The 57671-nt window shown below is 42.6% G+C and carries 42 protein-coding genes, 1 tRNA gene and 4 pseudogenes (1 of these 47 running past the window's edge); 28 read left to right on the forward strand and 19 right to left on the reverse strand.

Annotated features, from left to right (window positions below; all coding sequences use genetic code 11):
• Window positions 1–231: 231 nt before the first annotated feature.
• Window positions 232–2232: a leucine-rich repeat domain-containing protein gene (locus JCM15124_RS00005; RefSeq protein WP_036884756.1), complete on the reverse strand. Its 2001-nt coding sequence runs from the start codon at window positions 2230–2232 to the stop codon at window positions 232–234.
• Window positions 2233–3331: 1099 nt separating this feature from the next.
• Here JCM15124_RS00005 and JCM15124_RS00010 point away from each other — a divergent pair.
• Both JCM15124_RS00010 and JCM15124_RS00015 read left to right on the forward strand, forming a co-directional pair.
• On the forward strand, window positions 3332–3868 hold the full coding sequence (locus JCM15124_RS00010) for an LOG family protein (RefSeq protein WP_024997774.1): 537 nt from the start codon (window positions 3332–3334) through the stop codon (window positions 3866–3868).
• A gap of 66 nt (window positions 3869–3934) precedes the next feature.
• Complete coding sequence (locus JCM15124_RS00015) at window positions 3935–4489, forward strand: DUF3332 domain-containing protein (protein ID WP_024997775.1); 555 nt, start codon at window positions 3935–3937, stop codon at window positions 4487–4489.
• Between the two features lie 300 nt (window positions 4490–4789).
• Here JCM15124_RS00015 and JCM15124_RS00020 read toward each other — a convergent pair whose 3' ends face one another.
• From JCM15124_RS00020 to xerA, 4 genes are all read right to left on the reverse strand, one after another.
• Window positions 4790–5542, reverse strand: a complete 753-nt coding sequence (locus JCM15124_RS00020; RefSeq protein WP_024997776.1) for an SIMPL domain-containing protein — start codon at window positions 5540–5542, stop codon at window positions 4790–4792.
• A 223-nt stretch (window positions 5543–5765) separates the two neighbouring features.
• Window positions 5766–5836, reverse strand: a tRNA-Gln gene (locus JCM15124_RS00025).
• A gap of 633 nt (window positions 5837–6469) precedes the next feature.
• Entirely contained in the window at window positions 6470–7630 is a 1161-nt protein-coding gene (locus JCM15124_RS00030) for a hydroxymethylpyrimidine/phosphomethylpyrimidine kinase (RefSeq protein WP_024997777.1), read from the reverse strand.
• 29 nt (window positions 7631–7659) lie between these two features.
• Complete coding sequence (gene xerA / locus JCM15124_RS00035) at window positions 7660–8592, reverse strand: site-specific tyrosine recombinase/integron integrase (RefSeq protein ID WP_024997778.1); 933 nt, start codon at window positions 8590–8592, stop codon at window positions 7660–7662.
• Window positions 8593–8657: 65 nt separating this feature from the next.
• On the opposite strand from xerA, the gene aroQ reads away from it, so the two are divergent.
• Both aroQ and JCM15124_RS00045 read left to right on the forward strand, forming a co-directional pair.
• Window positions 8658–9089 (forward strand): type II 3-dehydroquinate dehydratase, encoded by a 432-nt coding sequence (gene aroQ / locus JCM15124_RS00040; protein ID WP_024997779.1) that lies wholly within the window; start codon window positions 8658–8660, stop codon window positions 9087–9089.
• Between the two features lie 20 nt (window positions 9090–9109).
• Window positions 9110–9748 (forward strand): O-methyltransferase, encoded by a 639-nt coding sequence (locus tag JCM15124_RS00045; RefSeq protein WP_024997780.1) that lies wholly within the window; start codon window positions 9110–9112, stop codon window positions 9746–9748.
• A 421-nt stretch (window positions 9749–10169) separates the two neighbouring features.
• Here the strand turns inward: JCM15124_RS00045 and JCM15124_RS00055 are convergent, their stop codons facing one another.
• The 3 genes from JCM15124_RS00055 to kbl form a co-directional block, all read right to left on the reverse strand.
• Entirely contained in the window at window positions 10170–12788 is a 2619-nt protein-coding gene (locus tag JCM15124_RS00055; protein WP_232220016.1) for a TonB-dependent receptor, read from the reverse strand.
• Window positions 12785–13627 (reverse strand): GLPGLI family protein, encoded by an 843-nt coding sequence (locus JCM15124_RS00060; protein WP_036884800.1) that lies wholly within the window; start codon window positions 13625–13627, stop codon window positions 12785–12787. The genes JCM15124_RS00055 and JCM15124_RS00060 overlap by 4 nt, the downstream gene beginning before the upstream one ends.
• A gap of 214 nt (window positions 13628–13841) precedes the next feature.
• Window positions 13842–15029 carry a glycine C-acetyltransferase gene (gene kbl, locus JCM15124_RS00065; protein ID WP_024997784.1) on the reverse strand — a complete coding sequence of 396 codons (1188 nt, stop codon included), beginning with the start codon at window positions 15027–15029 and terminating at the stop codon, window positions 13842–13844.
• A gap of 183 nt (window positions 15030–15212) precedes the next feature.
• Between kbl and JCM15124_RS00070 the strand changes: the two genes are divergently transcribed.
• Window positions 15213–16166 carry an NAD-dependent epimerase/dehydratase family protein gene (locus JCM15124_RS00070; RefSeq protein WP_024997785.1) on the forward strand — a complete coding sequence of 318 codons (954 nt, stop codon included), beginning with the start codon at window positions 15213–15215 and terminating at the stop codon, window positions 16164–16166.
• A 104-nt stretch (window positions 16167–16270) separates the two neighbouring features.
• Here JCM15124_RS00070 and JCM15124_RS15605 read toward each other — a convergent pair whose 3' ends face one another.
• The gene (locus tag JCM15124_RS15605) at window positions 16271–16483 is read right to left on the reverse strand and encodes a hypothetical protein (RefSeq protein WP_156930563.1); all 213 of its coding nucleotides are present in this window, start codon (window positions 16481–16483) and stop codon (window positions 16271–16273) included.
• Between the two features lie 306 nt (window positions 16484–16789).
• On the opposite strand from JCM15124_RS15605, the gene JCM15124_RS00075 reads away from it, so the two are divergent.
• Window positions 16790–18904, forward strand: coding sequence for a T9SS type A sorting domain-containing protein (locus tag JCM15124_RS00075; RefSeq protein WP_024997786.1), 2115 nt, complete (start codon window positions 16790–16792; stop codon window positions 18902–18904).
• Between the two features lie 209 nt (window positions 18905–19113).
• Here JCM15124_RS00075 and JCM15124_RS17240 read toward each other — a convergent pair whose 3' ends face one another.
• Window positions 19114–19224, reverse strand: coding sequence for a T9SS type A sorting domain-containing protein (locus JCM15124_RS17240; RefSeq protein WP_506256103.1), 111 nt, complete (start codon window positions 19222–19224; stop codon window positions 19114–19116).
• Window positions 19225–19261: 37 nt separating this feature from the next.
• The gene (locus JCM15124_RS00080) at window positions 19262–20632 is read right to left on the reverse strand and encodes a leucine-rich repeat domain-containing protein (protein ID WP_024997787.1); all 1371 of its coding nucleotides are present in this window, start codon (window positions 20630–20632) and stop codon (window positions 19262–19264) included.
• A gap of 767 nt (window positions 20633–21399) precedes the next feature.
• On the opposite strand from JCM15124_RS00080, the gene JCM15124_RS00095 reads away from it, so the two are divergent.
• The 3 genes from JCM15124_RS00095 to JCM15124_RS00105 all read left to right on the forward strand — a co-directional run bounded on the left by JCM15124_RS00095 (window position 21400) and on the right by JCM15124_RS00105 (window position 24746).
• Window positions 21400–23520 carry a porin family protein gene (locus JCM15124_RS00095; protein ID WP_232220017.1) on the forward strand — a complete coding sequence of 707 codons (2121 nt, stop codon included), beginning with the start codon at window positions 21400–21402 and terminating at the stop codon, window positions 23518–23520.
• A gap of 106 nt (window positions 23521–23626) precedes the next feature.
• Window positions 23627–23947, forward strand: coding sequence for a metal-sulfur cluster assembly factor (locus JCM15124_RS00100; RefSeq protein ID WP_024997789.1), 321 nt, complete (start codon window positions 23627–23629; stop codon window positions 23945–23947).
• Between the two features lie 34 nt (window positions 23948–23981).
• Entirely contained in the window at window positions 23982–24746 is a 765-nt protein-coding gene (locus JCM15124_RS00105; protein ID WP_024997790.1) for a UDP-2,3-diacylglucosamine diphosphatase, read from the forward strand.
• A gap of 479 nt (window positions 24747–25225) precedes the next feature.
• Here the strand turns inward: JCM15124_RS00105 and JCM15124_RS00110 are convergent, their stop codons facing one another.
• The 4 genes and pseudogenes from JCM15124_RS00110 to dut form a co-directional block, all read right to left on the reverse strand.
• Window positions 25226–27223, reverse strand: coding sequence for a peptidoglycan DD-metalloendopeptidase family protein (locus tag JCM15124_RS00110; RefSeq protein WP_024997791.1), 1998 nt, complete (start codon window positions 27221–27223; stop codon window positions 25226–25228).
• Window positions 27224–28122, reverse strand: a pseudogene (lolB1, locus tag JCM15124_RS12590) (lipoprotein insertase outer membrane protein LolB1).
• Complete coding sequence (locus tag JCM15124_RS00120) at window positions 28119–29798, reverse strand: tetratricopeptide repeat protein (protein ID WP_198019099.1); 1680 nt, start codon at window positions 29796–29798, stop codon at window positions 28119–28121. The pseudogene lolB1 and the gene JCM15124_RS00120 overlap by 4 nt, the downstream one beginning before the upstream one ends.
• 81 nt (window positions 29799–29879) lie before the next feature.
• Window positions 29880–30317: a dUTP diphosphatase gene (gene dut / locus JCM15124_RS00125; RefSeq protein WP_024997793.1), complete on the reverse strand. Its 438-nt coding sequence runs from the start codon at window positions 30315–30317 to the stop codon at window positions 29880–29882.
• A gap of 126 nt (window positions 30318–30443) precedes the next feature.
• On the opposite strand from dut, the gene dgt reads away from it, so the two are divergent.
• The 6 genes from dgt to JCM15124_RS00165 all read left to right on the forward strand — a co-directional run bounded on the left by dgt (window position 30444) and on the right by JCM15124_RS00165 (window position 41031).
• Window positions 30444–31781, forward strand: a complete 1338-nt coding sequence (dgt, locus tag JCM15124_RS00130) for a dGTP triphosphohydrolase (RefSeq protein WP_024997794.1) — start codon at window positions 30444–30446, stop codon at window positions 31779–31781.
• A 14-nt stretch (window positions 31782–31795) separates the two neighbouring features.
• Window positions 31796–32791 carry a YqiA/YcfP family alpha/beta fold hydrolase gene (locus JCM15124_RS00135; RefSeq protein WP_024997795.1) on the forward strand — a complete coding sequence of 332 codons (996 nt, stop codon included), beginning with the start codon at window positions 31796–31798 and terminating at the stop codon, window positions 32789–32791.
• The gene (locus tag JCM15124_RS00140) at window positions 32788–36147 is read left to right on the forward strand and encodes a DEAD/DEAH box helicase (RefSeq protein WP_024997796.1); all 3360 of its coding nucleotides are present in this window, start codon (window positions 32788–32790) and stop codon (window positions 36145–36147) included. The genes JCM15124_RS00135 and JCM15124_RS00140 overlap by 4 nt, the downstream gene beginning before the upstream one ends.
• A gap of 238 nt (window positions 36148–36385) precedes the next feature.
• Window positions 36386–37849, forward strand: a complete 1464-nt coding sequence (locus JCM15124_RS00150) for an ATP-binding protein (protein WP_024997798.1) — start codon at window positions 36386–36388, stop codon at window positions 37847–37849.
• Between the two features lie 853 nt (window positions 37850–38702).
• The gene (pta, locus tag JCM15124_RS00160; protein WP_024997799.1) at window positions 38703–39743 is read left to right on the forward strand and encodes a phosphate acetyltransferase; all 1041 of its coding nucleotides are present in this window, start codon (window positions 38703–38705) and stop codon (window positions 39741–39743) included.
• Between the two features lie 82 nt (window positions 39744–39825).
• Window positions 39826–41031, forward strand: coding sequence for an acetate/propionate family kinase (locus JCM15124_RS00165; protein ID WP_024997800.1), 1206 nt, complete (start codon window positions 39826–39828; stop codon window positions 41029–41031).
• A gap of 148 nt (window positions 41032–41179) precedes the next feature.
• Here the strand turns inward: JCM15124_RS00165 and JCM15124_RS00170 are convergent, their stop codons facing one another.
• On the reverse strand, window positions 41180–41758 hold the full coding sequence (locus JCM15124_RS00170; RefSeq protein WP_024997801.1) for a DUF417 family protein: 579 nt from the start codon (window positions 41756–41758) through the stop codon (window positions 41180–41182).
• Window positions 41759–42384: 626 nt separating this feature from the next.
• Here JCM15124_RS00170 and JCM15124_RS12595 point away from each other — a divergent pair.
• Together JCM15124_RS12595 and JCM15124_RS15610 are read left to right on the forward strand one after the other, a co-directional pair.
• Complete coding sequence (locus JCM15124_RS12595) at window positions 42385–43071, forward strand: response regulator transcription factor (RefSeq protein WP_306303118.1); 687 nt, start codon at window positions 42385–42387, stop codon at window positions 43069–43071.
• Window positions 43072–43154: 83 nt separating this feature from the next.
• Window positions 43155–43361, forward strand: a complete 207-nt coding sequence (locus JCM15124_RS15610; protein ID WP_156930565.1) for a hypothetical protein — start codon at window positions 43155–43157, stop codon at window positions 43359–43361.
• Window positions 43362–43609: 248 nt separating this feature from the next.
• Here the strand turns inward: JCM15124_RS15610 and JCM15124_RS00180 are convergent, their stop codons facing one another.
• Window positions 43610–45607, reverse strand: a complete 1998-nt coding sequence (locus JCM15124_RS00180; RefSeq protein WP_232220018.1) for a leucine-rich repeat domain-containing protein — start codon at window positions 45605–45607, stop codon at window positions 43610–43612.
• An 891-nt stretch (window positions 45608–46498) separates the two neighbouring features.
• Between JCM15124_RS00180 and pyrE the strand changes: the two genes are divergently transcribed.
• The 5 genes from pyrE (at window position 46499) to JCM15124_RS00210 (ending at window position 50951) form a co-directional block, all read left to right on the forward strand.
• Window positions 46499–47131: an orotate phosphoribosyltransferase gene (gene pyrE / locus JCM15124_RS00190; RefSeq protein ID WP_024997803.1), complete on the forward strand. Its 633-nt coding sequence runs from the start codon at window positions 46499–46501 to the stop codon at window positions 47129–47131.
• Window positions 47132–47545, forward strand: coding sequence for an SRPBCC family protein (locus tag JCM15124_RS00195; RefSeq protein WP_024997804.1), 414 nt, complete (start codon window positions 47132–47134; stop codon window positions 47543–47545).
• Between the two features lie 283 nt (window positions 47546–47828).
• The gene (locus tag JCM15124_RS00200) at window positions 47829–48386 is read left to right on the forward strand and encodes a hypothetical protein (protein ID WP_156930567.1); all 558 of its coding nucleotides are present in this window, start codon (window positions 47829–47831) and stop codon (window positions 48384–48386) included.
• Between the two features lie 55 nt (window positions 48387–48441).
• Window positions 48442–49911, forward strand: a complete 1470-nt coding sequence (locus JCM15124_RS00205) for a DUF3696 domain-containing protein (RefSeq protein WP_024997806.1) — start codon at window positions 48442–48444, stop codon at window positions 49909–49911.
• Entirely contained in the window at window positions 49905–50951 is a 1047-nt protein-coding gene (locus JCM15124_RS00210) for a hypothetical protein (RefSeq protein ID WP_024997807.1), read from the forward strand. Before JCM15124_RS00205 ends, JCM15124_RS00210 begins: the two co-directional genes overlap by 7 nt.
• Window positions 50952–51092: 141 nt before the next feature.
• Here JCM15124_RS00210 and JCM15124_RS12600 read toward each other — a convergent pair.
• Window positions 51093–51727 (reverse strand): annotated as a pseudogene (locus tag JCM15124_RS12600) (DUF4294 domain-containing protein).
• Window positions 51728–51858: 131 nt separating this feature from the next.
• Here JCM15124_RS12600 and JCM15124_RS00220 point away from each other — a divergent pair.
• Together JCM15124_RS00220 and JCM15124_RS15615 are read left to right on the forward strand one after the other, a co-directional pair.
• Window positions 51859–52449, forward strand: a complete 591-nt coding sequence (locus tag JCM15124_RS00220; RefSeq protein ID WP_024997808.1) for a hypothetical protein — start codon at window positions 51859–51861, stop codon at window positions 52447–52449.
• Window positions 52450–52484: 35 nt separating this feature from the next.
• A complete protein-coding gene (locus JCM15124_RS15615; protein ID WP_156930569.1) occupies window positions 52485–52712 on the forward strand; it encodes a hypothetical protein in 228 nt (75 codons plus the stop codon).
• A gap of 13 nt (window positions 52713–52725) precedes the next feature.
• Here JCM15124_RS15615 and JCM15124_RS12605 read toward each other — a convergent pair.
• A pseudogene (locus tag JCM15124_RS12605) lies at window positions 52726–54164 on the reverse strand (C69 family dipeptidase).
• Window positions 54165–54414: 250 nt separating this feature from the next.
• Between JCM15124_RS12605 and JCM15124_RS00230 the strand changes: the two are divergent.
• The 4 genes and pseudogenes from JCM15124_RS00230 to JCM15124_RS12610 all read left to right on the forward strand — a co-directional run.
• Entirely contained in the window at window positions 54415–55794 is a 1380-nt protein-coding gene (locus tag JCM15124_RS00230) for a DUF6242 domain-containing protein (protein WP_024997809.1), read from the forward strand.
• 65 nt (window positions 55795–55859) lie between these two features.
• On the forward strand, window positions 55860–56552 hold the full coding sequence (porG, locus tag JCM15124_RS00235; RefSeq protein WP_024997810.1) for a type IX secretion system protein PorG: 693 nt from the start codon (window positions 55860–55862) through the stop codon (window positions 56550–56552).
• A gap of 60 nt (window positions 56553–56612) precedes the next feature.
• Window positions 56613–57380: an isoprenyl transferase gene (locus tag JCM15124_RS00240; protein ID WP_024997811.1), complete on the forward strand. Its 768-nt coding sequence runs from the start codon at window positions 56613–56615 to the stop codon at window positions 57378–57380.
• Window positions 57373–57671, forward strand: a pseudogene (locus JCM15124_RS12610) (BamA/OMP85 family outer membrane protein); it runs 2319 nt beyond the window's last position. The gene JCM15124_RS00240 and the pseudogene JCM15124_RS12610 overlap by 8 nt, the downstream one beginning before the upstream one ends.

Below are 57671 nucleotides of genomic sequence, written 5' to 3' on the forward strand. Positions count from 1 at the left end.
AATATAATTCTTTATACACCTTATTATATATAAGGGGGACAGCACGAGAACTTTGCAAAACTTACATTTGAATAGCTTATAAAGCTATAAATAACGTGCGTTCGGCATAAGAAAGCAGGTTAAGCAGAAAATCTCTCACAGTTTCATTAGCGAACTTGCTTTAAAAATATCTGTGAAATAGCCTGCTTAACCTGCTTTATTATGCTGAGCTCATATTAAAATAGAGGTCATCTACCAATATATTCTCTTGAACATTTTACCATCTACCTGAATGAATATCACGCCTTGATACTTACCTTTCTGTATGAAAAGGGTCTGAAGACCACCCTTACATACATCTTTACTCAAAATATTTCCATTGACATCATACACCGTAATGCCCTTGCCTTGCAAATTTTGAGGAGTGTAAACTTGCAACTTTCCATTATCAGTGAACCACACATCAACACCTCTTCCGGTTTCTATCTGATTTAATCCTGTAGGGGTTTCTTTCCCCTCGTAAAGATTCTTGCCATTGTTTTCCTTATTTTTGTAATCATAAACCTGCCAATTCTTATTACTGGCAGCTTCAACATCTTTTTTAGTGCATAGGTTCTCTTCCGTGGGGTTAGTAGTGTCAATAACATAAAATTCGCCTTTTTTATTATCTTCTCTCATAGGTAACATGTTACACAGTGCTTCCATTTCTTTCCCTTTGATTTTATTGCAGAAGCAGTATACAGCTTCCAGTTGTAGATTTCCGTTAAGAGTAATGCCGGAAAGTGTATTATATTCACATGAAAGCATTCGCAGTTTAGCGAGTTCCTTTAAGTTTAACGTCGTAAGTTTGTTCTTTTTGGCATAAATACTCTCAATAAGGGTATTCTTACTTAAATCAATTTCTTGAATCTGATTATTCTCAAATGCAATTGTTCCAAGATTTATGCAAGGTTTTACATTGAGTTCTTTAAGTTCATTATTTGAGACAAATAGCGTAGTCAATGCATTATTAGTATCAAAGTTCACTGCCGAGAGCTTGTTGGTATTGAGTGAAAGCAAAACCAGTTCCTTATTTTCACTCAAATCAATTTCTGTCAATTCATTTTCATACCCTAACAACTCTTTAAGTTTCTTGTTGTTTTTAAGTTTTAATGCCTGAAGTTTGTTCTTTGAACAATTAAGAACTTCCAAATCTGTACATTCTTCAACATTGAGCGCAGTAAGATGATTGTCCATACACACAAGCTTATTTAACTTGCCATAAATGTTTATTTTCTCTCCGGTAATAGGCAGGCGCACTGTTTGATTAAACACGTTTTGTTCCTCACCATAGTCATATTCATTGTTGTTGTTCAAGTCAATCCAAACACTATCAACCTCTTGTTCGGGAACACTAAGGTTCAGCAACCATTCGCCACTTTGTCTATCTGTGGTTAAGGTAGCCTTGGGCATTGAAGTTAGGTAACGATTATGGTCTGAGCCTTCATAGTCTATTTGCCCTGTAAAATATTTCACTTCCCAATTTTTGCCCTTGGCTTGTTCTACCGAAGTCTTTAGAATTTCATTCTTCTCTTTCTCATCTACGCTGTAAAGCACAAACAATCTTCCTGCTATACTTTCTTGCGAACGGTCGGGAAGACTTTCCACTAACTTTTGCATGGCATCGGCTGTGAGAATGTTTTTAAAGCAATCTATTCTTAATAGTTTAGTGCAATTGGGCACCTCAAGTTTATCAAGTTGATTGTCATTTACGTCCAGTTCTTCCAATGCAGGGGTTTGGGTAGGCAGTGCTATACTGTTAAGTTTGCAGCCACTTACATTAACCTTCTTAAGATTACTATTTTCTGAAAGGTCTAACGACGTGAGTCCTTCAGAATAGGTGCATTTTAACTTTTGGAGATGAGGGTTATTCTTGATATTGATTGCAGCAATCGCATTGTCTTTGCTACCGCAGTCAATATCAATGATAGGACCGTAAACCTTCAAAGTTTTGGCGGTGCGTGGTCTACTATACCAATACCATTCCCACGTACCAATGGTTTCATTTTCGTCTTTCTGACCATTATCATTCAAATCTACCCATACTTTAGCTTTATCTTCATCGTTAGCTACAGCAAGTGATAGTGCCCATTTTCCTGTTTCTTGCCCCGAGGTAAGCTCAATATATGGTTCCACAGGTGAAGTTTGAGCCATGCAAACATTGCCAAATAAAGCAATTGTTGCAACCATTAATAAAGAATAATTCCTTTGCATACTTTGATTGTTTTTAAAAAGATAAATATTCTATTTGCTTTCAAATTGATTTCAAGGAGTAGACCTATATCGTTCCTTCATTTTTTGACAGATTATATACCGGCAATAACTTAGTTTAGAGAGATTTTTCAATTAGCTTTCTATCTCTTGACCCTCATATTTATATTACGCAAGCCTTTCGGTATAGTTTCGCGCGAGGGCGATATTTCTTATTAAGAGAAACATACAAGCCAACAAAAGAAATGCTTTTCTCATTGTATAAGTCTCCTATATGCAGCTCGATAATTTAGTTTAATCATCAAAACTTCAAAGGCAAAGCCGGTAAAGCCATATGAATGCAATTTATCCATCTTCCCGCTGCGTGGAAAAAGAGATATAATTACAATTGGCACAAATATACTATTATTCTTTTTTAAAACACAATAAAATCATAATAATATTACATTTTTACAGAATAATTCTATAAATAAGTACAGCCATATCATAAAAGGGAAAATGTAAAACAAGATATTTTATAATATAAGTTCGATATAAGGAGTACGACGGTATGTTATCTATAAGATGCTTAAAGGACGAACTGATTATGATTTAATTTGCTTATAATCGAAAAGAAATGAATATCTTCGTCAAAATTCTTACACCGAACACACATTATTTATAAACGAAAAGAAAACAACAGATAAGTTAATATTCTTCACAAATGCAACTATCGCTTAACCATCTATTCATCAGAGCATTACGAAACCTATTGTTTCACGTTCCAAAAGCGACTGTTTCGCAATATCAAAACGCAGTTGTCGCTTTTTAACGGAATTACCATTACAAAGTTAAACGGAAAAACTCTCACTGTTTCATCAGGGGTATTTGCTTAAAAACATCTGTGAAATAGCCTGCCTGACCTGCTTTCTTATGCCGCAACCCGCATTATAAATAAAAGGAAGATTTTGCAATGAATATCGTTTACAAACATTAAAAAGTAGCCAATAAGTTCTAAAAAACAAGTAAAAAGTTCGACAAGTACTTGGTTCAACTATTGTAATAGCGTACTTTTGCAAAAGATTGAATATATTCAACAAATAAAAAATATAATATCAAGGATATGAAAATAGGTGTATTTTGTTCCGCAAACAACAACATAGACCCGGTTTTTTTTGAGCGAACAAAGGAATTTGGGCAGTGGATAGGCACAAACCACCATACCGTAACTTACGGTGGGTGCAACATCGGACTGATGGAATGTATTGGCAAATCGGTACACGAAGCCGGAGGAACAACCATAGGTGTCGTACCTCGTCTCGTAGAAGAAGGCGGAAAGAAAAGTAAATACATCGACATAGAGTTTCCTTGCGACAACCTATCTGACCGCAAAGACTTGCTAATGATGCAAAGCGACATTACCGTGGCACTCCCCGGCGGCATCGGTACACTCGATGAAGTATTTACTGTTGCCGCTTCTGCCTCCATAGGCTACCACAACAAGCGTGTCATATTATATAATGTGGAAGGCTTTTGGAACTCGCTCATTGCCTTATTAGACGATTTACAAGCGCACGGTTTCATACGTGGCGACTACCATCAACGCATTGACATAGCCAATAGTTTCGAGGAACTGACAGAGAAAATTATGCAAAAATAAGCAATGCACAGTAAAATAATATCCGCATATTTGTAACAATAAAATATCAACAAAACTTTATTCATTATGAAAAGAAAAGGAATTAAAACGGCAATATGCCTTATGGCCGGAACAATGTTAGCAACTTCTTGCGTTGGTTCGTTTACAATGTTCAACAAGTTGGCAAAATGGAACAGACGTGCTACCGACTCTAAGTTCTTAAACGAACTTATTTTCCTTGTTATTTCGCCAGCCTACGCTATCGCAGGTACAATAGACGCACTCATTCTGAACTCTATTGAGTTCTGGACAGGCGACAACCCAATGGCAAAAAACATTGGTAAAACCAAGAATATCAAGGGCGACGACGGATTGATGTATGCTGTAAAGTACCTTGAAAATGGATACGAAATCACTCGTCCTAACGGCAGTGTTTTCCACCTGACTTACAACAAGGAAGAAAACAACTGGTACATGAACGAGAATGGCAAGGAAAACAAACTCATACACTTCAACGAAAACGGTACAATAAAGGCATTCTTAAACAATGGAATGACTATGGACGTTACTCCGGATGCCACCGGTTTGTACGAACTTCGCCAAGCAGTAGCAGGCACAAGCTACTTTATGGCAACACGCTAAAAAACAACAATAAGCCTAAAGAATGCTATTCGGAAAAGCATCTTTTAGGCTTATTTCTTTTCATTGCTGTTCGGCAACAGCTTTAATATTACAAAAGACATCTGCCGGATTGCCCGCTTAGGGGTAATCCGGCAGATGTTATTTTAAACCCCAATCGGTCGTTAGCGTACTAATGACCCATTGGGGTTAAAGCAAGCCTCCTAATGAAACAGCGAGAGATTTTCAGTTTAACCTTGTAAAGATAATTCTCTTAAAAAGCGACAACTGCATTTTTACATTGCGAAAGCGTAGGTTTTGCCATTAGCGTGGCGAATAAGTAGCACGTATTGTGATACTTGCTTTCTTCTCTTTATCGCTTGTATTGAATGTTCCGCCCCAGCTGTAGTCCTCGCTACTGTTCAGTCCGACAATCTGGAACACGCCCATCGACGACGATTGCAGACTGCCTACAGAAGCATTGCAGCCTTCCGCAATGGTTTCAGCACGCTTGTAGGCATCGATGCCGGCATTATGCAGAAGTTCCATCTTCAAGTCGTTGAGCTTGGTATAATAATAGAGCGGGTCGTTGCTGCTGAAGTCTACGCCATGTTCGTAGAGTGCAGATATTTTCTGATAAGCCTTTTCTACAACAGGTAAATTGTGCGAAGTTACTATGATATACTGCGTTACGGCATATCCGTCGTCAATATCGAAGTATCGTTCAGCTTTTGGATCATACTCGCTTCGTGTCTGTTTTTCAATGCTGACACTGTTGGCTTCGATGCACGAATCGGGAATATTGTTGTCGCGCAAATACTTTCTTACCTGACGGTTTGAGCGGTCGAATTCGGCATAGGCATCACTCTTCTTGAATGCTTTCCCACTGACGGTGATATTCCATACAATAAGGTCGCTCGTAATTTGCTTTTCTGCCATACCTGTAACCTGAATTTTGTTTTCCCCACGACGGAAGTTTTGCAACCCATGTCCTATTTGCCAACAGGCTGCCACTGCCGCAACACCCACGATAAGGGCAAGTGCGACCTTTACGATTTCTTTTTGTTCTATCTTCATAACTTTCCTATAAATTAGTTATCTTTCTATTTTTTATGGGGCAAATATAAGTAAATTATAGCAATTTATCAAATTATTGCAACTTTTTTCAGCCTTTTCTATGGTGGGACTGCATATTTAGATTTCAACAAATCATATACAAGAACGGTGTTATGGGTGGTGGAAGTATCAATAAAAAAAAATCCACAAGCAGAAAAAAGCTGCATGTGGACTTTTAAAGAAGTTGTCCTAGGCGGATTCGAACCACCACAAACAGAACCAAAACCTGTTGTGCTACCATTACACCATAGGACAATTACGAGTGCAAAGATAATGCTTTTTTAGTTTATGCACAAATTTTTAGTCGGGAAAATGCATAAATTCATGCTTTAAGGGAGTTTTTTTGATTTACCGCAATTTCGGTTGCTGCGTTTTCAAACCTTATTTCTACGTGAGTTCGGTATAAGGATTACACCGGCATATTATTTATTAAGATACTTAAAGAAAGAATTGATTATGATTTAATATGCTTATAATCAATAAGAAGTGAGGTGTCTTCGTCCTCAAATTCTTGCGCCGAGCTTGCGTTATTCATAAACGAAAAAAAGACAACAAAAGTGTAAATATTTTTCACAAGAACAATTATCACTTAACCATCTATCCGTCAGCGTATTACAAAACCTATTGTTTTGCGTTCCAAAACCGTAGGTTTTGCACGGTAAAAGCGTAGGTTTTGCATTGCAAAACCTACGCTTTCGCAATGTCAAAACGCAATTATCATTTTTTAAGAGAATTATTATTACAAAACTAAACAGAAACGTTCTCACTGCTTCATCAGTGAACTTGCTTAAAAACATCTGTGAAATAGCCTGTTTAACCTGCTCGTTTATACCAAGTTTGCGTTATTTCTGATTTGGAGCGAAAGCTTTAAATATCACACAAACCGGGCTATACGGCTACGCTTTTGGCTTGTTTTCTGTATTGTCCGGGGGCGCAACCCTTCATCTTCCTGAAGAATTTGTTGAACTGTACTTGCGATGAGAAACCGAAAGCGAAGGCTATTTCCTGAATATTGAGGGTTGTTCCGGCCAAGTTTGCTTCCACCTCTTTTATTATATAGTCGTCTATGAGCTGCTTGGGAGTGCGCCCTGCGACACGTCGTGTTACCTGTGCCAAATAGCGGGGAGTAACGTTTAGCGCATTGGCATAGAAGCGTACTTCGCCCGTTTTGCGGTGGTTGGCAGCAATATTGTCCATCAACTGGTTGTATAATTCCAACATTCGGTCGGATATAACCTGTCGGGGCAGGTCGCTACTGTGGTCGAGCAGCTGTGCGTTTGTTCCAAGATTAGAGTCGGCAGAACGCAAAATGAGTTGGCACATATAGTCTGACGCTTGTCCGATGGCGTGCCCTACGGTGTCGCCGGCACAGAGATGAACGGCTACTGCCGACGTGAATGCACCGCCCGAACCGTGTGTGATGCGGTCTATAAAACCGGGGCGGGTGTAGAAATGGGCAGCTGCGCTGTTGCTTTCCACCAGCACATCGGTGAGCGACGCCTTGGCGATGACGCCTCCCTGCAACACTACCGCTGCGCTACCGAGCTGTAAAACCTTCCGTGCCATTCGCTCCAAGGCTTCGTTGCTGTGGGTTTCGCCCTCTTGCAGCATATAGGCGGCACTGCTTTGCTTCATAATAACGATGCTGCTCAATGGGAAAAGCCGCTCTACCATCGCATCTATTACCTTCTTCGGCATAAGCATTTTGCCTTTACTACTGATGATGACAGCGTCTAAAACCACAAATTCAGGATTGTATTCGCGCAATAATCGTTCTACCGTCAGTACCTGTTCCACGCTCCGAAGCATACCAATCTTCACCGCATTGGGTTTCAAATCGTTCAATACGGCACGAATTTGCATATCCAGAACCTCGGCAGGAATGTCGTAAAGTTGCTGTATGCCTTCGGTATCTTGCGCCGTAACCGAAGTTATGGCAGTGGCAGCGTATGCCCCTAACATTGTTATGGTCTTTATATCAGCCTGTACGCCCGAACCGCCCGTGCTGTCCGAACCCGTAATAGTCAGTATGGTTGTTTTCTTTTCCATTGTCCGTTGTTTGTTCTCGTTAGCCGTTTCTATTGCCCATGCTGCCGGTTGTAGGCAATGTTTCGTGGGTGATGGTTAAGAATTTCCTCGCGCAACGTGCCGGTGTCGATGTGCGTGTATATCTCCGTCGTGCCGATACTTTCGTGCCCAAGCATTGCCTGAATGGAACGCAAGTTGGCTCCGCCCTCGAGCAAAGCCGTGGCAAAAGAGTGTCGCAGCGTATGCGGCGATATGGTTTTCTTTATGCCTGCATGTCTTGCGTAGTTCTTAATCATTATCAAAATCATGGTTCGGGTAAGGTGTGCACCACGTCTGTTCAGGAAAACATAGTCTTCTTCGCCCTCCTTAATCTTCATTTGGTTACGGTCGGCGAACCAATAGTCCAGCTCCTGCAAAGCCTTTGGCGATATAGGAACAAGGCGTTCCTTCGAGCCTTTACCCATAACGCGGACGAATTGCTCCTCTCGGTAAAGGTTTGAGAGCTTCAGATGCGTAAGCTCCGACACACGCAAGCCACACGAAAACAACACTTCGATGATGGCACGGTTGCGATGTCCCTCCCATTTCGATAGGTCGATGGCACGCTCCAGCATATCTACCTCTGCCGTCGAAAGCACTTCCGGCAGATGTTGCGGCTGTTTTGGCGATTCGAGCAATTCGGTAGGGTCTGCCTCCATATAGCCGTCGAGCACCAAAAAGCGGTAGAATTGTCTGACACCGCTCAATATCCGAGCCAGCGACCGAGCACCTATTCCAAGGTCGCATACCGCCGCAGCAAAGTTCTCTATATCTTCCAACTTCGCCTCTTGCGGCGTTTTCTCTTCATCAGCAAGAAACTTCAGCAACTTGTCCACATCGTGCATGTAGGCATCGAGCGTATTTGCCGAATAACCTTTCTCCAACTTTAAGTAACGCTGATACTTGCGAATAAGATTAGAAGATGTTTCCTTGCTCGTTTCCATATTATTGTGTATTTTTGCAGAGATAGTGCCCCGATGGGTGCAAAGATAAGTAATTTCTGTGTAATATGAAAATAATCATCATCAATGGTCCTAACCTTAACCTCTTGGGTAAGCGCGAACCAAGTGTTTACGGCAATCTGTCTATGGAGGCATACTTGCCGAAACTGCGTGCGATGTATGCCGATACAGACATTGAATACTATCAGAGCAATGTGGAAGGCGAACTCATCGACAAGTTGCAAGAGGTGGGATTTGCCTGCGACGGCATAGTGCTGAACGCCGGAGCATACACCCATACCAGCATTGCGCTGCAAGACTGCATTCGTGCCATTGCCGTTCCTGTGGTGGAAGTACATATAAGTAATGTGAACAACCGCGAGGAATATCGTCGCCATTCCATGATTGCACCTGCCTGCATCGGCACCGTTCAAGGGTTTGGAATGGACTCTTACCGCTTGGCAGTGGAGGCATTGAAAGGCATAGATAGAAATTCTTGACAGCAAAAAGGCAAGCAACGATGACGGAAACCGAACAGATAGACAAGTATATTCTCGACCACATAGCCCCCGAAGGCGACTATTTGTACCGACTTTACAGGGCAACGAACATACACACCGTTCACGGACGAATGGCAAGCGGACATCTGCAAGGCCGCCTATTGAAGATGTTGGTGCAGATGGTGCAGCCCCGAAACGTGCTGGAAGTGGGCACCTTCAGCGGCTATTCTGCCATTTGCATTGCCGAAGGACTTCCCGACGACGGCAAACTATATACGTTTGAGATAAACGACGAGATGGAAGATTTCACCCGTCCGTGGATAGAAAGCTCGGCAGTAGCCGACAAAATAGACTTCCGTATTGGCGATGCCAACATCGAAGCACCTAAGTTGGGCATTACGTTCGATATGGTTTTCGTAGACGGCGACAAGCGGACGTATCTTGAAACCTACGATACGGTGCTGAAAATGTTGCGCCCCGGCGGCTATATACTTGCCGACAACACCCTTTGGGACGGGCACGTAGCCGATGCAGCCTACGACCACGACCACCAGACACAGGGCATTCGCAAGTTCAACGATGTTGTTGCGCACGACGACCGTGTGGAAAACGTAATACTTCCTTTGCGCGATGGGCTGACCATTGTGCGGAAAAAGTAAAGGCAGATTTCTAAAAACTCATCGTCAGAACAGAGCTACCGCAAAGCCATTCCACGCTTTGCACCTTTTTGTTTTTAGCCTTTAGTAGTACGATAAACACACTCTTAAAAAGTGTTAAGAATGTTAATGTCGCGGCAAAACGCAACCATCGCATAACCATCTCGTAACCAACACATTACAAAACCTATTGTTTTGCGTTCCAAAAGCGTAGGTTTTGCACGGTAAAACCGTAGGTTTTGCATCGCAAAACAGCCGCTTTCGCAAAGCAAAAGCATATGTATCATTTTTCAATCAGATTTGCTTTACAAAATTAAAACTATTTTAACGTTTTCTCTCTGTGCAACAGCAAATCCTTTTAGGAGAAAGTCTGAACTATTAGAACTTTGTAGTATGCAAAGAAAAATATAGAGCTTTATGCTACTCATAGTATAAAACGTATGTCGAATATGATACTTCGTGGACGTAGCTGATAGGAAGTATAACTCTCTGTAAAGTCGCTGTTTGCATAAGAAACGAAAGTTCGGGTGTTGAAAATATTATCAAAATTCAAACGTAGTTCTAATTTTTGGGTTGCTTTATAATTTATGCCTGCATTTAAAAATGCATAGTTCCGTTTGTCGGTAAATCGACTATTGCGGGTGTATTGCATATCGGTTTTGAACATCAAGCGGTTGGGAATGATACTGATGTTGAGCGTAGCATCATTGTTAAAGCTATGTATTTTATTCTGATAGTTGTCTGATTTTGAGCGAAACACCGACCATCTGCAACTTTCCATGAGCCTTATGCCTTTAATAATATCAATTGCAAAGTGGCTTAGAATGGAATAACTGTCGAATCGATAATCGGATACCACCGATTGACGCAGTATTTTAGTTTGGTTAATGGCATAAGTACCTGTGAGCTCAATACTTGTGTTGTGCCAGCCAAACTCCTTTCGCATATTTGCCGTTATTGTATAATTGTTTGTATGATGAGGTAGATATTCCGCCTGCATCACAGTATGCGCATGCTCGTCTATCGTTGTTCCATACATAATATCGCTCCATTGACGACCAACCGAGCCGGAAAGGTAGGCGAAGAACTCGTTAAGAATGTTCTTATACTGTATTTTGGCATCTACGGAAGCCGACTTGCTTTCAGCAAGATTTACCCTGTAACGATTCAATGTGCGGTAGTTTTTCATTAAATAGGCGGTTAAAAGATTTGACCACCCCGTAGGAAACATACCATATCTGCCGTTGGTTGATAATGTCCAATGGTCGGACGCCTTCCATAATAGTGCGAAGGAGGGAGAGAAAAGCAATTTGGTTCGGTGGGCGGTTGTAAGCTCATCGGCAATCGGTTCGTTATCTACTTTTGTATAAATGAGCGACAACGGCAATTTGAACAACATTCTGAAATTGTTCTTTACATATTGTAAACTCGCCCCAATATTGTTTTTTAAAGTAAAATAACCCATATCGCCTTTGTTTGACGAAGATATATCAGCGTGGGTAAGCAATGAGGTCAGCCCTACATATTCAACGTTTAACGACGCTATGGGTGCTATTGTCCAATGATGACGACGTACGTTTCTAACGAGGGAAAACTCGTTGTAGCTTCCCATATTGGTTACTTTGACATCTTGTCCGGCTTGCATATCCTCGGTAATTGTGAGTGCCTGTGGATTAGTCTGTGCAAAGTTGGTGCTGCTGATTTCGAAGCCTCCGCCATTGGTTGTACGGTGAATCCATTGTGTTTTGTTGCTTACGCCAAGGTTTCTACTGAAGGCATGCTGCTGAATACGTGAATTGTTGGATAACACCATACCGTTGTCTTCGTTCCATTGCCCGGACAGGTCGAGTGTATTGCGTAGAAAAGTATGGTCGGCATTGTTCTCGAAATCTAATTGAAGCGTTGCCGAATTGGTGGTGTGGCGAGAGGAAATATCCTCCGTTATGGTGCGAATGTTGGCTTCAGGCAGTAGATATGTAGTTTGGGAATAGCTGTTTTGGCGTTGTATGTCGTGCCCGTAGGTTAAGTTGTAATGTATCTGTGCGGTCTTGCCTAACTTATGAAGGTTGCTGAAAGAGATATTGTGCTGATTGTTTCGCAGGCTTTTTCCTAATGGGGATAAGCCGGGGAAGATAACGGAAGTCATATTGGAAGCACCAAGGTTGTTGCCTCCATAATAGGTTGTAAGCCAGTTTACCGATGCTCCAACATTATCGGTTTCGTAATAAATAACATGCTGACGCTTAAGTCCGAAGTACATAAGACCTGCATCTGCACTCCATTTCATACCGTCAGCATCATACCCTATCCCAAGATTAAGCGACTTATTCCACGTGCCTTTGGCTTTTTTCTTCAGTTTCAAATTGACCGCAGCCGACTCCGGTGGCAACTGATCTTGCAGAGCTTTGGTAGGTTCGTGGTTCTCTAATACTTGTACAGTACTTACATCTTCTGCTCTGATACCATTCGTTGCAATATTATACCTACCCTGCAACACGTCCATATTCTCGATATAGAAATGATTGATGGGTACACCTTGATACTTGATAATGCCGTCGTTGATGGTGATACCGGGTAGTTGCTTGAGTATATCGCCTATGGTACGGTCGTGTTCCTTCATGTAGGAAGATACAAGATAGTTGAGTGTATCCCTGCTACCCCATATCTTTTGCGCTTTCACGACCACTTCTTTCAATGTAATGCTTTCATAGTCTGCTTTGAAATCGATGCGTTGATTTTGAACACTTATCTTTTTTATCTGCTGTTTTATGTTGAATCCGGATAGGCGAAGCAATAGGTTGGGCTTATTGGAACGGAAGGATATGGAGTATTTTCCATCTTCTCCTGTTAGTCCGTGTGCTACGAAAGCAGAGTCTTCTACCTGCAAAAGGGAAAGTATGCACCCTTCTACAGGTTCTTGCTTATTATCAATGACACGTCCGGATACGATAAAGTTAGCAGAATCTTCTAACTCCGTCTGCGCCATACAATATGAAGATAGCAAAAAGCTCAGTACAAAAAAGATAAGTGTTCTCTGTTTCATTCCTTTTCTATAGGATTTTCGAAGGTGAAGAACTTAAGTTTTACAGCTTCGCCACTAAAGCTTACTACAGTAAATTTAATACCATAACTATCCAAATACGCAGCAGGGTCTTTTAAAAGAAGATGTTCTTGCTTTCTTGTTTTCTCTCGATTAGTCTTTACATAGGTTCTGTCCAAGAAGTAGATAGGTTTCGCTTCCTTTGGTTTTTCAACTCCTACAGCTACCCAATGATAGTCGCCGTCTTGTGTTTCTACTTCCATTATCAGCCCCGGTAATCCAGCAAACTTCCACGGACCATAAGATAAGGGTATATCCGTGGTAAACCAAGCTTTATAGTCTCTTCCACGATACCTACATGTAGCTGCTGTGCAGTTATATCCCAATACTATCTTATGCTCTGTTGAGATCTTCCAAGGCATTTTAGGCGTTGTTTCTTCATAAAGATAGGAGCCTGCACCGTCCATATTGTAAATTACAGTAACTTTTCCTTTAGGATAGTTAGTGTAGGTTTCACCCAAATTAGATACCAGTAACATCGCAGCTCTTGAACCACGACTTCCTTTTTCCTGATATTGAGCAGCCATCTTCAAGTCGGCACTGCGTTCGCTCTCTACAAAACTATGGCATATTCGTTGTCCGATGTAAGTGTAAACTTTGTCCTGACGAGGGTTCTTCGTTCCTGTAATATCATACTTAAAATTAAGGTCGTAGGAAACTATAAGTTGGGTTGTATCAATTGCAGTATGCTTGAAAACGTCCAACTCTGATTTACCCTGCGAAAATGATGCAATAGGAATTAGAAGCGATATGGTTAAAAGAATAAATCTATTTGTAATCATACTTTTTAATTTAATAATAGATAGGCACATATATTTGTTAGACATTTAGATAGTTAATAACTTGTTTGTAATGGAGCATTCCCTCAACAAAGTTCTGCCAAACTGTAAACAGGGAAAATAAAAAGCATAGAAGTGCAAAACAAAAAGGTGGGTTTAACACAACCAACGCTGTCTTAAATCCACCTTATTATATTATACTGATAGTGTCTGCGGTTTATTTCAACACGCCAAGTTCTTTACCAATCTTAATGAAAGCGTTGATACACTTGTCGAGTTGCTCGCGGTTGTGCCCTGCAGATATTTGTACACGGATACGAGCCTCGTTCTTTGGTACTACCGGATAGTAGAAGCCTGTAACGTAGATACCTTCGTCGAGCATCTTTGAAGCGTAGATTTGTGAAAGTTTTGCATCGTAGAGCATAACGGCGCAGATAGCACTCTGTGTTGGCTTAATGTCGAAACCGGCTGCCATCATCTTGTCGCGGAAGTAGTTTACGTTCTCCACCAACTTGTCGTGCAGCTCGTTGCTTTCCTTCAACATCTTGAAAACTTCAAGGCTTGCACCAATGATGCTTGGAGCCAAAGAGTTTGAGAAGAGGTAAGGACGGCTGTTCTGGCGGAGCATATCGATAATTTCCTTGCGGCCGGTGGTGAAGCCTCCGAGTGCGCCACCGAATGCCTTGCCGAGTGTACCCGTGTAGATGTCTACACGACCGTAGGTCTTGCAGAGTTCGCTAACGCCGTGTCCGGTTTCTCCAACAACACCTGCAGAGTGGCTTTCGTCTACCATTACCAGTGCGTCGTACTTTTCAGCGAGGTCGCAAATCTTGTCCATAGGAGCAACGTTGCCGTCCATAGAGAACACGCCGTCGGTAACAACGATGCGGAAACGCTGTGCCTGTGCTTCTTGCAAGCATTTTTCCAATTCTTCCATGTTGCCGTTTGCATAGCGATAACGCTTTGCCTTGCAAAGGCGAACACCGTCGATGATTGAAGCGTGGTTCAATGCGTCGGAAATGATAGCGTCTTCTTCGTTGAACAATGCGCCGAATACACCGCCGTTAGCATCGAAGCAAGCTGCGTAGAGGATAGTATCTTCTGTTTTGAAATAATCGGAAATGGCAGCTTCCAATTCCTTATGACTGTCTTGTGTTCCACAGATAAAACGTACAGAAGACATACCGAAGCCACGCTTGTCCATCATTTTCTTTGCACCCTCGATAAGGCGTGGGTGGTTAGACAAGCCGAGATAGTTGTTGGCACAGAAGTTTAATACCTTCTTTCCCTTCACTAAGATTTCTGCTTGCTGTGGTCCTTCAATAATACGTTCTTCTTTGTAAAGACCTGCGTCTTTAAGTCCTGCGAGTGCATCGCAGAGATGTTGTTTCATTTTACCATACATAGCATAAAGTTTTTAATTATTCAACTACAAAGGTCTTGATATTTTTCGAGAAAAGAAACTTAAAAGCAGATTATTTTATAGTAAAGCTGTTTTTTTATACAACATTAATACTTCCAATTCCTAAATTAATCAAAAAAGTATTTAACTTTGCAGCACGAAACGAAAAATCTATTCAATAATAATATGAAAAATATTTTGGTTATTGGCTCTACGGGTCAGATTGGCTCGGAGCTTGTAAGAGAATTGCGCAGCATTTACGGTGGCAACAACGTTGTCGCAGGTTTCATTAAAGGTGCAGAACCTACCGGCGAACTTCTCGAAGGTGGTCCATCGGCAGAATGCGATGTTACAAATCCTGAGATGATTACAGCGGTAGTGAAGAAGTACAACATCGACACAATCTACAATCTCGCAGCATTACTCTCTGTGGTAGCAGAAGGAAAGCCACGCTTGGCATGGAAAATAGGCATCGACGGCTTATGGAACATTCTCGAAATTGCCCGCGAAAACAAGTGTGCAGTGTTCACACCGAGCTCTATTGGTTCTTTCGGACCAAGCACGCCTCACGATATGACACCACAAGACACTGTTCAGCGTCCCGGCACAATCTATGGTGTATCGAAGGTTACCACCGAGTTGCTTTCAGACTACTACCAGAAGAAGTACGGCGTAGACACACGTTCGGTGCGCTTCCCCGGTATTATTTCTTATGTAACTCCTCCGGGTGGTGGCACAACCGACTATGCAGTAGACATCTACTATTCGGCTGTTAAGGGCGAAAAGTTCGTTTGTCCTATCGCCAAGGGCACTTATATGGACATGATGTATATGCCTGACGCCTTGCATGCAGCTATTTCTTTGATGGAAGCCGACCCGACAAAGCTTATCCACCACAATGGTTTCAACGTTGCAGCCATGAGCTTTGAGCCGGAAGAAATATTTGCCGAAATCAAGAAACACAAGCCAAACTTCGAGATGGTTTACGATGTAGACCCATTGAAACAGGGCATTGCCGACAGCTGGCCGGACCGTTTGGACGACTCTTGTGCTCGCAACGAGTGGAACTGGAAGCCACAATACGACCTTAAGAGTATGACTGTCGATATGCTCGAACAGCTCAGCAAGAAACTTCTCTAAGCTGAAACAAGAATAAACGGAGGTTTAAAATACTTCTGACAAGATAGGATAAAAGAGGGTAACCAAAACTTTGAGTTCTGATTATCCTCCTTTCTTTTGCAGTATTAACTCTTTTCGCAGAAGATAAGTAGGTGTCCATAATTAATTGACATTGTATTTACGGCTATTTTCCGGTCAGTCTGCCGTCTTGAAGAAGGAGTGTAGCGGGCTACACGACTGATGAAAGGCGACAGAATGACGGAAAAGAGACGTGAAGACGATGGCAAAGTGAAAGCATAAAAGATAAAAGCAATATAGATACGTTTAATTTTGAACACCTACTTAATACATTTGCTTCTTGCAAATGGTTTCATCATTCAAGTATGATGTTGAAGGCATTCTAAAAGTATCGGCAAAAAAGTATCAATCATAGAAAAAAGCACTCGGATTATTGCAAAAACAGCTTGAAATCACGAAAAGAAGAATAAAAAAAAGTTATAAATACCGAATTTTCGTGCTCTATTCTAAAAAATGTTAGTACATTAGCAAACGACTATCATAGACTATGATTACAGTTACCAAACATTTTAGAAACATCATAATAAACCAAATAATTACCTTTTAATCATTACATTCATTACATTATGAGAAAAAACTATGTACGATTAGCCCTCTTGGCAACCTTTACAGTTGCAGTTACAGGAAATGTTTCTGCTCAGTTAAACAACAGAACAGAAGTTCAAGAAGTTACACAAGGTGTTCTGCCTCAGAAGTTCAAAGCCCCCACTAAAGGTTTCAACTTCGGTCAGAATATGGCAAACGCACCTCAAGTGTGTTTTGCAAAAGCTCCCAGCCAGTACGGTACGGAACAGTTGGTAATGAAAGAAGACTTCTCTAAAATGACTGCCGGCAGCGAGGCTACGCCCGATGTGAACAACAGCCTGATTAAAGATGAGTTCGAATATCCTTGGATTAATACAAAAGACGAGTTCTTCAATACTCCGGGTTGGGGCTCCGGCAATGCCTACTCAGCAGGAGGAATGGTTTACCTTGAAGCAGGTCCACAGGATATGGCACACATCAACACCCCGATGCTAAATGTATCTGATAACGGTGGAATCGCTTGGATTCGCTTCAAGGCACGTACCAAGAATGCCGGCGAAAATCCGCAAGTAATGGTAGAGGCTGCCGAAACCTTCAATATGTCTCCTTCTTGGGACATGATGGGCAGTGCGGTTCTTCCTGAAGTAACCAATGAGTGGAAAGAATACACTATGTACTTCTATGGTGGCGGAAAGTATTCTCTCTTTAATATTGTAGCTGTTGGTGCGCCAATATTTATTGACGACATTGAAGTGTTTACCGTTAAGCAGCACGTAAACACACCAACCATGCTTCCGCACACCAACTATGAAGGCACAAGTTTCGATGCCAACTGGACGGCAGTAGAAGGTGCTACGGGATACAATGTTAATGTATTCACGATCGATAAAACCACCGGCAAGACTGAATATCTTTTCGAAAACAAGCAGGTAACCACCAACAAGTTCAACGTAACGGGTGCAGAATCTGGAAAGACCTATTTCTATAATGTATCTGCAACAAAAGACAGCCACGTTTCTATTCCTTCTGATAAGATGTATGTTTTCAACCTTGTTGCTCCGGAAATGAAGGAAGTCAGCAACTTCGATGGAACGAAATATACTGCATCTTGGGGAACTGTTCCTACAGCTGAACGCTACAACTACATTGCTTACTACGACCGCAAGGCTGCAAAGGCCGGCGAGTTCGTTGTTACCGAAGAGAACTTCACCGATGTAAAAGATGCAGAAGGAAACCTCACAGGTTGGACAAAGGAAAACCCAAATCCCGGTTCATACAGTGAATACTATATTCCTGAAATGAAGCAAGCCGGCTGGAGAGGAACCAACTATGCTCCTTACACCGACTACATCTGCTTGGACGGCTGGCAATATTACCACAACCATACCGATGCAGGTCTTATTTCACCGGAATTGGATATGTCGAAAGACAATGGTAAGTTCACTGTCAATGTTAAACTTGCCGCAGCTTCGACAACCGGTATCGATGAAAACGGCAACGAAATTACTGTTTATACACAAGCAGCTTTCGCACTCTTCAACTATAACGAGACAACTTGCGACTACGAGCAGGCAGAGCTTATCTATCTGAAAGGACACCCTAATGCAGTAAACGACGAATGGAAGAACTTCACAGTAAACTTCACAAAGGGTTCAAAGAAGTCTGTTATAGGTATCTATGCCGTTTATGCTGACGAGCACCTCTACCTTGACGACTTGAAGATTACACAGAACTACCAAGCCGGCGAAAGTCTGAACGACCCATTCTGCTACCGCAGATGGCTCCAAAACCCAACTGCCGAAATTACTATTCCTTACTTTGTCGGTACGTCAGAAGTTACTCACCGCGCATCGGCATACAAGGTTAATAGCGACAAAAATGTGAAGAAGCAGTTTGTAGAGAGCAAGTACAGCGACCTCAAGAAAGTTGGTACTGCCAACAGCATCAGCGGCATCGGACTTGCTAAGGCACTCGTACAGGTAGAAGGCAGCGATGTATGTGTGAACAACATCAATGGCGAGAATGTTCAAGTGTACACACTCGATGGAAAACTTGTTTATAACAACAATGGCGAGAAGAACCTCCGCATTCGTTTGGCACAGCACGGTGCTTACATCGTAAAGGTTGGCACAAAGTCTGTAAAGCTCGTTTTCTAAACATTTAGACAAAGCATTAACAATAGGGCTATCAAAACTTTGGGTTTTGATAGCCCTATTTTCTTTTTCAGCATTAACTGTTTATGCGTAATTGTATGTACGCTACTTCAATATGATAGGATTGAATTAAAAAAATATGACGTCATATTTGGTTGAATATGATGCCATATTTATCAGAATTGGCTTGCTTGTATTACAAGTACCGGAGATTATTGTAAAACTATCTTCTTGCAGATTTGGTGTGTGCAATTGCCATATTTAACAATGTAAACACCGCTTTTTAGCGTAGAGATATTTGCCTTGCCGGTATTTCCCTGCATGCAAATGGCACCGGTCAGCGTGGCGATAGCCAGTTATTTACGTTTGGCGAGAAAGTAATGATGCCGTTTTGCATGTTAATTTCAAAGCATTTGTTTCCGAAGTGCCCACACTTGCAATGCCGGAAGTGATTTCTTCTTCGCCGTTTGTCAGCATCCATCTCTTCGCATTTGCTGCTTTAATAGCCTCATCAGTTAGTGTGTTATGTTCTTCGCCCTCCTCTTGAGAGTTGAAAAAGATAATTTGCCCTGCCTCTTCTTGCTTTTCCAAACCGCTAATCATAGCCAGTGTAGCGTCAGCACTTAGGTTGTTGTGGCTGATGTCTATGGCACGCAACGCCGTACAACCCTTTGCAGAGAACGAATTCAGCAGATTATGGCTGCAAACAATGGCTTGCAACTTCTTCAAACCATCTATATTGAGTTCGGTTAGTTCGTTGAAGAACACGCAAACCGATTCAAGGTTGCTGTTTTTGCTTAGGTCGATGGTCTTCAGTTGGCACCCACCACAGTTCAGTTCAGCAAGTTTGGTCAGCCCATTAAGGTTCAGCTCTTTTATTGATGTTTCCATACAGAAGAGCGTTTCCAGTTCTTTGTTGTGCGATACTTCGAGTTTACCAATGTCGTTGCTGCTGCAAATCAATTCTATCAGATGGTTTTGCCTGCTAATATCTAAACTTTTTAATTTGTTGTCGGTACATTGGAGCTTTGTAAGTAGCACACAGTTTTGCAGATTTAGTTCTTTGAGGGCACAGCTTTGACAATACAAGCTCTTTAGTTTCGTGTTCTTGCTCAAATCCAATGTACCTATTTTGTTCTTCTTGCAATCCATTCCTATGAGTTCGGGGCAGTTCGTTACATCAAGTGCTGTAAGTTTGTTGCTGTAACAGCCCAGTTCTACCAGCTTTTCAGCATTGCTCAAGTCGATGCTTGTTAGCTCGTTGAATTGGCAATATAGTTGCTGCAGTTTCTTTGGAGTGCCTAATTTCAGTTCCGTAAGCGTATTGTCGTTGCAGTAAAGACCTATCAAATCAGCATTCTTCGATACGTCGAGCGTTGTCAATTGATTAATGTCGCACTTTAAAACCTGCAAAGATGTAGCCTGCATACAGTCTATTTCCGACAACGACAGTGATGCACAGACAATTCCCAACACATCGCCTTCCACCTCAATAGTAGGACTTTCGGCACTTGCTTGCAGCGAAATGAATGTAGGTTTCATTACTTCGTCGGTTACGGTATAATCTTTTGCCGTACCGTCGCCCGTATTAATGCGAACCGTTTTGTTCTTTGCAGCAATCGAAATCCTAATGAGGTCTCCCTTTTTCATACTGCTTTTAAGTGTGATTTTCTCTGCCAACGCAGGCAAGCACAATGCTACAAACGTAGCTACGAGTAATATTTTTTTCATAATTTAATAGATTTGTTCGCAACAAAGATACGAAAAAGCAATGAAACACAGTACTCAAATACTGTGGCAATTAACGATGAATATCTACTTATACGTGGGTTCGGCATCAGGAAGCAGGTAAAACAAGTAATATCGCAGATGCTTTTTAAAAGCAAGTTCGCTAATGAAATGGTGAGAGATTTTTAGTTTCGTTTTGTAAAGATAATTCCCTTAAAAAGTGATAATTTCGATTTGACGTTGCGAAAGCGTAGGTTTTGCGTTGCAAAACCTACGCTTTTACCGTGCAAAACCTACGCTTTTGCAATGCCAAACAATAGGTTTTGTAATGCACTGACGAATAGATAGTTAGACAACAGTTGCGCTTGCGAATAATCTTTACATATTTGTAGCCTTATTTTCGTAACTTCTGCCGACTACCCGGCTATCGAAACAAATCGTTTGCGATGCGTTTTAGCTAAAAAATCCGATGCAATTGAAACGCTCCATATCCTTGTTCGGCACATAAAACACATACTGCAAAAGCACGCAGGCTTGAATATCGTTACCGAACAGGGCGACAACTACCATTCGGAAAAACAATGAAACGGTAGCTAAAAAGGTCAGAACAGGCTCTGTCGGTTGGGGTTCAGTGAGATGTCAGACAATTGTCAGCTACGTTTTGCCCGCCTTTTTGCTATTTTAATTAATTTTGTTGGCAGATTATAACGATTCGTTTGCGATGCCATGGCTCGGCAGCAGAGGAACAGAACTAAATTTATTCAATGACGATGAAACGATTTTTTGCTTTATTTTTAATTGCAGTGGCAGGGCAGAACGCTTTGTCTGCCCACCCTTTTTTGCTGAATACAGCACGATTGCAGTACGATTTAACACAGAAAGAAGTAAGCGACACGGTGCAAACGGACAGGAAAGAAAAAACCATAGAACTGTCTGAAGTAACGGTGGAGGCTGCAAGAGTGGTGCAAAAACCTGACGGACAACTTATTTTCCCATCGAAAGCACAGCGCAACAATTCGGTAAACGGATACAGTTTGCTGGCTAAGCTCGGCTTGGCGCGTATCCGTGTAGACGAAGTAACGCACGCCATAACGGCTTTAAACAACAACGGCGACGTGCAAATACGCATCAATGGCGTGGTTGCGACGAAGACAGAGCTGACGAGTATGAACCCTAAGTTGGTGAAAAGCATCGAATTCATCGACAATCCGGGTGTCCGTTATGGCGAAAACGTGGGCTATGTGCTGAACATTCGTACTGTGCGGAGCGAGCGTGGTGGCGCAGTGGGCGTGGATTTGAGCAATTCGCTCACCGCTTTGTATGGCAACAATACGGCGTATGCTAAGTTTAATCGGGGAAAATCGGAACTTTCGCTTTCCTATTCGTTCAATTATCAAGACTTCAAAAAAAACAGAATGAAAGAAGTAGCCGACTATTTGCTGAACGACAACACACGCTATCGCATCGTGCGCACCGACTTATCGAGCCGCTATCGCTTGTTCGGCAACAACCTACAACTGAAGTATAGTCTTGCCGACTCGGCTTCCTACGTGTTTCAAGCAAATCTATCGGGCAACTTCAATCATAGTCCCAATGCCGACAGAACCTATCAGACACTTACACCCGAAGGCAATTTCGTGTCGGAAAGCAATGGTTCGGAGCGGAGTTTCTCGCCTGTTCTCGACCTTTACTATTATCGGAAGTTGGGCAAAAGCAGCAGTATCACAGCCAATTTGGTAGGTACGGCAATCGAAACAAAGGCAAACGACTACCTGAAAGAGGTTTCACCTTATATATATAATGTGGACGGACGAATGCGTTCGCTTTATTCCGAACTTATCTACGAACGGCAGTTGCGCCCTTTCACCGTGTCGATGGGCGTCAATGGGTCGCTGAAACACATACGAAACGAGTATACGGGCGATGTAAAATCGTTGAACCAAATGGACTATTCCACATTGTATATGTTCTCGGAAGTAAAAGGAACATGGCAGAAACTGGGCTACGTGTTTGGCATTGGAGCTACGAACGCAGGCTACAAGCAAGCGACCGACAAATACAACTATTGGCTTTTCCGCCCCAAATTCACTTTGAACTATTCCGTTTCTAAAGCCTTCTCGGTGCGATACAACTTTCAAATCTACGAGCATATATCGCGTATAGCAATGATTAGCGATACAAAAATAAGAGAAAACAGCCGCGAATGGCGTGTGGGAAACCCGAATATAGAGCCCAACAAGGTGGTTCAGCAAATGCTGAGCTTCAACTATGTTCGTCCACGCTTTTACAATATGGTGGATATATTGTTTCGATTGAACAGCAATCCCAATATGTCGAAATATGTTCGCACTGCCGACGACCGGTTTTACTATATGCAAGCCAACCAGAAACGCATTACAATGTTTTGTGTTATGGACAATTTCAACCTTAAAATCATACCCGATGTGATCGAAATGACGTTGGGTGGAGGCATTTATCGTTTTATTAACGAAGGCGACGACTATAAGCACAGCTTAACGGCTTACAACTTCCAAGCTAGCATACAGGCGTACTTGGGGCGTTGGACACTATCGGCGTATGCGGATAACGGGTGGAAATTCAATGAAGGAGAAACGCTTGCGCACAACGGAGGCAATGTCTACATAGGCGGCAGCTATAGTGTGGGCAACCTGCAACTGTCGCTCTACCTTCAAAATCCATTTATGCAGCACCCAAAGACCTATCATACGCACATACTCAATCGCTACGTAACGAAAGATATAGTGTATCGTAGCCGCGAAAATGGCAATCTTTTAAACTTCAATCTTTCGTGGAACTTGGAGTTCGGGCATAGGAAACACAACGACAGACAGCGCAACCAACACAAGGATACCGACACAGGAATTATGTAAATTAGTAGAAAATAGTTGGTAAATGGCACACGGTTGTAAAATATAATCGTTATCTTTGCAATTATTAGATTGCATTTAGCAATTCTATAAATTAAGTGAAAGAGCTATGACACAAGAGGAGAAGGCAAAGATAGAAGAAGATATAGTAGAGGTTTTGAAAACTGTCTATGACCCTGAAATTCCGGTAAACATATACGACCTCGGTATGATTTACAAGATAGACTTGCAGGACGACGGCACGTTGGATATGGATATGACCTTTACATCGCCATCGTGCCCTGCAGCCGACTACATATTCGAGGACGTAAGGACAAAGGTTGAAGGAGTTAAAGGGGTACGCACGTCGAACATAAATCTTGTTTTTGAACCTATTTGGGACCAAAGTATGATGTCGGAAGAAGCACGGGTGGAACTCGGTTTCGACTGATTTCACTTGTAGTAAGCAACGAAACTGTAAGACAATGAAGAATGTTTATTTCCTTTCCGATGCCCATCTCGGTTCGCTGGCAATAGAGCACCGACGAACACAAGAACGCCGCTTGGTACGTTTCTTGGACAGTATAAAGGACAAGGCAGAAGCAATTTATCTTTTGGGCGATATGTTCGACTTCTGGGACGAGTATAAATACGTTGTTCCGAAAGGCTTTACACGCTTCTTGGGAAAGATTTCCGAGCTTACGGATATGGGCGTAGAGGTGCATTACTTCACAGGCAACCACGATGTTTGGACATACGGATACTTGGAAGAAGAGTGTGGAGTGATATTGCACAGACGCGATATAACGACCGAAATTCACGATAAGGTATTCTATTTGGCGCACGGTGATGGGCTTGGAGACCCCGACCCGTTATTCAAAATCCTGCGGAAAATATTCCACAACCGTGCCTGCCAGCGTCTGCTGAACTTCTTTCACCCATGGTGGGGAATGCAATTGGGACTTGGTTGGGCAAAAAAGAGCCGTATGAAACGGCCGGACGGCAAAGAACTTCCTTTCCTTGGCGAAGACAAAGAATATTTGGTGCAATACACCAAAAAGTATATGAAGACGCACAAAGACGTAGACTACTACGTTTATGGGCATCGCCACATAAAGCTCGACCTACCGTTGGACGGCAAGGCACGTATGTTTATCCTCGGCGATTGGATATGGCAGTTCACCTATCTTGTATTCGATGGCGAGCATACCTTCCTCGAAGACTACGTAGAAGGAGAGAGCAAATTATAAAAAATAGCTTTAAATTGCTTATTTTTCACTCGGTTTTCGCTTTTTTATTGAAAAAAAAAAGGCAGTTCGTTGAAAATATTTGCACAGTTCAATGAAATACTGTATATTTGTAGCAGTTATTAAATCATAAAAGATTTAGCAATTCAATACTAAGAAGAAATAATGATTAGTAAAAGATAAAAATTCATCATTTAGAATAAAACTCAGGTTTGTAGATTAAGTTTAGTCAAAAAGGTGGTTGTCGTGATGACAACTACCTTTTACATTTTAAGCCATAAACGATTTACGTCAGCAGGGCAACGATAGTCATTGCCTTGCCCCCGGTTTGTATTATACGGTACTGTCCAATAAAAGTGTGTAAGTCCACTTCTTCTTATCTTTATATTTGGAAAAATATAAACGTAAAGAAATAGAACTTACACACTTTTATTGGACAGTACCAACTTTATGGTTTCTATATATTATATATAAGGTGTAGCTTATCGAAGCCACTGCTCCGGATTCAGCTTTTGGGTTTCCTTATGAAGCTGGAACTGGAAGATGCCGCTGGAATCTACTGTTCCAAGCGTTTGTCCTGTTCCTACTTGCTGCCCCTTACTTACACTAACGCTGCCTAAATTAAGGTAAACAGAGATGTAGGCACCGTGGCGAACCATAACAAGGGTAGAACCACCAACGTGCGAAACGTTGGTTACTTCGCCTTTGAAGACGCTGCGAACAGGAGCACCCGCCGAGGCTTTAATGGCAATACCATTGCTGCTTAGCTTAACGTGCGAGAGTCCTGACACGTTGTAAGTACCGAAACGCTTTACGATCCGACCCGATACAGGCATCGGCAATCGTCCTTTATTGTTGGCGAAACTACCTGTCATAGCACGGTCGGCAGACGAAAGGAGCGCACTGTTGTCGTTCGCCTTGTTGGCTGCAGCCTGCTCGCGCTCGGCACGTTCTCTGTCGGCAGCAGCCTTGCGCTCGGCTGCCATACGGTTAGCTTCTGCCTCACGTGCCTGCTGGTCGGCACGTGCGCGCTCTGCATTCTCTCTTGCTCGTGCTTGGTCTTCGGCGCGTTTGGCAGCCGCTGCACGTTCTTCGGCACGCTTTAGTTCGCGTGCTTTCTTTGCCGATGCTTCGGCTTCAGCGGCACGACGGGCTTGTTCGGCTTCGCGACGAGCCTGTTCTGCCCTTGCTTGGGCTTCTCTTCGTTCGCGTTCCAACCGGGCTGCCCGGGCTTCGGCTTCGGCTTTTGCCCTTGCTTCCCGCGCTTTGGCTTCCGCTATTCTGCGTGCATTCTCTTCCGCAGCACGCCGTGCAGCCTCTCGCTTGCGCGCCAATTCTTCTGCACGTTGCTTGGCTGCAGCCTCTCGGGCAGCTGCCTGTGCGCGTGCTTCCTCCATGGCACGCTCACGTGCTTTCCGTATTTCGATAGCAATGAGGCGGTCGATTTGTGCGTTGATGGCCTGCTGTTTCTTCTGTCGGTCGGAAATAACCGATTGCAAAACCTTTTGGTCGTTCTGCAACGACTCTACTACTTTTTGCTGTTCCACCTTCTTGCTTTCCATCTGAGAGTGAACCTGACGCCCTTTCACCAACAAATTGCTCTTGTGTCCACGCACTCTTGCCAACTGGTTATGCTTCTCGTCTATTTGGTTTTGCTTCTGCTTTAAAAGTTCGCCTTGTGCACGCTGGTAAGCTGCATACTCACGTACAAAACGGAGACGGCGATACATCTGCGTGAGCGTTTTGGCAGAGAAGATAAACATAAGCTTATCTTGAATGCTGCGGTGGCGCGCCATGTAGCGCATAGAGCGAATGAATCGTGAGCGACGCTCGCCCAACTGGCTCTCCAAAGACTTCAATTGACCTTTCAAAATGTCGATATTGCCATCAATCCCCTTTATGTCCGTGGTGATGTTTTCGATGGTTTTCTGCTGTTGCCCTATCTCCGTGTCGAGCGTAAGTATCTTTTGGAGTCGGCTGTCCACGTCTTTCTGCTTTGCTTTAAGTTCGTGCTCATTCTCCGTAATTTCTTTTTGTATCTGCTGATTTTGTTGCTGCAAACCTTTTATTTCTTCGGTAGTAACATACTTTATTTGCTGTTTACCGCCCTTTTGGAGCTTTTTCTGTGATGTTACAGCCTTCTTTTGGTGCACATTCTTGCCTGTTTTTTGCTTTTCTGCTTGTCTTTTTATAGGCTGTTGCTTGTCTGCCTGCTGGTTTTCCGCCTGTTTCTTGGCAGACTTACGTTTACCGGTCTGCTGCTTTTCCGCCTGTTTCTTGGCAGGCTTTTGCTTATCTGCCTGCTGCTTTTCTGTTTGTTTCTTGGCAGATTGCTGCTTGGTAGCTTCTTTTGTTGTGGCTTGTTTCTTCGTTATCTGCTGTTTTGTTTCTTGCTTTTTTGCCGTCTTTTTCTGCTTTTGTGCGTATGGACTCACAAGACAAGTGGTCAGCATTAACAATATAAATAATATACGCTTCATTTAAAGTTGCATTAGTTTACCTAAGATTTCTTCTACTCCCACCTGCTCATACTTCGACGATGGCGTTGTGAAACTGTCCCAATCGGCTTTATCGCTGAGCTTATCAAGCTCGAATGTAGCCGTAATAATCTTTTGTCCTTGCGCTACCGGCGTTTTTATTTGCACTTTATGATAGTAAGGAAACATTTTTGAACCGAACTTTTTAAAGTCTGCATAGTCCCAATTCAGCGTAGATACGCCGTGTGCAGCACTGCTGTATTTGGCTTCAGCCACACGAATAAAGCCCGTCAGCGATTCTGCCAACCACTTATAAGTCATCTTTCCGTCGCTCAAAGTAAGGGGTACGCCTTGTTTATTAGCCGTGTGGAGAGATGTTAAATCTACATCAAACTGTGCCAAACTGCGTTCGCTGACACGTTGTTGTCCCGGAATAAAGAGCTGATTCCAAAACAAGGCTTGGAGCGAATAGAAGTTGATGCCGTTACTTTTCAGGAAGCTACATCGGTGTACTTCGCCTTTACATATTGCTTGTGCATTCTGTCGATAAACAATACATAATCCTTTGTAAACTCGATGCGCCCTACTTCGCTGCGAATAATGGGAACAAGGAGTTGCAAACGAATGACTTCGTCCTTACGCATGTGGAGAATGCCCGGCACCGTAATTTCTTTTCTGCCCGTATTTACCGTGAAAGACAAGTCGGAAACAAGGTTCTTCTGGTAGAGTGCACCATCGGAAACTCGCTGAATAAACTGCATTTTCTGTTGCTGTGCAGACGCCGATGACGATGCAGACGATGTACTTGACGTTCCCGACGGCTTTAAAACCGACTTCTGTGTACCGCAACTTGCCATAAGCACAGTTGCGAATACACCTATATATATATTCTTTATTTTCATTCTGCTATGTATTTCTTTAATTCTATTTTCCTTCTGAGTGTAGCACTTGTATCGCCCAATTTCAGTGCTTGCTGCCACGAAGCCAATGCTTCTGCCGTTTTTCCGACATGGTAGTAGATGTCGCCCGCGTGCTCAAACAATACGCCACTGGGGGTAGTATCGTTCTTTATGGCTTGGTCTATATAGATATTGGCTTCCTCGTATCGCTTTTGCAAGAAGAGAATCCAAGCATAAGTGTCGAGGAAAATTGAGTTTTCAGGCTCTTTCTTTATCGTTTTGTAGCTCATCTGCTCCGCCTTCTTAAGGTCGTTCTTCGATAAACTCAGATAATAGGCATAGTTATTCAGTGCTGCAAGGTTCTCCGGTCGCCAATGCAAACAGCTGTCGTAAGCCTCGAAAGCCTCTTTATCAAGACCTTTCTCGTGAAGAATATCGCCCATAATGGCGTAAAAATCGGAAACGATATTGGGGTCGCTGTCTGGTTTTATCTGTGCTACGCCTTTCTTGAAAGCCTGTAATGCAGCATCGTTTTCTTTCTTCATATACTGCGCAAAGCCCTCGAAATAGTAGAAAACCATTTCTTCGGGATTGTATTCGTGGGCAGGGCGCGAAATGGAAATTACCCTATCGTACTGCTCTGCATTCCAAATGTTTTGTATCAGAGCAATACGAGCACTCGAATTATCGGGTTCTATGGCGATGGCTTGTTCGTAAACCTTGTTCACACTATCTTCCGGAGCATTCTTTAAGTTAAGGTAAGCCGCCTTCATCATTACGATGTCGGCATCTTCCTGCGGATAGGAAAGAACACGGTCGAAAAGTTTTATAACTTCAAGACTGTCCTTATCGTCGTTTTGTTGGTTGTCTATGATGACTTGGCGGAGCAGTGCCATCTTTGTTTCCTTTTCGGTTTTCTTCGATTCCAACAGCTTTTGGGTGAGTTCTTCCACCACCTTTTCGTTCTTCGCATCGCGATAATAATCCAACAAAGAGAGTTGGGCAGCAGCATTGTTGGGGTCTTCTTTCAGCACTGCCTGATACTCTTTAAAGGCTTCTTTCTTCTTATCGTTTTGGAAAAACCAATTGCCCAACATTATTCGATAGTTTAATTCTAATGGGTTTTTCTGCACAAGGCGCATCAGTTCTGCCTGTGCTTTCCGCTTGTCGCCCATCTGTTCGAAGATTTGCATCTTTGTTAGCGACAGCTGTTCGTTGCTTCCTAAAAGCATTTCCATACGTTCTGTTACCTCTATCATCTTCTTATAGTTGTTCTGCGAACCATAAAGCTGATAGAGAATCTGCAGAACGTCCTCGCGGGTCTTGTTGTTTGCATAGAGTCGTTCGTATGCAGCCAACGCTTGTTCGTAATTGGCTTGTGAGATATAGAACTGCCCTAATTTCTCCAAATAGGCAGGATTGTCGGGCGCAAGCTCAGCCGCCTTTTCGAAATAGTAGCGTGCTGCCTTTCCGTTTTGCATATCAATGTAGTATCCGGCTATTTCGTAATAGACCTCGGGAGCATTCGGGTTAATGTCGCGAGCATGGCTCAACAAGTCGAATGCAGCAGCAAAATTGCCCATTTCCTGTTGCCGAATAGCTTCCAAGAAGAAATAATTGTAGCGTATGGATTGGCTATTCGTTTGTGCTTTTGCCTGCAATGCTATTGCAACAAGCACTGCTATGAACGTTGTTTTTACTATGAATTGTTTAAAAGAAAATATCAATCTATTATCCCTCCTGCATTAATTATACAATTCTTACTTTACTCCTGTATGGCCATAGCCACCTGCACCACGTTCCGTTTCGTCGAGTACTTCTACTTCAACAAACGTTGCCTGCTCGTGGCGGGCTATTACCATCTGTGCAACACGCTCGCCGGCGTTGATAATAAAGTCTTCAGCAGAGAAGTTAATTAGCAATACCATCAACTCGCCACGGTAATCCGCATCTACTGTTCCGGGGGTATTCAACACCGTAATGCCGTGTTTCAATGCCAAGCCGCTACGCGGACGCACCTGAGCCTCATAGCCTTTGGGAAGTGCAATATACAAACCCGTAGGAATAAGGCGGCGTTCCATTGGCTTTAAAGTGATGGGATTGTCTATATTGGCACGCAAATCCATGCCTGCACTCTGTGTTGTTGCATATTCCGGTAAAGGTTGGTTGCCCTTATTTATTACTTTTACTTGAACCATGATATAATATAATAATGTGCAAAAATAATGAATTATGCGCATATAGATGAATTTTAAGCCCTAAAAAAGGCTGAAATTAGCCAAATTTAAGTACTTTTGCGTAAGCGAATCTTTTTGATATTTATGATGAACTGGCAAAATCTTATCTCCAGCAAACGACTCGGGCAGGAAGACCGACACGCTTTACGACATGACGACAGGTCGGAGTTTAAACGCGACAGCGACAGACTTATCTACTCAGCACCTTTCAGACGGCTGCAGAATAAGACGCAAGTGTTTCCATTACCCGGCAGTGTTTTCGTCCATAACCGCCTTACCCACTCGTTGGAAGTGGCATCGTTGGGCAAATCTTTAGGCGACGACGTGGCACGAAAGCTGATAAAGAAACACCCCGAACTGCAAGGAACGCTTTTTGAAGAAATAGGCACTATCGTGCAGACTGCATGCTATGCCCACGACATGGGCAATCCGCCGTTTGGTCATAGTGGAGAAAAAGCCATACAAACATTCTTCACCGAAGGCGCAGGTGCGTACTTAAAGGATAAGGTTAGTCCGCGTTTTTGGGACGACATTACCCATTTCGAGGGAAATGCGAATGCTTTCCGCTTGCTCACTCATAGATTTTTAGGACGCCGGGAAGGCGGTTTCGTAATGACATACTCTACTTTGGCAAGCATTGTGAAGTATCCTCTTTCATCGTCTTTAGCCGGAAAGCATGGCAAGTTTGGCTTTTTTGCATCGGAAGAAGGTATATACAGGAAGATTGCCAACGAACTTGGAATTATCACTAAGCAAGTTTCCGACAACGGAACAGCCTACGCTCGCCACCCATTGGTATATTTAGTGGAAGCTGCAGACGATATTTGCTACGAGATAATGGACATTGAAGATTCTCACAAACTTAAACTTCTGTCGTTTGAAGAAACTTCCGAACTACTGTTAGGGTTCTTCGACGAAGAAACAAAAAAGAGCATTCGCAATCGCATTGTAGAAGAAGGCGTTACCGATAGGAACGAGCAAGTGGTTTATTTCCGTGCCTGTGCCGTTGGATTACTCGAAGCAGCGTGCGTGAATGTCTTTGTTGAAAATGAGGAATCCATACTCAACGGAACATTTGAAGGCTCGCTAATCGACCATATTCCGACCCTCCAGCGCAACAACTACAAGCATTGCTCAAAGGTTTCTATCGAGAAAATATACAGCAGCAAGACCGTGCTCGATGTGGAATTGTCGGGTTATAAAATTATGGAGACGCTGATGGAAGCACTCATCAGTGCTGCCGATGAACCCGAAAAGTTCCATAGCAAGCAACTTATCCGACGCTTTTCAAGTCAGTACGATATACGAAACCCACATCTTGAAGACCGTATTATGGCTGTAATCGACTACATCAGCGGCATGACAGATATATATGCGCTCGACATTTATCAGAAAATAAACGGCATTAGCCTGCCCATTATCTAACAGTCAGCATAACAATGGAGAACCAATACAGAAAGACTTTCCCTGATTTGATGGTAGGAAAGAAACTCGTTTACGTGCATGGCTTTATGTCGTCAGGGGCTACACACACTGCCAAAATACTGCAAGAATACATGCCACAGTGCACTGTAATCGCCCCCGACCTGCCTATTCACCCCGAAGAAGCAATGGAATTGTTGCGGAAAATACAGGCAGACGAACGCCCTGACATCATTATCGGCACGTCAATGGGCGGTATGTACACCGAAATGCTGTATGGTACAGACCGCATCTGTGTAAATCCGGCTTTCCAAATGGGCTCTACCATAAGCGAAAGCAATATGCTTGGTAAGCAAGTGTATCAAAATCCCCGCAAAGACGGTGTACAGGAAGTTATCGTAACAAAGGCTTTGCAAAAGGAATACAAGGAGATGACGGAGCAATGCTTTGCTGCCGTAACATCCGAAGAGCAAGAAAGGGTCTACGGATTGTTTGGCGATGCCGACCCCATCGTACACACTTTCGACTTATTCCACCGGCATTATCCGCAAGCAATTTACTTCCACGGTGAGCACCGCCTCATCGAAAAGGCGATATTCCACTATGTTATGCCCGTTATCAGATGGATTGACGACAAGCAGGAAGGGCGCGAACGCAAGACCATCTTTATCGATTGGAATACGCTCAGCGATGATTACGGCAAGCCAAAATCGTCTTTACACAAGGCATACGAGTTCTTACTCGACCACTATAATGTTTATTTTACCGCACCGGCACCTACCAACAATCCAACGGCTCTAACGGAAAAACAGGTATGGATAAGCGATGTCTTCAGTGCGCCGGCGTGGAATCGCACCCTTTTTGTGAACCAACCGCAATTCCTTCTCGGCGATTATCTCATCAGTATGCAAAGCAACGACGAGTTTATGGGGACAGTATTGCCATTCGGTAGCGACGAATTTAAAACGTGGGAAGAAGTCATTACCTACTTTGAACGATTGGGCGGACAATGATACAAGACTCAACAACTGCGCAAGAACTCTTCGCTCGGATATTGGAAATTATCGAATTTCCCGATGACCGTCCCGATGTGCAAAACCATTTGATGCACGAAACACTTGTATTGGCGTGCCACGAAGGGCTGAAAGGAACACGGCATGGATTTGGAAACTTGTCTTCGCAGGTGGATTCGCTTTGCAAACAGCACCATATAAAGCCGCAAGACACTGTCGCTATACACTTGATGCGTCGCCACAGCAACTCCATTGCCCCCATTCTGCACAACGATTTGCTCTACGACTGCAGGGCTTTGGCACTTTTCATCTCTGCCGTTTTCAACACTTCCATACCTTCTTTCCTTGTCGGAAAAATCCCGACGGAGGGCAGGCGCACCGCGAATATCCGGATTGCGAACTACAAATACATTCGCTGCACGGTGCAATCGTGGGACGATAAATACATAAAGGTGAACATCTTAAATCAAGAATGTGGCGAAGAAGAAGTGTTGATAGACTATATCAACACACCTGAACACATTGATTTAAGCTATATTCGCAAGATTTTAAGTGAGGGAATGCAGCTCAATCTCTTAGATTGCAATGTTACACGCAAGCGCATTGTGCCACGCATCATAGTGGTAGAGCCCGACTTTCTTGTTGATATTTCGTCGATTGCAAACTGCTTTGAGGACTACGGACACCACCCTTTACTGTTTACTGTAAATCGTTTGCAAGCCCGAACAGCCACCGCTGCCACCCTATTGGGTAATTTTGCAGGCACAGCACTCGACGACATCATCAACAATCCTAACTACAACATCAACGAAACCTTAAAGGCAAACTTCCGAAACAAAGCTTTGGACTTCGCTACGTGCACCGATTTCCGTTCAGATGTATTTAAAAAAGACGGTACAGAGCAGGCAAAAAACATTCAAGACATCGTTGAAGAACTCTTTAAAAGCTACGACCACAACAAAGCAATACTCGAACCGTCGTTCGTTTGCGAAAGTCTGGGCATTCAAGGGCGTGTCGATTTAATGACTACCGACTTCCGTTTGCTTGTGGAACAGAAGTCCGGAAAGAACTTCTATATTGCAAACAACCGACTCAACAACCACGGTTCGAGATACTTGGAGAAGCATTATGTGCAGGTTTTGCTGTATTTCGGAATACTTCAATATAATTTCAACCGAAGCACACGAAACACAAACATTCATTTACTTTACTCTAAATATCCGCTTCCCGACGGTCTTTTGGAGGTAGAATCGCTACAATCGCTGATGATGGAAGCCATTAAATTCCGCAATCAGGTGGTGGCTACCGAATATTGGATGGGCGATAACGATTTCGCAAAACTTATTCCGCACTTCACGCCCGCCACTTTGCAGCTGAACCACTGCAACGAAAACTTCTTCCAACATTGGATTTTGCCACGCTTAACAGAGACTTTGGCACCGCTCCACACGCTGACACCCTTGGAAAAGGCTTACTTCAGCAGAATGATGCGCTTTGTCGTAAAAGAGCAAATCATAGCGAAGGTAGGCTATCAAGAGGGCGCAGGCAGCAGCAATGCCGACCTTTGGAACATGCCTTTGGCAGGTAAGATAGAGTCGGGCAACATCTACACGGACTTGACCATTACACGGAAAGAACAAAGTACGGCATATAGCGGCTACGACAGCATCACCCTTGCCGTGCCAAAACAAAGCGACGACTTCCTGCCCAACTTCCGTCGTGGCGATATGGTGTATCTCTATGCCTACCGAAAAAACGAAACTCCCGACATACGCAGAGCCTTTCTGTTTCGTGGTACGCTGCAAGAAATACATACCAACACGGTTGTGGTGCATCTAAATGACGGGCAGCAGAACCCCGATTTGCTCGTTGGCGACCGGTTTGCCATCGAACACAGCAGTAGCGACATTGGTTGCACAACTGCCATTCAAGGTTTACACACATTCGTTACAGCAAGCAAGGAACGTAAGGATTTGCTTTTAGGGCAACGTGCTCCGCAGCGAAACACAGAAATACAACTTTCCAGAGCTTACAATCCTACTTACGACGACGTGATTTTGCGTGCCAAACAGGCTACCGATTATTTTCTTTTAATCGGTCCTCCGGGTACCGGAAAGACTTCAATGGCGTTGCAATACCTTGTAAGAGAGCACGAGATAAAAAACATACTGTTGCTTTCCTATACCAACCGTGCCGTAGACGAAATCTGCGAAATGCTTACCGACAACGGCATTCCGTTTCTCCGACTGTCGAAAGAATACTCGTGCGACCCACGATTTACCGGCAATCTGCTCACCAATGCCGTGAAAACAAATCCCACGCTCGAACATATCAGGCAAACCATCGACTCGTCTCACATCATCGTAAGCACAACAGCAAGTCTCGCAACCCACACGGCTATCTTCAGCATCAAGCATTTCGAACTTGCCATTATCGACGAAGCAAGTCAGATTCTTGAACCTAACATCGTCGGTTTGCTTGCTGCACACAACGAAGAAGAGCAGGTTATCGACAAGTTTATCTTGATTGGCGACCACAAGCAGCTGCCTGCCGTGGTGCAACAAGACAACAACGAATCGGCAGCCGACTCGCCTTTGCTCGAAGAAATACACCTTCCGAATTGTGCAAACTCGCTGTTTGAACGCCTCATACTTACCGAGCGGGCAGCAGGACGCACCGACTTTATCGGCACATTGCGCAAACAAGGGCGCATGCACCCCGACGTTGCTGACTTCCCAAACACCTATTTCTATTCACGCGAACAATTGGAATGTGTGCCTTTAGCACATCAGACAGAACCCAATCTGCCTTACAACGAACCGAGCGAAGACCGGACCGACGACTTTTTAAAGGCACATCGCATGGTATTTATTCCCTCTAAACCGTGCCGACAGCCTAACATTTCCGAGAAAGTAAATACGGAAGAGGCACGCATCGTAGCCGACCTTGTGCGCCGTTTGTACCGCCAAATGGGCACAACATTCGATGCACAGAAGTCGATTGGCATCATTGTTCCCTACCGAAACCAGATTGCCATGATACGCAAAGAATTGGAACAGCTCCATTTGCCTGCAACCGAGAAGATTAGCATCGACACTGTGGAACGCTATCAAGGTAGCCAACGCGACGTCATCATCTATTCGTTCACCATTCAAAACCGCTTCCAATTGGAATTTCTCACAGCCAACACGTTCGTTGAAGACGGCAAACCGATTGACCGCAAACTGAACGTTGCCATAACCCGCGCACGCAAACAGCTCATTCTTACAGGCAACGAAGCTACCTTACGGCAAAACCAACTCTTCAGCGAACTGATAGATTATATCGACCAAAGAGGCGGAAGAATTGTTATTTAAATCCGTTGGCAGAATATATTTTCTATGTACTTTATATTGGCAACAGATGTTATTTTCAACCCCTTGCAATTAAATATAAACACAAAACGCTACTTCTTATTTTTCAACAATAATCAAAATAAGCACTATTTATCGCAATTATTTAAGACAAATATGCACAATAAACCAAATAAAACATACTTATTTTCTTTAGTATGGAACTTTATTTATATATTTGCAACATATAAAAAGTAAGATTATGACTTATACAGAACTGCTTGAAAAGCAAATTACAGACCGCCTGAAGATTGATAATCCTTGGTGGATAACTGATGTAATTCCAGCCTACTTGAGCGAAATGAAGCCAAGAATGTATTTGGATATATTCTATCCAATTGCAACTAACAGCAGTATCAGACGTGCCGTTGTGCTAATGGGACCTCGCCGTGTGGGCAAAACTGTAATGCTTTACCACACCATTCAACGCTTGATTAACGAGGGAGTGCCAAGCAGAAATATCATTTATGTATCGGTGGAAACACCTATTTACAATGGCATTGCATTGGAACAACTGTTCACCTTGGCTAAACGAATTGTTGGAAAGGCAGACGAAAGCGACGAAAATTTCTATATATTCTTCGATGAAATTCAGTATTTAAAGGATTGGGAAATCCACTTGAAGTCGCTTGTAGATACTTATTACAACACAAAATTTGTTGTTTCCGGCTCGGCAGCAGCAGCATTGAAGAAACAAAGTAACGAAAGCGGTGCAGGACGGTTTACCGATTTCAGCCTTCCACCCCTCACCTTCTTTGAATATGTACACCTAAAAGGTTTACAAAAGAATTTGAAAACTCAAAAAATGGTGTGGAATGGCTGCGATATTGCAACCTATTTGCCCATTTCTGCACAGCAATTCAATAAGGCATTCATCGACTATATAAATTTTGGCGGCTATCCGGAAGTAGCGTTAAGAACCGATATGCAGAACGACCCGGCACAATATGTCAAGCAAGATATTGTAGACAAAGTGCTTTTGCGCGACCTCCCCAGCTTGTATGGAATTCAAGATGTGCAAGAACTAAACTCTTTATTTACGATGCTTGCCTATCATTCGGGGAAACAGTTCTCTTACGAAGGACTTTCGCAAGAATCGGGGGTAAGAAAAGAAACGCTGAAAAAATATATTCAGTATTTAGAAGCAGCCTTCCTAATAAAAGTAATACATCGAACTGACGATACGGCAAAACGTTTTCAACGAGAAACTACATTTAAGATTTATCTCACCAATCCGTCGCTTCGCTGTGCACTTTTCCAGCCTATCACGGAAAACGACAACGAAATTGGCGATATGATAGAAACTGCAGTGTATGCGCAATGGATACCGCGTCCAAATGTATCGGTAAACTATGCCAACTGGAAAATCAACAAGAATGAAGAGGGCGAAGTGGATATTGTCGGACTCAACGTAGCCCTGCAAAAGCCTTATTGGGCAGTAGAGGTGAAATGGACTGACCGTTTCTTCGACCGTCCTAACGATTTAAAATCATTGGCTTTCTTCATTGAGAAGAACAAACTACCGGGCGCATTGGTAACAACCACCACCCAAGCAGGGGTAAAGAAGATGCCTTTTGGCGAGCTTTTATTTCTGCCAACAGCTTGTTACGCATATATGGTTGGCGAGAATACAATCAATCAGACAAAGTGTTCTTTTGGATTATAGTGCTTTCTAATCGACTCGGTAAAACCTTATCAAAGAAATAATTTCTTGTTTTGTTGATTAAGACAAATCCATAAAACGTCTTTAATTTTGTAAAGATAATTCTCTTAAAAAGTGATAATTGCGCTTTGGCGTTGCGAAAGCGTAGGTTTTGCATTGCAAAACAGCCGCTTTTACCGTGCAAAACCTACGGTTTTGGAACGCAAAACAATAGGTTTTACAAAGTGTTGATAAAGAAATAGTTACAAAATAGATATTCTTGCGAAAAATATTTACGTATCTATTGCCTTCGTTTTGCTTATAAAATACGGTACAAAACAACAACAGGGCAGGAATTAAAAGGGGGCTTTCGCTTCAGAAAAACGAAGCTGTATATTTATCAATAGTAAATGTCGGCAGACCCATTATAACGGCTTCCGGCGATGCTTACTTTACTTATGGGCATAAAAAAAGGAGTACCGCTGTACTCCAACCTTTGTTAACCTTAAATCTAATACTATGAAAAACACGTTGCAAAGATAAGGGGTTTTATTGAATAATGAAAATAAAACAGCAATAAAATTACCATTTTATTAGTTTTATTGATTTATATCAATTAAGAGTGGCGGCTTTTATAGCTTTATCCTATGATTTTGCAAGTTTTCTGCATCACTTGCTTACATAGAGAAAGACACATTATGCCAAAGTATTTTTTATGCTACGATAACACATATATTTTAGTATAAAGGAGAAGTTGTGAAGAATATATTGTATTAATAAGGTGTAAAAAAGCAGGTTTATTTTGGTTTTATAGGTCTAAATTGCTATCTTTGCATCGCAAAAATGGACATAAAACATTTAAAGAATAAAATATACTATGGATTTACTTAGCCAGATTATTGCACGTGCCAAGGCTGACAAGCAACGCATCGTGCTTCCCGAAGCAGAGGAAGAGAGAACTCTGAAAGCCGCAGACAAGGTATTAGCCGACGACATTGCAGAATTAATTCTCATTGGTAACCCTGACAACATTAAGAAGTTGGCTGACCAATGGGGACTGAAAAACATTGATAAGGCTACTATCATAGACCCTGAAAACAACCCGCGCAGTGAGGAATATGCTGAAAAACTGACGGAACTCCGCAAAAATAAGGGTATGACGATAGAGAAAGCCCGCGAATTGGTAAAGAACAACCTATACTTAGGTTGCATGATTATAAAGACGGAAGGTGCCGACGGACAAATTTCGGGTGCGCTTTCAACTACCGGCGACACGTTGCGCCCTGCATTGCAGATTATCAAATGCGCTCCCGGTGTCAGCGTTGTAAGCGGTGCCATGCTTGTATTGACACACGAAGCACAATACGGAGAGAACGGTGTCGTGGTGATGGGCGACGTTGCTGTAACGCCAAACCCGACAGCCGAACAGTTGGCACAGATTGCTTACACCACCGCAGCAACCGCAAGGAGCGTTGCAGGCTTCAAAAATCCAAATGTTGCCATGCTCAGTTTCTCGACAAAAGGCTCTGCAAGCGACGCTATCGACAAAGCTACCGGCAAGAGTGTGTACATCATCGACAAAGTTGTTGAAGCCACGAAGATTGCAAAGGAAAGGTATCCCGACCTGAAAGTAGACGGCGAATTGCAAGCCGACGCAGCCCTCGACCCGGCTGTTGCAACCAAGAAGGCAAAGGACTCTGACATTGCAGGCAAGGCGAACGTGCTTGTTGTGCCAAACCTCGAAGTAGGAAACATCGGCTACAAGTTGGTTCAACGCCTCGGCGGTGCTACTGCGATTGGTCCTATCCTCCAAGGTATTGCCCACCCGGTAAACGACCTTTCGCGTGGCTGTTCGGTAGACGACATCTACTATATGGTGGCTATTACAGCTTGCCAAGCACAAGATTCAAAGGCATAATTTAAGGAATTAAAAGGCGTCAGGGAGGGTAATAACTCTTAAATTCCTACATAAATTCAAATCAGAAAACAAGAATTATATTATGAAGATATTAGTTTTAAATTGTGGTAGTAGCTCTATCAAGTACAAATTGTACGATATGGCTGACGAAAGTGTGCTTGCACAAGGTGGTGCAGAGCGTGTCGGTTTGGACGAAGCATTCGTAAAGGTTACGTTGAAAGACGGCAGCAAAGAAAAGATTATGCACGACATGCCCGACCATAAGGAAGGTGTTAAGTTTGTTTTCCAGCTCTTGCTCGACCCCAAATATGGTGCATTGAAGAGCTTGGACGAAATCGACGCCGTCGGACACCGCATCGTGCAGGGCGGCGACTTGTTTGAGAAGAGCTGCATCGTAACCAAAGAGGTTGAAGAAGGTATAGAAAGCCTCATCGACCTCGCACCTGTTCACAACTTAGGACACCTCCGCGGACTAAGGGCGGTAGACGCTTTAATGCCTCATACACCACAGGTAACAGTGTTCGACAATGCTTTCCACAGCACCATGCCGCCTCACGCATACCTTTATGCCGTACCTTACGAGATGTACGAGAAGTACCATGTTCGTCGTTACGGCTTTCATGGAACCAGTCATCGCTACGTTTCAAAACGTGCTTGCGAGTTTCTCGGTGTAGACTATAAGAGCCAGAAGATAATCACTTGCCATATCGGTAACGGTGCGTCAATGGCTGCAATCAAGGACGGAAAAGTAATCGACACATCAATGGGTCTTACTCCTTTGGCGGGTATGATGATGGGTTCACGTTGCGGAGACATCGATGCTTCAGCCGTAACCTACATGATGGAGAAACTTGGAAAGACTCCGCAGGAAATGGCAGACTACCTGAACAAGGAAAGCGGCGTGCTCGGTATCACCGGAATCAGCTCGGATATGCGCGAAATCGAAGCAGCTGAAGCAGCCGGCAACGAACGTGCTATTCTCGCTTTGAAGATGTATTCATACCGCATTAAGAAATATATCGGTGCTTATGCAGCAGCAATGGGCGGCGTAGATATGATTATCTGGACGGCAGGTGTTGGCGAAAACCAAATCGGTCTTCGTATGGATTCTTGCGAAGGACTTGAGTTCCTCGGCATCAAGATGGACGCTGAAAAGAACAACTGCCGCGGTGTAGAGCGTATTCTCTCTGCCGACGACTCAAAGGTAAAGGTATTGTTGATACCTACCGATGAAGAAATTGTTATCGCTCGCGATACGCAAGAACTCGTTCTTGAAGCTAAGAAATAAGATAAAACATATCGACGTAATGGAAATTGGGTAGGCTGAAAACCTCTAGTGAGGGACAGCTACCCAATTTCCATTACGCCGATACTTTCTAATCTTATTAAGACTGTCAGCCCTATCACAATCATAGGACTTTCAAATCTTTATCGGACTACTTCTTCAAAATGCGCTGTGCACAATCCGACAGCACAACAACTGCCGAGGCAAGTATACATACGTCCTTTATAACCAATCGACCGGCACCTGTCAATAATGGGAAACCGTGTTCGCCACTACCAAGGTCGGGCACCCATACTTCAGGTGTGGTGATGAGAAAAGATAGCGTACCCAAAGTCATTAGTATGACTAACCCTGTGCCTACAAAGCCTATCTTCGGAAACCAAATACCCAACAACGTCAAAATACCAAACGACATAATAGCCAAACCTAATCCGTGAGAGAACGTATAGGTGTTATTTGCCTCGTGCCATTCGTGTTTAACCTTGTCGAATTCGCCCTCTTTAAGTTTATAGTCCTTATATTCAGGTGCGTCCTTGGCATAGAAAAAGCTCATGAACGGACTATTGGCAACAAAGGGAACAATGCCTTCTGCCTCGTAGTTCCAGAATTTCAAACCACCAATCCATATAAAGATAATAAAGATTGCGATACGCACTAAATGGATACCTAAACCTTTCAGCGATGCTGCCAGTTCGAGAACGAACTGTACCAATGATGCAATTTTGTTCATAAAAGTCTAATCTTAAAGTGTTATGTCTTGTTTATTAAAATGAATAAATAGCTGCAGTGCAACAACATTTCTTGCTGCCAATTACTGCAAACAACCAACCTTAATTGGTTAATCGGTTTGCAAAGATATGTATTTATTGTCAAATATCAAGCAAGATAATTGTATTTATTACAAATTTACATCTGTTTAATCATTCACGAATGCAAGTTCGAAGAACTATTCACATATATCAAGGCTGGCATTTTAAAATAGTTTGGACACTTCTTACTTCTGATTTGCGCAGGCAAAATGCCAGTTCAACAAATTACTTATACGTAAATAAATATTTCTTTACGTGTAAATAAATTCTTACTTACGTGTAGAAAAATATTTCTTTACGTGTAAATAATTTAGTAATACCCTTTCATTCTCACCAAAAAGATTTGTTTCGGCGATTGTTCCCTAAACTTCTGATTACTTTAAGACCCACGTATTGGCAGTATTATTGTTGGTTTCGGAGTAGTTTTCCATCTCTACTCCAGTTAAAATGTTTTCTTATTTCTCACAAAATGTAATGTTTTTATATATGTATAGCGTATTAAAAAAATATTTTGTACCTTTGCTTCACTAAACATAAAACCGAACGTATGAAACCTTATGCATCTGTAATTGTGTTTTTAGCATTGCTCTTGTCATCGGCATTGACAAGCGTAAATAGTTACAACCGTACGAAAGATACGATAGTGAACGATATGAATCAGGCGTTGGCGAGAACACTTTCCGAAAAGCAGGAAGCGTGGATAACGCCCGATACCATTATGAATTATAGGCAAAAGCTGAAGATTGACATACTCCGCAACGAGTCGTTTGTTACCTATGCACTTGCCAATAGTTCGAGAACGCTATGCAGCCAACCCATGAAATGGACGGGGAACGACAACAGAAACGTGGCTTTCCAGTCGTATGCCACCTGTTCTTTCCTTACCATCTATGAGCTTTCCGACCAGCGTTCTGCCACCTTGCTCTTGCTTTTGTCCATTATTTGGCTTGTCGGTTCGGTTTATTGGTTACGGAAACATAAATTGGGCACACTCGTTTTCAGCAGTTTAATCTACTCAAACGATAAGCAAACCTTCTACGATTTAAAGCAAATGCCCATTCCGTTCACACCAATGCAGCAACAACTGATGCTGCTTTTCATTGCTTCTGCCAACTATCAGCTGTCGAAACAAACTATTTGCGATGCACTTTGGCCTAAGAAGCCCGATGCAACCGAAACACTCTACACCCTTATTCGGCGTATAAAGCCATATTGCAGAAGTATGCAGGCTTGAATATCGTTACCGAACGGGGTGGCAACTATCGTTTGGAAAAGCAATAAAGCCCAATCGGTTCATTAGGACGCATTTGCTTAGATTTGTTAGTACCGTCATGCTTCCTTACCGGTTTCGTCCGCTTGCCGGCATCTGCGCAGCCATTACATCTCGCCGTAGCCCGCTACGCCTTCGATGAAATGCCGGCACAGCTGCTCAACAATCAAACAAAACCGGTCAAGGACGCTAATGAACGACTAGGGTTAAAAACACGCCCGCCTTGTAAAGATAATTCTCTTGAAAAACGATAACTGCGCTTTGGCATTGCGAAAGCGACTGTTTTGCGATGCAAAACAGTCGCTTTTATCGTGTAAAACCTACGCTTTTGGAATGCAAAACAATAGGTTATGCAATGCGTTGATAACAAGATGGTTATGCAACGGATATGACTGTGAAAGATATTTATAGCTTTATTGCTTGCTTTTTTGCCGCATAAAGACACGAAAACGTGTAGTCCTGAATGAGCATTATCTACAACATCAGCATGTCCGGCAGCTGCTTACTTCACTACGAAACTATGGCTCACACCGTCCACAACGAGAATATAACAGCCCTTTGCTGCGTTGTCGAGCGCAATTGTGCACGCACCTTCGCCGTTGGTGCGCATGTCTGCCACCTTCGTACCGTTGGTTGTGTAGAGCAAAATCTTAGCGTTTGCCTTTGCATTGCTTACTGTAACCTTACGTGTTGCAGCATTATAATCGATGTTGATGCCTGCTGCTTCGACTGCATCGATACCTGTCGGATTTTCGCAACCGGTACCGTCGCCCTCCACATCGACCTTCCAACCCTTATCGGTCGCAATCTTTGTATGGCTGATAGTAGTTTCCGGATTGCCGTTTATTACCAATTTGATGGTTGAGTGCTTAACGGTTGGCAAAGATTTGTAGAGTCTATTCAGTTCGCAAGCGTCAAGAGAATTATCGCTAACCTTTACTGCGTCCAAATTAGCAAAGCTTCGAGGCAGTTTGAGAGCCGTAAGATGAGCATCGTGCGCATTCAAATTGAAGAGATTCGGCAGATATTCAATGTCGAGCTTCTGCAGATTTGTTTCGGAAACATCGAGCCGTTGGATAGCTTCCGACCTGTCGTAGTTAAGCACAGTTAAAGCCTTACAGCCGGATACGTTGAGCGTTTTCAGTTTAGATTGCGCAGAAAGGTCTATCGATGCAAGCGATATGTTGTCGTTCAATTCAACTTCTTCCAAATCGGAATTGGCTGCAAACTTAACCGAATTCAGAATATTTATTCCCGATTTAAGAACTTTCAGTTTGGTATTGGCACTCAGGTCTAACGCTTCAAGGGCATTGTGAGCAATGTTGATAACCTCCAACAATGGGTTCTTGGAGAAATCTGCGGCGGTAAATCTTTTACCATTTGACACACATTCTATTTGTGTAATGTCGCCATAGAACTGAATGGTTGTTGCATCAACAGCCTTATAGACGGGTGCTTCGCCGGTTTCTAAAACCGAATTGATGATTTTTTCTTTAAAGTCGGCGTTACCTTCCTTCACCCAAATCTTTGTATTGTCCCTCTTTGCAGCCAACTTAACCTTAATATCTAAGTTGCTTACAACCGTCAAGGTTATGATGGGAGCATCGGCAGGAGGTACTATTGGTGTTGCGCAACCGGTTCCGTCGCCTTCCACATCGGGTATCCAGCCCTTGTCTTTTGCTATATTTGTGTTGCACGTCGTAGTGCCTCTGTTGTCTTCAATGCCAAGATTTGGTTCAGTAGCTTTCGTTTTTGGCAATGCTCTGAATATATCGTCTAATGCGCAGGCATCAAGTAAATTGCTTTGAAGAGATACCACGCTCAGGTTCTTAGCATTCGTAGGGAACTTTGCAGCGGTAAGTTTACTGCCGTATCCGCCAAATTGTTCGAGCGCAGACAAGTCGCTAATATCCAACTTTTGCATGCCTGTGCCATTCATATACAGAATTTTAAGAGCGGCATTGTTCTTGAATACCATTGCGGTTAATGCTCCACATTCGTTTACATTCACCTTTTCCAACTTGGTTTGGTCGGAGAAATTCACTTCGGCAAGTTCCCTGTTGTTGTTCAGGTCTATATCTTGCAACTCGGAATTAGGGGCTAATTTTATTGAAGTAATGTTATTGTAACCACACTTCAGCTTTTTAATGCCGGTGTTAGCCAATAGGTCTAATGCTGTTAAATGGCATCTTTCGGCAGTAATTTCCTCGATTAGTTTGTTCTTGGAAGCATCAATTGCAAGCACCTTTGTGTATTGCTTTGAACAGTCCATCTTTGTTACATCGCCATAAACATACATTGTGCCCGAGGGAGAAGTGAAAGACTGCGATGCGCCCATAGTAGAATTGATAGTTACTTGCTGGAAGCCATCACCGCCATTGTTCAGCCAGATAAGCGTATTATCTTTGTTGGCAGCAAACTTTACAAAGACTTTCTTGTTCTTTGCAACCGTCATTTTAATGAGTGGAGCATTTTCGGGAGGCATCTGAGTTTGTGCCATTGCATTCCCGACAAATAGCATAAGCAGCATAGAGAGTAAGCTCCATTTCTTTAAGAAGTAATTCTGTTTCATGTTCCGATTTAATTTAAGTTTCACAAAATAGTTAATATTTAAATGTACTCCCATTCTAAATGGGATATAGTTTTTAAAGTTTTATGGCACGTACTGTCCGTTTATAGTATCTATTTTACAAATATATGAATAAAAAAGAATAATAGCAAATAAAATGATTGCATTTTTATCAGATAGCTAACAAAATGTATTGATTTTATCAGAAATAAGTAAAATATGAATAAGAAACAAAGAAACAATAACCAAAAGAAACGTGAGTTCGGCATAAGAAAACAGGGTAAGCAAGGCTATTTCTCAGATGTTTTTAATCAAATTCACTAATGAAACAGTGAGATATTTTCAGTTTAACTTTGTAATGATAATTCCCTTAAAAAATGATAACTGCGTTTTGACGTTGCGAAAGCGGCTGTTTTGCAACGCAAAACCTACGCTTTTACCGTGCAAAACAGCCGCTTTTGGAACGCGAAACAATAGGTTTTGTAATGCGCTGTCGGATAGATGGTTAAGCAACAGTTACGTTTGTGAAGAATATTTACATCTCTGTTGTCTTCTTTTCGTTTATGATTAACATGAGTTCGGTGTAAGAATTTGAGGACGAAGATGCTTCATTTCTTTTTGAGTATAAGCACATTAAGCCATAACCGGTTCTTTCTTTAAGTATCTTAATGAATAATATACCGGTGCATTTTTTATACCGAACTCACATTCAATAATTGATATTTTTGCCAAAGCATTGAAAAATACATCACTGTTCGCTTTGCTTATCATCAGTAATTCGTTATCTTTGCAGCAGTAAACAGAAAGCATACTAATCAATATATGGAAGATTTAAGGAAAACATTTGCAGGCAAACTGCTCGGAATTAAAGCCATTAAGTTGCAGCCCAACGACCCTTTCACGTGGGCAAGTGGCTGGAAATCGCCTTTCTACTGCGACAATCGCAAAACTTTATCGTACCACGATGTGCGCTCGTTCGTAAAATTGGAGCTTGTTCACGCTATCTTGGCGAACTTCCCGGAGGCTACGGCAGTGGCAGGAGTGGCAACAGGTGCCATTGCACAAGGCGCATTGGTAGCCGAAGAGCTTGCAATGCCGTATGCATACGTTCGTCCGAAACCCAAAGACCACGGCATGAAGAACCAAATAGAAGGCGAATTGCCTGAAGGCGCAAAGGTTGTGGTGGTGGAAGATTTGATTTCTACGGGCGGTTCATCGCTCAAAGCTGTTGCCGCATTGCGCGAAGCAGGCTTCGAAGTGGTAGGTATGGTGGCTTCTTACACTTACGGTTTCCCGGTCGCAGAAGAGGCTTTCAAGGAAGCTAACGTACGATTGGTTACGCTTACCGACTATCAGAGCGTGGTGGAAAAAGCATTAGAAACAGGTTATATTAATAAGGAAGAAGTGCCAATGCTTGACGAATGGCGCAAAGACCCTGCAAATTGGAAGAAGTAAATGAGTAAATTTGAAAGTAGCATAAAGCAGATTGCTTATCCTCAGCAAAGTGTTTACAATATGCTGAGCGACCTTACAAACATAGAACGTGTAAAGGATAAAGTGCCCGAAGATAAGTTGCAGGGCCTGACTTTCGACAAAGACACCATCTCGGTGAGCGTCCCTCCCGTTGGACAAGTGTCTATGCGGATTATAGAACGCGACGAACCGAAGACCATAAAGTTTGCAAGCGAAAACTCGCCGATGTCGTTCAACTTTTGGATTCAGATACTCCCGGTAGACGAAACCGCTTCAAAAATGAAGCTGACTATCGACGCCGACATTCCTTTCTTTGCAAAAAGCATGGTTTCCGGACCATTGCAGGAAGGCATAGAGAAGATTGCCGATGCCTTGGCAATGATTCCGTTTGAATAGGGAAAGAGCCTTGTTGTAACAATACTATCGCAGCATAAGACGGTAACAGCTGAGGTGTTATTAAAAAATAAATATAAGAAACTCACTTCAGTATAAGCTTTTGTGGGTAAAAGAATAAGAACAAATTGCAATAAAACACTAAATTATAATCGCTTTTTAGCTGTTTTATAAGATTTATTATCTATATTTGCAATAGCAAATACCTAATTAGAAATAAATGAAAAGACTAATAAACCTTACCATAAAGGGTTCTGCAGAGTACCTCATTCAACTGTTGAACAAAATGAAAGCAGAAGATAATTCTGATTTTGGATATAATGAAGAGTTATCTAATGGTATGGCTCTCAGCGACTTTATCCCTATCGAATGTGTAGCATGCTTTGTTGCAAAGACCAAGCAGCTATTCCATTCAAAAGTATATATACTTATAAATATTGACGAAGAAAAAGATACAAATTCATATCTGTGGATTCCCAATATCGTATCTTCTGATGTAGATGATTTAGAAAAAGACGGATACAACAAGGTTGTAAAGGCTTTTATTTCGCAAGTTATAACCAAACATATAAGTCGTGATAAGATTCTCTTGACAGAAGAAGAAGTACAGCTCTCTGATATCATCTCAAAAAAGACGTATGAACGATTAGAAACTTGGGAAAGGACTTCCGATCATAACTCACCATTCTCCCATCCTCTTGACCGTAATAAATGGATGGCTTTCATTTGTTCTGCATTTATAAATGAAGATGATAAGAAAATGAACTCTGGCATACTTGAGGATTGGTTACGAGAAGATAAAGAATGGGGAACTTATCTTAACAATATCATTGACAAAGTCTGATAAAATACACTGACGACATAGAATTACTTCATTATTATTATAATAATAAATTATAATGGAAACACTTAGATTAGTCAATTATAAATGTTTTGAAGATACTGATACTTTCAGCTTTAAACCTATTAATCTATTGGTAGGTTCCAACAGTAGTGGGAAAAGTTCTTTTTTGGAAATCCTCGCACTGATTAAACAGAGTATTGGAGTAAGGAAGAACGGTGCTCTCCTTTGGAGCAGTGAAGATGGCATCGACACTCAAGATTTTAGAAATACTGTAAGGAACGGAGAAGGAGATATTACATTTACTTTCAAAATTAAGACATCTAAGTTCTCCTTTAGCGTCCCAAAAGATATAGTTTTTGCTGATATAACCTTAACTATTGGTCAAGAGGATAACAAAGCCGACTACATTAAGTCAATACGAATTGATTGTGGAGACCATATAGAAATCAGTTTTACTAACACGCTCGTATCTTCTATTAAGATTAATGAAGAGTCTATCAATCCTACAAAACACTCTCAATATGCAGAATTGGGTAAAGAAATCATCCCTAATATAGATTTTATAGATTCTGAGACTTCATATAAAGCCTATGAAGAAAAACGCAAATACGAAAAGGAACTATGGAAAAAGATAGGTGTAACATCAGATAAACATTTATTTCTCAACTTTATATTATCCCGATCCCTATTAAATAAAAAAGTCCAACGAGAAAGACTGATAGATAAAATAGGAAATATAGATGATAAGTTATTTGAAGAACTTCATAATTACATTATCTATTCTGAGATTAATACAATTATAGACAAAATTAATGATTATTTAAGAAACTTCACCGACAATCTTATCTATATTAAGCCTTTACGTGCAGAGTCCAAACGCACTTATCCCAATAGTAACATCGCTATAGACAGTGTTTCCCCCGATGGAAAGAACGTCCCTTCCTATCTACTGAACTTGAAACAAACCAATCTATTAGATTCATTTAATAAATGGTTGTCAGACTTTTACAACTTCAAAGTAGACATAGCACAGACAATGAGTCTTGTACAGGTTCTGATAGAAGAAGAAGGGAAGCCTAAACGCAATATTGCTGACGTAGGTTGTGGTTATTCTCAGATATTGCCTGTTACTCTGTCTATATGGGACTCCATATTTATCGACCGTGATGATGACACATCTAGAAGAATAAGGAAGTATCCAAGGTTTGTCGTAATAGAACAGCCAGAGTTACACTTACACCCACGTATGCAAGGACAGTTTGCTAGTATGATTTACAAGACCATAGAGATAGCACGGAAGAATGAGATTGACTTACGTTTTTTGGTAGAAACTCATTCTGAAGTCATTGTTAATAAAATAGGATTATTGGTAGCAGAAAGTGCAAATCTATCTGTTGATGACGTGAGTGTTATCTTGTTCAATGCAAAAGAAGAGGGAATGGAACAGAATGTATCTTATTCATCTTTTGACAAGGATGGATACCTAAGCAATTGGCCTTACGGATTCTTTGACGATATATGCTAATTAAAGTAGAGGAAGATTTTGTAGACAAAGTCCTTCAAGGGAAGAACGAAGAGTTTGTCAATGTATTGCGTAGATTATTATGGGCAATACAGTTCGGCAAACATATAGTATTCTTTGATCTATCTGATTATGATAGACTAATGCAATGCCCTTTATTAGGACATATAGAAAAAGCATTATTACAGAAAGTAAAGAAAAAGAACTATCAAATAAAAGCTATAAAATCAGAAGTTAATATAATCTGCCATGTTACTACAAAAGAAAATACTCGGCAAGAAGATAAGGATATCTACATTAACCCTACAGAATATCTTGGTTTCAATTTTGAAGAAGAAACGCATCTGATAACAGAAAATCTATCGGACGCTCGTTTCTTTGTAAAATATATCTTATCTAATTACCAAAGGAAAAACAAGACGAAAAATATAGCTACTAACTTCTTTAGTCTGATGGGCGGAGGTTCTACTATTGGGCAAGTCATTAAGCAAGAAGTAGAACTTAAACAGCACTTCGCATTTGCCATAACAGACAGTGATAAAAAATATCCAACATGTAACAAGAAAGGTGACACTTGCAAGTCTGTAGAGAAAGAATTAAGGAAGAAACCTTTCAATTGTGGGCATTACATTATGCAAAATGTGATGGAAATAGAGAACTTACTACCTCTTTCAGTAATATTAGAAGATAAAGAACTTAATGTGAAAAACATTAAACGCTGCATATTGAAAGACTGGTCTTTTTTTGATATGAAAAAAGGACTATACAATTCCAAAGATCCAGAATTTTATAAATATTGGTACGAAAATATCGACGCCCTTTGTATACAGAATACTTTCAAAACAGATTATAAGACGGGTTTAGAAAAATGTATAATAGAGGGCTTGGGTGAGAATGTTTTCAGTAATTTTCTAAAATTGATGGAGAAAAAAACTACGATATTTGAAGATAAAGACTTATCTGATAACCAAAAGAAAGAATGGGAAAATATTGGAAAAAATTTGATTTCTTGGTGTTGCTGTTTCAGCAAGACAAGATGCTAAATACATAAATTAGTGTTTCCAAAAATCGACAATTAGGATTTTTAATATCATACGGCGGAATCGAAAAAACTTCATCTTCTTTCCTATACGTTTCTACTGCTACGAATAAAAGCTATATAAAGGAATTTTAGAAGCACCTTATTACAGCTGCCCGGCCTCTACTTGCAGCACTATTCGCTCTACAAGACGGTCGGCACCTTTAGGGTCGTACCGCTTTTTAAGGCTGGCACCAAACACCCACGCAAAGGCTTGATAGAACCTGCACGCACGGGACCGAGGAAAGCCTGTATGAGTTCGTAGCCCGTAGAATGGGTTTCGCGGTCGATAAGTTTTATCAGCAGCTTTCCTTGCGAATAAGTAAGCTTTTTAATGCGCGGTGTATATTCCTCCTTTAAGTCTTTTTCCACTGCTTTCATGTGCGCATCGCGTTCCTTTTTGGTAGGAATGGTTTGGAGATAAGCACCCGTTTCCAATATGATTTGGTTACATTCTTTTGCCAACGGCAGCACCTTTTTTATGTTAGCCACAAGGCGGTTGTAGGCTTGGCGTTGCTTTTCGTTCTTAAATTCCATAGGCGGAAAAATGTAAATCTTGTTTGTCCGCACATATTGTATGCTGTCGTTGCCCACCTTTGCTTTGCCAATATGCACCATCGGCACAAATGTGGGAGAGTTCAGGTCTACCACACGGTCTTCCGGATTGATGTGTTCTTGCGCAAAACTACCCACGGCAATAAGCAAGAACCAAAGGGTAAATATAATTCGATAGCATTTCATAACGAGGGCAAAAGTAGCGATAATTTCGCAATCGAGTGCTTTTTTATATTATTTTATGGTTTTCTTACCTCAATAAATGCGGCGAATTGCCGTTTTATAAACAAAATCTTACAGCAAAAACGTAAAGGCTCATGAAGGTAAAAAGTATAATCAGCAAAAGCATAATGGCACTGTTGGCAGTATTCGCGCTGACAGCTTGCGGCGATAACGTAGACTATGAATACAGCAACTACCATTGCAACCTGACGATTGACAACGCTGTGCATCTCGATGCAACGCTTGCCAGTGCGATGAATGCACTCTCGCCGGGCGTATTCACAACGATAAAACCACTTTACAAAGACGGAACAAACTACTTTTACTTTAAAAACAATCAGGGAATGGAGTCGGAAAAGCGTTTCAATGCCATCGACGACAAGTTGCAAAGCCACTTGCGTATAGGTATGAACGGAGGGCTGATAGTGGGCTTTGGCAACCTTGATACGCCTGCACGCTTCTTTGCTTACGACCTGCAATGCCCCAATTGTTTCGACTTGAATGCACCGCCACTTCGCTCTTACGAACTAACGGTAAGCGGAACAGGCATTGCTGCTTGCAAAACCTGCAAGCGAACCTACAACCTTAACACAGGCGGAAACATTGTAAGTGGCGAAAAGGGCAAAACAATGACACGTTACAGAGCGAGCACAGCAGGACCAAACGGACTTCTGCGCGTATATTAAACCCCAATCTGTCATTAGGACGCATTTGCTTAGATTTGTTATTACCATCATGCTTCCTTACCGCTTTCGTCCGCTTGCCGGCAGATGTGCAGCCGTTACATCTCGCCGTAGCCCGCTACGCCTTCGATGAAATGCCGGCACAGCTACTCAACAATCGAACAAAATCAGTAAAGAACTCACGTTTTCAGGGTGTAGTTACTACGAAAAACGGGTGTACCCAAACAGCTTGTTTGGTACACCCGCCTCTATGTATGTCGTTCTAAGCAACGGCAGAGATTATGCGCCGTGGAACAGATATTCCGCTTGAATATCCTTTGTAAGCTGTGTGAACAGCTCTTCCTGCAAGCGGTCGGCAAGTTCTATGCCCATGGTGAGTATCTTGTCGGAAAATTCCTGCAACATGTCTTTTGCGCGTAAAGGCTGCGTTTTGTAAATGCGCAGATATTCTTCTTCCATTTCGCGCTGACGTTGGTCGGTTTCTGCCTCAAACTTCAGATAGGCTTCCTTGATGATTGGCGCATATTTGTTGTAGTTCACCATACCCAATGCCATCACCTTACGGAATTTCCAATAAGCCGAATCGGCACTCGATTTACCTTCGCCTTTTGTGTAAGCCTCCGGATAAGAGGTGATACCTTGATACAGCGGAAGGAATAAGCCAAGGTCTGCCATGCCCATAGCCACATAGTTTACACAACCAATGGCTTGCGGGAGTTCGGGGCGAACCTGCAAGATATGGGTCTGCGTGGTGCGGAAGATAGACACCGGGCGGTAAGGTTCTTTAGGGTTGCTGTGCAAATAAGGGTCGTGCTCCGTATTGTCGTAGTGGAAACGGAAGGCGTGGCGCATATCTGCAATGCTGATAGGCTTTTCTGCCTTGGCGTAAACAGGGAACGTATTCTTTGTAACATCGTTTTTTATGCCGGGCGAGAACATTGCCTGCAATCCCCATACACGTGGATAATTGTATGTGGTGTCGAGCTTTATGTCGCGTGCGTAGGCTTCGTGGAAATCGAAACTGCCCTTCTTGGGGTCGTACAGACCGTGCTTCTCGGCAAACTCCAAGAGGTCGTTGGAAGCCATATAGTTTTCTGTATCCAATGGGTCGTATAGGCGGAAACGGCTCTGATTGCCTGTAACGAAATACCGGTCTTTCGGCATACGGCAAGCCAACCAGCGATGACCACACGCTGTTTCAAGATACCATATCTCCTTATTATCGACAAAACCAATGCCGAAACCTTCGGCAATGCCGTGCTTTTCTATCAGCATTCCCAGTCGTTCAACGCCTTCGCGCGCCGTGCGAACGTAGGCAGAACAACGTTGAATACGGAATTCTCGGCGATACCGTTCTCTACAAGCGGGTCGTACTTCAGCACTTCGTCGCTGCTGAATATGCTTTCCGTGGCACTCATGCCCACACCGGCAGTGTTAAAGCCTGCGCTTCCCCAGTGGTTGGGCAGGCAATAGGGTGCCAATGCGCTGTACCCCAAAGCCTCTTTGGGGAGTTCGCAGCGGAAAGGACTGTCTTTTGCTACATATTCGGTTGCGCCTTCGGTTGTATCTTCGTAGATTTCGTAGTTCTTTGCCTCCATGGCGTCCCAGTCTTCGGAACGTGCCACTAACATTGAACCGTCGCTTGTCATTTCCTGTCCCACAATTATCGTGGTGCATTCTGATGGTAAATTGCTTACCAAAACTTTATTTTCTTTCATAAATATATTTGTTTTAAGATGTAACTTATAGGGGCAAATGTAGACAAAATAATTGAATTAGAGAAAGTCTTTCGCCGATTTATAATTAATTTACCTAATTGTAGGTAATCGAAATTATATCGAAAGTCTTTACTAAACAAACTTAAAAATAGGAGCTAAATTCAATAATTTACATAATTAACTATCAAAATCGGATAGTATCTAAAGAATTCTAATTAAATTTGCAGGCAAATTGTATAATTCCAACTCAATGAGAAATAAGATATATTCCCTTATAGCAATGCTGACAATAGCACTTGCGCTGACTTCGTGCTTTAACGACGATGACGAAAGAGAGGACAAAAGGTCGCGGGAGACCTCTATTGTTGCTTTCTCGCTTCAAGAAATAAAAGTTCCTCTCGATACCGTTACCAAGGCAGGAAAAGACACGACAGTTATCGCTAAATATAGGAAAATCAACAAACATAGGTTCTATATCGACCACAACAACGGAACGATTTACAACCCCGACTCGCTGCCTTACGGAGCGAGAGTGAAGGCTGTGATTGCCAATATTGTAACAAAAAGCGGAGGTACCTTATATTTCAAGTCGCTGACAGACGACAATCAGACGCCATACGCACAGAAAGACTCTATTGACTTCTCGCAACCACGCACCGTTTTCGTTTATTCGCAGAACCAAAACTTCCGTCGTACCTACACCATAACGGTAAATGTGCACAAGCAACGTGGCGACGAATTTACGTGGAAAGCATTCAACGACAATGCCGACTTTGCACTGTTCGAGAACGCAAAGATGGTAACACACGACAAGAAAATCTACGTTTTCGGAAAGAAAGGCAGTCAGACACTCGGCTACTTCACATCAGAAGAGGACGGAAACACGTGGACACAGCTTCCTGCAACCTTTGCAGCAGAGGCTTACAAGAGCGTTATCGTGAACCAAGGTGCCATCTACCTGCTCGACAACGGGCAAATCAAGCGCACTACCGATGGTAAAACGTGGGAAACAACAGGCACCGCATCGCTGCAACAACTTGTTGCTGCAAGCAAAACAGAGCTGTATGCGCTCTCTGACAGTAAAACGCTTATGGTATCGAAAGACAACGGTGCCAACTGGACAACAGAGACATTGGACACCGATGCAGCAAAACTGCCGACCGAAAGTGTCGGCTATATGTGCCGGCCATTGGCTGCAAACAGCCAAATAGACAGGGTGGTACTTTTCGGAACAAACACAACAAGCAACCATGCCATAATGTGGAGCAAGCTCGTAGACTATTCAAACACTGCAACAAACCACAAATGGTCGTTCGTAAAATCGGAAGCAAGCGAGACTTTCCTACTTCCCAAATACAACTTCCTTACCGTTCTTTATTACAACAACAAGGCAATGGCGTTCGGTGTAACAAGCGACGGCAAGTTTGCACAGGTAAAAGAAAGCAGCAACAGTGGCGTTGTCTGGACAACCAACAAGGCTTATGTCTACCCTGCTGCTACCCCTTCGGGATATTTTGCAGCCACAGCCGACAGTAAAAACTACATTTGGATTGTCAGCGGCAGCAAAGTTTGGAAAGGCAGAATAAACAGTATGGGGTGGGAAAAGCCTCAAACCGATTTTACAGAATAAACTTTCAAAGGTGGTTGTAAGGCTGTAAAGAGCCGTCCACAACCAACAAGAATAAAAGCTAAAAAATGAAACGTATCCTCTTTTATATATTGCTCTTCATCGCTTCTGCACCCGTTCAGGCGCAGGACGGCGAGGAATATAAGATGGAATTGGGTGCGGGCGTAGGATTGATGGGCTATCTTGGCGACTTCAACGGTTCGCTGACGAAAGACCTTCAGCCTATGGGAACATTATCGGCACGCTATGCTTTCAGCCCCTATATGGGACTGAAGTTCAACGTTTCGTATGGAAAGATGCAGGGAAAGTCGAGCGATGTAAATACTTACTACCCTAAGTTTTCAGCAAAGCCCTACGAATTTAGCAATGCATTGGTAGACGTTGGAGTTGCCTACGAATACAACTTCCAACCCTATGGCACAGGAAGAGAGTACAGAGGAGCACAGCGTTTTACACCCTTTGTTTCTGTCGGGTTAGGCGCAACCTACGTACAGATAAAAGACGGAGACAGGAAATCGGCTTTCTCGGCGAACCTTCCAATAGGCTTGGGCATCAAGTACAAAATGGGAGAACGCACAAATATCGGATTGGAATGGGCAATGCACTTCTGTCTTTCCGATGAGCTGGACGGACAGAAAGACCCCTACGACATAAAAAGTAGTGGAGCTTTCAAGAACACCGACTGCTATTCTACGCTGCAACTCACCTTCACTTACAGTTTTATGGCAAAGTGCCGCACTTGTCATAACGAAGACGAATAGGCAACAGTCGCCCATTAAATCGGTTATAACAAATAAGAAACAATACAATCTTCTCAAAATATGGCAGAAGAATTAGATATGAAACGCATACCGCAACACATTGCCATCATTATGGACGGCAACGGTCGTTGGGCTACAGAACGCAACAAGCCACGTTCGTATGGGCATCAAGCGGGTGTAGATACAGTGCGTCGGATAACATCGGAGTGTACCCGGTTGGGCGTAAAGTACCTTACGCTTTACACCTTTTCCACTGAGAATTGGAATCGACCGTCCGACGAGATAGCTGCACTTATGGGACTTGTACTGACTTCTCTCGAAGACGAAATCTTCATGAAGAACAATGTACGCTTCCAAGTTATTGGCGACATCGACCGCCTTCCTGCAACGGTAGCAGACAAGCTCCGCGAAACCATTGAGCATACGGCAAACAACGACACCATGACAATGGTGGTTGCCCTAAGCTATTCTGCACGTTGGGAACTTACAGAAGCCACAAAGCAGATAGCAGCAAAGGTGCAAAAAGGCGAATTAAGCATCGACGACATCGACGAAAACACCATTAGCGGCAGTCTTTGCACAAGCTTTATGCCCGACCCCGACCTACTTATCAGAACGGGAGGAGAGTTCCGCATATCCAATTATCTGCTTTGGCAGTTAGCCTATTCGGAACTATATTTCTGCGACACCTATTGGCCGGACTTCTCAGAAGCCGACTTGCACAAAGCAATAGCCGACTATCAAGGACGTCAGCGTCGCTTTGGAAAGACAGAAAAACAAGTAGAAACAGAACAAGAAAATAAAAAAGATAACGCTATAAATGAGTAATACGAAAAAACTCTTAATGCTCTTGGCTGCAATTTTCAGCTTCAGCTTGCAGATGAAAGCGCAACAGAAAATTGTAAAACCAGCCATTTCATACGCCACCAACCCACAACTGTATAAGTTGGCAGGCATTTCCGTATCGGGAGTGGAGGGTTATGAAGACTATGTTCTTGCGGGAATCTCAGGATTAACCATAGGACAAGACATCGAAATCCCCGGTACAGCCATCACAAACGCAGTAAAACGTTATTGGAAACATGGTTTATTCTCCGAAGTTTCAATTGCCGTGGATTC

The organism is Prevotella falsenii DSM 22864 = JCM 15124, from assembly GCF_000613945.1.
Taxonomy (GTDB): Bacteria; Bacteroidota; Bacteroidia; order Bacteroidales; family Bacteroidaceae; genus Prevotella; species Prevotella falsenii.

What these genes read in the sequence shown, in the direction of transcription:
- JCM15124_RS00230 (WP_024997809.1), top strand. Translation starts at nt 54,415, where the DNA reads ATGAGAAATAAGATATATTCCCTTATAGCAATGCTGACAATAGCACTT.
- pta (WP_024997799.1), top strand. Translation starts at nt 38,703, where the DNA reads ATGGATTTACTTAGCCAGATTATTGCACGTGCCAAGGCTGACAAGCAA.
- JCM15124_RS00100 (WP_024997789.1), top strand. Translation starts at nt 23,627, where the DNA reads ATGACACAAGAGGAGAAGGCAAAGATAGAAGAAGATATAGTAGAGGTT.
- JCM15124_RS17240 (WP_506256103.1), bottom strand. Translation starts at nt 19,224, where the DNA reads ATGCAGGGAAATACCGGCAAGGCAAATATCTCTACGCTAAAAAGCGGT.
- aroQ (WP_024997779.1), top strand. Translation starts at nt 8,658, where the DNA reads ATGAAAATAATCATCATCAATGGTCCTAACCTTAACCTCTTGGGTAAG.
- JCM15124_RS00055 (WP_232220016.1), bottom strand. Translation starts at nt 12,788, where the DNA reads ATGAAACAGAGAACACTTATCTTTTTTGTACTGAGCTTTTTGCTATCT.
- JCM15124_RS00080 (WP_024997787.1), bottom strand. Translation starts at nt 20,632, where the DNA reads ATGAAAAAAATATTACTCGTAGCTACGTTTGTAGCATTGTGCTTGCCT.
- JCM15124_RS00010 (WP_024997774.1), top strand. Translation starts at nt 3,332, where the DNA reads ATGAAAATAGGTGTATTTTGTTCCGCAAACAACAACATAGACCCGGTT.
- JCM15124_RS00150 (WP_024997798.1), top strand. Translation starts at nt 36,386, where the DNA reads ATGACTTATACAGAACTGCTTGAAAAGCAAATTACAGACCGCCTGAAG.
- JCM15124_RS00210 (WP_024997807.1), top strand. Translation starts at nt 49,905, where the DNA reads ATGCTAATTAAAGTAGAGGAAGATTTTGTAGACAAAGTCCTTCAAGGG.
- JCM15124_RS00070 (WP_024997785.1), top strand. Translation starts at nt 15,213, where the DNA reads ATGAAAAATATTTTGGTTATTGGCTCTACGGGTCAGATTGGCTCGGAG.
- JCM15124_RS00200 (WP_156930567.1), top strand. Translation starts at nt 47,829, where the DNA reads ATGAAAGCAGAAGATAATTCTGATTTTGGATATAATGAAGAGTTATCT.
- JCM15124_RS00110 (WP_024997791.1), bottom strand. Translation starts at nt 27,223, where the DNA reads ATGAAGCGTATATTATTTATATTGTTAATGCTGACCACTTGTCTTGTG.
- JCM15124_RS00195 (WP_024997804.1), top strand. Translation starts at nt 47,132, where the DNA reads ATGAGTAAATTTGAAAGTAGCATAAAGCAGATTGCTTATCCTCAGCAA.
- dut (WP_024997793.1), bottom strand. Translation starts at nt 30,317, where the DNA reads ATGGTTCAAGTAAAAGTAATAAATAAGGGCAACCAACCTTTACCGGAA.
- xerA (WP_024997778.1), bottom strand. Translation starts at nt 8,592, where the DNA reads ATGGAAACGAGCAAGGAAACATCTTCTAATCTTATTCGCAAGTATCAG.
- JCM15124_RS00105 (WP_024997790.1), top strand. Translation starts at nt 23,982, where the DNA reads ATGAAGAATGTTTATTTCCTTTCCGATGCCCATCTCGGTTCGCTGGCA.
- JCM15124_RS00220 (WP_024997808.1), top strand. Translation starts at nt 51,859, where the DNA reads ATGAAGGTAAAAAGTATAATCAGCAAAAGCATAATGGCACTGTTGGCA.
- JCM15124_RS00180 (WP_232220018.1), bottom strand. Translation starts at nt 45,607, where the DNA reads ATGGCACAAACTCAGATGCCTCCCGAAAATGCTCCACTCATTAAAATG.
- dgt (WP_024997794.1), top strand. Translation starts at nt 30,444, where the DNA reads ATGAACTGGCAAAATCTTATCTCCAGCAAACGACTCGGGCAGGAAGAC.
- JCM15124_RS00095 (WP_232220017.1), top strand. Translation starts at nt 21,400, where the DNA reads ATGAAACGATTTTTTGCTTTATTTTTAATTGCAGTGGCAGGGCAGAAC.
- JCM15124_RS00140 (WP_024997796.1), top strand. Translation starts at nt 32,788, where the DNA reads ATGATACAAGACTCAACAACTGCGCAAGAACTCTTCGCTCGGATATTG.
- JCM15124_RS00045 (WP_024997780.1), top strand. Translation starts at nt 9,110, where the DNA reads ATGACGGAAACCGAACAGATAGACAAGTATATTCTCGACCACATAGCC.
- JCM15124_RS00075 (WP_024997786.1), top strand. Translation starts at nt 16,790, where the DNA reads ATGAGAAAAAACTATGTACGATTAGCCCTCTTGGCAACCTTTACAGTT.
- JCM15124_RS00020 (WP_024997776.1), bottom strand. Translation starts at nt 5,542, where the DNA reads ATGAAGATAGAACAAAAAGAAATCGTAAAGGTCGCACTTGCCCTTATC.
- JCM15124_RS00005 (WP_036884756.1), bottom strand. Translation starts at nt 2,232, where the DNA reads ATGCAAAGGAATTATTCTTTATTAATGGTTGCAACAATTGCTTTATTT.
- JCM15124_RS00015 (WP_024997775.1), top strand. Translation starts at nt 3,935, where the DNA reads ATGAAAAGAAAAGGAATTAAAACGGCAATATGCCTTATGGCCGGAACA.
- pyrE (WP_024997803.1), top strand. Translation starts at nt 46,499, where the DNA reads ATGGAAGATTTAAGGAAAACATTTGCAGGCAAACTGCTCGGAATTAAA.
- kbl (WP_024997784.1), bottom strand. Translation starts at nt 15,029, where the DNA reads ATGTATGGTAAAATGAAACAACATCTCTGCGATGCACTCGCAGGACTT.
- JCM15124_RS00170 (WP_024997801.1), bottom strand. Translation starts at nt 41,758, where the DNA reads ATGAACAAAATTGCATCATTGGTACAGTTCGTTCTCGAACTGGCAGCA.
- JCM15124_RS00205 (WP_024997806.1), top strand. Translation starts at nt 48,442, where the DNA reads ATGGAAACACTTAGATTAGTCAATTATAAATGTTTTGAAGATACTGAT.
- JCM15124_RS00030 (WP_024997777.1), bottom strand. Translation starts at nt 7,630, where the DNA reads ATGGAAAAGAAAACAACCATACTGACTATTACGGGTTCGGACAGCACG.
- JCM15124_RS00135 (WP_024997795.1), top strand. Translation starts at nt 31,796, where the DNA reads ATGGAGAACCAATACAGAAAGACTTTCCCTGATTTGATGGTAGGAAAG.
- JCM15124_RS00165 (WP_024997800.1), top strand. Translation starts at nt 39,826, where the DNA reads ATGAAGATATTAGTTTTAAATTGTGGTAGTAGCTCTATCAAGTACAAA.
- JCM15124_RS00060 (WP_036884800.1), bottom strand. Translation starts at nt 13,627, where the DNA reads ATGATTACAAATAGATTTATTCTTTTAACCATATCGCTTCTAATTCCT.
- JCM15124_RS12595 (WP_306303118.1), top strand. Translation starts at nt 42,385, where the DNA reads ATGAAACCTTATGCATCTGTAATTGTGTTTTTAGCATTGCTCTTGTCA.
- JCM15124_RS00240 (WP_024997811.1), top strand. Translation starts at nt 56,613, where the DNA reads ATGGCAGAAGAATTAGATATGAAACGCATACCGCAACACATTGCCATC.
- porG (WP_024997810.1), top strand. Translation starts at nt 55,860, where the DNA reads ATGAAACGTATCCTCTTTTATATATTGCTCTTCATCGCTTCTGCACCC.